The sequence below is a fragment of the Bifidobacterium rousetti genome (genome assembly GCF_008698235.1).
Classification (GTDB): Bacteria; Actinomycetota; Actinomycetes; order Actinomycetales; family Bifidobacteriaceae; genus Bifidobacterium; species Bifidobacterium rousetti.
Genome location: NZ_PEBH01000003.1, coordinates 1 through 54765 on the forward strand (window position 1 = coordinate 1; position 54765 = coordinate 54765).

42 protein-coding genes, 1 tRNA gene, 1 pseudogene and 1 riboswitch are annotated in these 54765 nt (G+C 65.9%); of the genes and pseudogenes, 18 read left to right on the plus strand and 26 right to left on the minus strand.

Features of this window, described 5'->3' with window-relative positions:
* From ftsZ to CSQ85_RS04540, 6 genes are all read right to left on the minus strand, one after another.
* Positions 1 to 1141, minus strand: a 1141-nt coding sequence (gene ftsZ / locus CSQ85_RS04515) for a cell division protein FtsZ (protein ID WP_150383068.1), incomplete at its 3' end; no start/stop codon positions are given.
* A gap of 241 nt (positions 1142 to 1382) precedes the next feature.
* Positions 1383 to 2633, minus strand: coding sequence for a tRNA dihydrouridine synthase DusB (gene dusB, locus CSQ85_RS04520; RefSeq protein ID WP_150383069.1), 1251 nt, complete (start codon positions 2631 to 2633; stop codon positions 1383 to 1385).
* Between the two features lies 1 nt (position 2634).
* A complete protein-coding gene (locus CSQ85_RS04525) occupies positions 2635 to 4110 on the minus strand; it encodes a glycine--tRNA ligase (RefSeq protein WP_107041189.1) in 1476 nt (491 codons plus the stop codon).
* Positions 4111 to 4206: 96 nt separating this feature from the next.
* A complete protein-coding gene (locus CSQ85_RS04530) occupies positions 4207 to 5346 on the minus strand; it encodes a hypothetical protein (protein WP_150383070.1) in 1140 nt (379 codons plus the stop codon).
* Positions 5343 to 5996 carry an ABC transporter ATP-binding protein gene (locus CSQ85_RS04535; protein ID WP_150383071.1) on the minus strand — a complete coding sequence of 218 codons (654 nt, stop codon included), beginning with the start codon at positions 5994 to 5996 and terminating at the stop codon, positions 5343 to 5345. The genes CSQ85_RS04530 and CSQ85_RS04535 overlap by 4 nt, the downstream gene beginning before the upstream one ends.
* Positions 5981 to 7180, minus strand: coding sequence for a peptidoglycan-binding domain-containing protein (locus CSQ85_RS04540; protein WP_150383072.1), 1200 nt, complete (start codon positions 7178 to 7180; stop codon positions 5981 to 5983). The genes CSQ85_RS04535 and CSQ85_RS04540 overlap by 16 nt, the downstream gene beginning before the upstream one ends.
* A gap of 210 nt (positions 7181 to 7390) precedes the next feature.
* Between CSQ85_RS04540 and CSQ85_RS04545 the strand changes: the two genes are divergently transcribed.
* From CSQ85_RS04545 to CSQ85_RS04575, 7 genes are all read left to right on the plus strand, one after another.
* Positions 7391 to 8188 carry a hypothetical protein gene (locus tag CSQ85_RS04545; RefSeq protein WP_150383073.1) on the plus strand — a complete coding sequence of 266 codons (798 nt, stop codon included), beginning with the start codon at positions 7391 to 7393 and terminating at the stop codon, positions 8186 to 8188.
* A 3-nt stretch (positions 8189 to 8191) separates the two neighbouring features.
* Entirely contained in the window at positions 8192 to 8884 is a 693-nt protein-coding gene (locus tag CSQ85_RS04550; protein ID WP_150383074.1) for a response regulator transcription factor, read from the plus strand.
* On the plus strand, positions 8881 to 10218 hold the full coding sequence (locus tag CSQ85_RS04555; protein WP_150383075.1) for a sensor histidine kinase: 1338 nt from the start codon (positions 8881 to 8883) through the stop codon (positions 10216 to 10218). The genes CSQ85_RS04550 and CSQ85_RS04555 overlap by 4 nt, the downstream gene beginning before the upstream one ends.
* A 14-nt stretch (positions 10219 to 10232) precedes the next feature.
* A riboswitch (TPP riboswitch) is annotated at positions 10233 to 10342 on the plus strand.
* Entirely contained in the window at positions 10335 to 11288 is a 954-nt protein-coding gene (locus CSQ85_RS04560; protein ID WP_150383076.1) for a hydroxyethylthiazole kinase, read from the plus strand. Its footprint overlaps the riboswitch before it by 8 nt.
* A 58-nt stretch (positions 11289 to 11346) precedes the next feature.
* Entirely contained in the window at positions 11347 to 14085 is a 2739-nt protein-coding gene (gene thiC / locus CSQ85_RS04565; RefSeq protein WP_395956399.1) for a phosphomethylpyrimidine synthase ThiC, read from the plus strand.
* Positions 14086 to 14098: 13 nt separating this feature from the next.
* Positions 14099 to 14905, plus strand: a complete 807-nt coding sequence (gene thiD, locus CSQ85_RS04570) for a bifunctional hydroxymethylpyrimidine kinase/phosphomethylpyrimidine kinase (RefSeq protein WP_150383078.1) — start codon at positions 14099 to 14101, stop codon at positions 14903 to 14905.
* Positions 14906 to 14913: 8 nt separating this feature from the next.
* On the plus strand, positions 14914 to 15351 hold the full coding sequence (locus CSQ85_RS04575; RefSeq protein WP_150383079.1) for a thiamine-binding protein: 438 nt from the start codon (positions 14914 to 14916) through the stop codon (positions 15349 to 15351).
* 87 nt (positions 15352 to 15438) lie between these two features.
* Here CSQ85_RS04575 and gmk read toward each other — a convergent pair whose 3' ends face one another.
* The 11 genes and pseudogenes from gmk to CSQ85_RS04625 form a co-directional block, all read right to left on the minus strand.
* Positions 15439 to 16068, minus strand: a complete 630-nt coding sequence (gene gmk, locus CSQ85_RS13360) for a guanylate kinase (protein ID WP_395956401.1) — start codon at positions 16066 to 16068, stop codon at positions 15439 to 15441.
* 138 nt (positions 16069 to 16206) lie between these two features.
* A pseudogene (pyrF, locus tag CSQ85_RS13365) lies at positions 16207 to 17136 on the minus strand (orotidine-5'-phosphate decarboxylase); the annotation flags it as partial.
* A gap of 54 nt (positions 17137 to 17190) precedes the next feature.
* Positions 17191 to 20574, minus strand: a complete 3384-nt coding sequence (gene carB / locus CSQ85_RS04585; RefSeq protein WP_150383081.1) for a carbamoyl-phosphate synthase large subunit — start codon at positions 20572 to 20574, stop codon at positions 17191 to 17193.
* Between the two features lies 1 nt (position 20575).
* Complete coding sequence (gene carA, locus CSQ85_RS04590) at positions 20576 to 21796, minus strand: glutamine-hydrolyzing carbamoyl-phosphate synthase small subunit (protein WP_223846842.1); 1221 nt, start codon at positions 21794 to 21796, stop codon at positions 20576 to 20578.
* Between the two features lie 190 nt (positions 21797 to 21986).
* The gene (gene nusB / locus CSQ85_RS04595; RefSeq protein WP_150383083.1) at positions 21987 to 22400 is read right to left on the minus strand and encodes a transcription antitermination factor NusB; all 414 of its coding nucleotides are present in this window, start codon (positions 22398 to 22400) and stop codon (positions 21987 to 21989) included.
* Positions 22401 to 22466: 66 nt separating this feature from the next.
* Complete coding sequence (efp, locus tag CSQ85_RS04600) at positions 22467 to 23024, minus strand: elongation factor P (RefSeq protein WP_107041174.1); 558 nt, start codon at positions 23022 to 23024, stop codon at positions 22467 to 22469.
* 210 nt (positions 23025 to 23234) lie between these two features.
* Positions 23235 to 24434 carry an elongation factor Tu gene (gene tuf / locus CSQ85_RS04605; RefSeq protein ID WP_150383084.1) on the minus strand — a complete coding sequence of 400 codons (1200 nt, stop codon included), beginning with the start codon at positions 24432 to 24434 and terminating at the stop codon, positions 23235 to 23237.
* A gap of 138 nt (positions 24435 to 24572) precedes the next feature.
* Positions 24573 to 26699: an elongation factor G gene (gene fusA, locus CSQ85_RS04610; RefSeq protein WP_107041172.1), complete on the minus strand. Its 2127-nt coding sequence runs from the start codon at positions 26697 to 26699 to the stop codon at positions 24573 to 24575.
* 30 nt (positions 26700 to 26729) lie between these two features.
* Entirely contained in the window at positions 26730 to 27200 is a 471-nt protein-coding gene (gene rpsG / locus CSQ85_RS04615; protein ID WP_043167139.1) for a 30S ribosomal protein S7, read from the minus strand.
* Between the two features lie 5 nt (positions 27201 to 27205).
* Positions 27206 to 27577 carry a 30S ribosomal protein S12 gene (gene rpsL, locus CSQ85_RS04620; RefSeq protein WP_003825774.1) on the minus strand — a complete coding sequence of 124 codons (372 nt, stop codon included), beginning with the start codon at positions 27575 to 27577 and terminating at the stop codon, positions 27206 to 27208.
* 339 nt (positions 27578 to 27916) lie between these two features.
* Positions 27917 to 27992 (minus strand) — tRNA-His (locus CSQ85_RS04625).
* 695 nt (positions 27993 to 28687) lie between these two features.
* On the opposite strand from CSQ85_RS04625, the gene CSQ85_RS04630 reads away from it, so the two are divergent.
* Entirely contained in the window at positions 28688 to 29713 is a 1026-nt protein-coding gene (locus CSQ85_RS04630) for a threonine aldolase family protein (protein WP_150383085.1), read from the plus strand.
* On the opposite strand, the gene CSQ85_RS04635 is transcribed toward CSQ85_RS04630, so the two are convergent.
* Together CSQ85_RS04635 and CSQ85_RS04640 are read right to left on the minus strand one after the other, a co-directional pair.
* Positions 29697 to 30896 (minus strand): glycosyltransferase, encoded by a 1200-nt coding sequence (locus tag CSQ85_RS04635; protein ID WP_150383086.1) that lies wholly within the window; start codon positions 30894 to 30896, stop codon positions 29697 to 29699. The two genes, CSQ85_RS04630 and CSQ85_RS04635, sit on opposite strands and share 17 nt — an antisense overlap.
* A 29-nt stretch (positions 30897 to 30925) precedes the next feature.
* Entirely contained in the window at positions 30926 to 32125 is a 1200-nt protein-coding gene (locus CSQ85_RS04640) for a pyridoxal phosphate-dependent aminotransferase (RefSeq protein ID WP_150383087.1), read from the minus strand.
* Positions 32126 to 32360: 235 nt separating this feature from the next.
* Between CSQ85_RS04640 and purT the strand changes: the two genes are divergently transcribed.
* From purT to CSQ85_RS04660, 4 genes are all read left to right on the plus strand, one after another.
* Positions 32361 to 33665 carry a formate-dependent phosphoribosylglycinamide formyltransferase gene (purT, locus tag CSQ85_RS04645; RefSeq protein WP_150383088.1) on the plus strand — a complete coding sequence of 435 codons (1305 nt, stop codon included), beginning with the start codon at positions 32361 to 32363 and terminating at the stop codon, positions 33663 to 33665.
* A 97-nt stretch (positions 33666 to 33762) separates the two neighbouring features.
* Positions 33763 to 34128, plus strand: coding sequence for a VOC family protein (locus tag CSQ85_RS04650; protein ID WP_150383089.1), 366 nt, complete (start codon positions 33763 to 33765; stop codon positions 34126 to 34128).
* A gap of 267 nt (positions 34129 to 34395) precedes the next feature.
* Positions 34396 to 35148, plus strand: coding sequence for a phosphoribosylaminoimidazolesuccinocarboxamide synthase (gene purC, locus CSQ85_RS04655; protein ID WP_150383090.1), 753 nt, complete (start codon positions 34396 to 34398; stop codon positions 35146 to 35148).
* A 152-nt stretch (positions 35149 to 35300) separates the two neighbouring features.
* Positions 35301 to 39062 (plus strand): phosphoribosylformylglycinamidine synthase, encoded by a 3762-nt coding sequence (locus CSQ85_RS04660; RefSeq protein WP_150383091.1) that lies wholly within the window; start codon positions 35301 to 35303, stop codon positions 39060 to 39062.
* A 199-nt stretch (positions 39063 to 39261) separates the two neighbouring features.
* On the opposite strand, the gene CSQ85_RS04665 is transcribed toward CSQ85_RS04660, so the two are convergent.
* Complete coding sequence (locus tag CSQ85_RS04665; protein WP_150383092.1) at positions 39262 to 39870, minus strand: DUF4230 domain-containing protein; 609 nt, start codon at positions 39868 to 39870, stop codon at positions 39262 to 39264.
* A 167-nt stretch (positions 39871 to 40037) separates the two neighbouring features.
* The gene (locus tag CSQ85_RS04670) at positions 40038 to 40631 is read right to left on the minus strand and encodes a hypothetical protein (RefSeq protein WP_150383093.1); all 594 of its coding nucleotides are present in this window, start codon (positions 40629 to 40631) and stop codon (positions 40038 to 40040) included.
* Between the two features lie 272 nt (positions 40632 to 40903).
* On the opposite strand from CSQ85_RS04670, the gene CSQ85_RS04675 reads away from it, so the two are divergent.
* From CSQ85_RS04675 to CSQ85_RS04685, 3 genes are all read left to right on the plus strand, one after another.
* A complete protein-coding gene (locus CSQ85_RS04675) occupies positions 40904 to 42121 on the plus strand; it encodes a lactonase family protein (protein WP_150383094.1) in 1218 nt (405 codons plus the stop codon).
* Between the two features lie 38 nt (positions 42122 to 42159).
* The gene (locus CSQ85_RS04680; RefSeq protein WP_395956318.1) at positions 42160 to 42687 is read left to right on the plus strand and encodes a DNA-deoxyinosine glycosylase; all 528 of its coding nucleotides are present in this window, start codon (positions 42160 to 42162) and stop codon (positions 42685 to 42687) included.
* A 197-nt stretch (positions 42688 to 42884) separates the two neighbouring features.
* A complete protein-coding gene (locus CSQ85_RS04685; RefSeq protein ID WP_150383096.1) occupies positions 42885 to 43862 on the plus strand; it encodes an aldo/keto reductase family protein in 978 nt (325 codons plus the stop codon).
* A 38-nt stretch (positions 43863 to 43900) separates the two neighbouring features.
* Here CSQ85_RS04685 and CSQ85_RS04690 read toward each other — a convergent pair whose 3' ends face one another.
* Entirely contained in the window at positions 43901 to 44119 is a 219-nt protein-coding gene (locus CSQ85_RS04690) for a hypothetical protein (protein WP_150383097.1), read from the minus strand.
* Positions 44106 to 45785 (minus strand): Y-family DNA polymerase, encoded by a 1680-nt coding sequence (locus CSQ85_RS04695; RefSeq protein WP_150383098.1) that lies wholly within the window; start codon positions 45783 to 45785, stop codon positions 44106 to 44108. The genes CSQ85_RS04690 and CSQ85_RS04695 overlap by 14 nt, the downstream gene beginning before the upstream one ends.
* 252 nt (positions 45786 to 46037) lie before the next feature.
* Here CSQ85_RS04695 and purF point away from each other — a divergent pair, with 252 nt between their 5' ends.
* The 3 genes from purF (at position 46038) to purD (ending at position 50126) form a co-directional block, all read left to right on the plus strand.
* Entirely contained in the window at positions 46038 to 47615 is a 1578-nt protein-coding gene (purF, locus tag CSQ85_RS04700) for an amidophosphoribosyltransferase (RefSeq protein WP_223846843.1), read from the plus strand.
* An 81-nt stretch (positions 47616 to 47696) separates the two neighbouring features.
* Complete coding sequence (gene purM, locus CSQ85_RS04705; protein WP_107041153.1) at positions 47697 to 48743, plus strand: phosphoribosylformylglycinamidine cyclo-ligase; 1047 nt, start codon at positions 47697 to 47699, stop codon at positions 48741 to 48743.
* 111 nt (positions 48744 to 48854) lie between these two features.
* Positions 48855 to 50126, plus strand: coding sequence for a phosphoribosylamine--glycine ligase (gene purD / locus CSQ85_RS04710; protein WP_150383099.1), 1272 nt, complete (start codon positions 48855 to 48857; stop codon positions 50124 to 50126).
* A 644-nt stretch (positions 50127 to 50770) separates the two neighbouring features.
* On the opposite strand, the gene CSQ85_RS04715 is transcribed toward purD, so the two are convergent.
* The 3 genes from CSQ85_RS04715 to CSQ85_RS04725 all read right to left on the minus strand — a co-directional run bounded on the left by CSQ85_RS04715 (position 50771) and on the right by CSQ85_RS04725 (position 54571).
* Positions 50771 to 52807, minus strand: a complete 2037-nt coding sequence (locus CSQ85_RS04715; protein WP_223846863.1) for an LTA synthase family protein — start codon at positions 52805 to 52807, stop codon at positions 50771 to 50773.
* 381 nt (positions 52808 to 53188) lie between these two features.
* Positions 53189 to 54127 carry a metal ABC transporter solute-binding protein gene (locus CSQ85_RS04720; protein ID WP_150383101.1) on the minus strand — a complete coding sequence of 313 codons (939 nt, stop codon included), beginning with the start codon at positions 54125 to 54127 and terminating at the stop codon, positions 53189 to 53191.
* A gap of 225 nt (positions 54128 to 54352) precedes the next feature.
* On the minus strand, positions 54353 to 54571 hold the full coding sequence (locus CSQ85_RS04725; RefSeq protein WP_223846844.1) for a hypothetical protein: 219 nt from the start codon (positions 54569 to 54571) through the stop codon (positions 54353 to 54355).
* Positions 54572 to 54765: the final 194 nt, after the last annotated feature.

Consider the following 54765-nt stretch of genomic DNA (forward strand, 5'->3'; position numbering starts at 1 on the left):
GGGATGCGGGGGCGGCCTGCGGGGCCGGGTTCTGCGTCTGCGGGGCCTGCGTGGAGGCCGGGGCAGCCTGCGGGGCCGCGGACGGGGTCGTCTGCGCCGGCTGCGCCGGGGCGGAGGACGCGGCACGCTGCGGCATGCCGGCCGTCAGACCGTTGGCCGCGGCGTTGGCGGCGGCCTGCTTGGCGGTGTCGAAGCCGGCGGCGATGACGGTGACGCGCACCTCGTCGCCGTAGGCGTCGTCGAGCGCGAGACCCCAGATGATCTGGGCCTCCGGGTGGATGGCCTTGCGCACCAGCTCGACGGCTGCGGAGGCCTCCTGCAGGCCGATGTCGGTCGGGCCGGCGACGTTGATGAGCGCGCCGTGGGCGCCTTCGATGCTCTCCTCGAGCAGCGGGGAGCTGATGGCCAGCTCGGCGGCCTGGGTGGCGCGGTCCTCGCCCCTGGCGGAGCCGATGCCGAACAGGGCGGTGCCGGCGCCGCGCAGGATGGCGGTGACGTCGGAGAAGTCGACGTGGATGTACGAGTTGGAGGTGATCAGGTCGGTGATGCCCTGCACGCCGGACAGCAGCGCGCCGTCGGCGGTCTTGAACGCGTCCATGATCGTGATCGAACGGTCGGACAGCTCGAGCAGTCGGTCGTTCGGGATGACGATGAGGGCGTCGACCTCCTGACGCAGGTTGTCGATGCCGAGCTCGGCCGAGGCGGAGCGCTGCGGGCCCTCGAACGAGAACGGACGGGTGACCACGGCGATGGTCAGCGCGCCCTGCTGGTGGGCGGCGCGCGCGACGATCGGGCTGGCGCCGGTGCCGGTGCCGCCGCCCTCGCCGCAGGTGACGAAGACCATGTCGGCGCCCTTGACGGCCTCCTCGATGTCGGACTGGTGGTCTTGGGCCGCCTTGGCGCCCTTCTCGGGGTCGGCGCCGGCGCCGAGGCCACGGCTGGACTGGTCGGACAGGGAGATCTTCACATCGGCGTCGGAGCGCAGCAGATCCTTGGCATCGGTGTTCACTGCGATGAATTCGACATTCTGCAACCCCTCGGCGATCATGCGGTTGACGGCGTTGCCACCGGCACCGCCTACACCGACGACCTTGATGTTGGTCCTGTCGTTCAACTCCTCGTTCTGGGCGATCTCGCTCACGTTGTGCTCCTGTCACTTCACGGTTACACCCTAGACTAGCGCAGGGCCACGCCGTATTGTGTGATATTTCCGCGCGTGTAGCGCAACATTACCGCAATGCGGTTTACGTTTCCGGGCCGTGGGCGAAGCCGGATTCCCATTCGTGACACACTCAAGGCCGTTCGGCTAAGCCTACGGTCCCGAACGGGAATCCGACTTCCCCCACTCCTGCATCCGGCCAATCCGCCAGATGACGCATCAGCTAGTAGCTGGCGTCCATCGGGTCGTCGCCGAAGAGGGTCTCGCGTTCCTCGTGACTGGTGGTGCGCGATTCGAGCCAGCCGTAGGGCAGGTGGACCTTCTTGGCGAAGCGCACGCGGCCGCGCGGCTTGTCGATCACGCGCGGCGGGAACTCGACCGATGGATCGAGCCTGCCGATCTCCCGGTCCACGTCGGCGAGGCTCTCGCACTCCATGAACGCCTTGCGCGTGGAGCCGCCGACCGGGAAGCCCTTCAGGTACCAGGCGATGTGCTTGCGCAGGTCGTGCACGGCCATGCGCTCGTCGCCGTCGTAGAACTCGACGAGCAGGCGGGCATGGCGCGCGATCACGCGGCACACCTCGCCCAGCGTCGGGTTGAACCGCTCATCGGAGCCCTCGAACGCGTGCTTGATGTCGGCGAACAGCCACGGGCGGCCCTGGCATCCACGGCCGATGGCCACGCCGTCGCAGCCGGTCTCGGCGATCATCGCGAGGGCGTCGTCGGCGCCCCAGATGTCGCCGTTGCCGAACACCGGAATGGACAGGTGCTCCTTGAGCTCGCCGATGCGGCTCCAGTCCGAGTGCCCGCCGTAGTATTCGGCGGTGGTGCGGGCGTGGAGGGTCACGGCGGCGCAGCCCTCCTCCTGGGCGATGCGGCCGGCGTCGAGGAACGTCTCGTGATCGTGGTCGATGCCGACGCGGATCTTCGCGGTGACCGGGATGTTGGCCGGCTCGCACACCTTGACGACGCGGCGGATGAGCTCGGTGAAGATGTCGGTCTTCCACGGCAGGGCGGAGCCGCCGCCGCGGCGCGTGACCTTGGGCACCGGGCATCCGAAGTTCAGATCCACATGATCGGCCATGTGCTCGTCGACGACGATCCTCGCGGCCTGCTCGGTGATGGCAGGGTTCACGCCGTACAGCTGCAGCGAGCGCACGCGCTCGGTGGGCGCGAAACGGCACAGGCGCAGGGCCTTGGGGTTGCGGGCGACGAGCGCGCGGGCGGTGATCATCTCGGCCACGTACAGGCCGTCGGGGCCGTACTCCTCGCACAGCACGCGGAACGGCCAGTTGGTGACGCCGGCCATCGGCGAGAGCACCACCGGGGTGGGCACGTCGATCGGCCCGAGACGGACCGGTTTGACGGCCGGGACGGATGCGGCGAGCGCGGCGGTATGACGCGGCGAGCGCGGATCCTCCCCGGTGAGGGAGTCGCCGCGCTCGTCGATGACGGTTTCGCTGTTGGCTGTCAACTCAGTACAGGCCGCCGGCCTCGTTGATCTTCACGGAGTCGGGCCATGCCTCGCCGCCCATGGCGACGGGCTTCATCGGCACGCGGGTGCGGTGCTCGCCGATGCGGGCGTCGACGTACTCGGCGACCTTGTCCAGCGAGACGCGCTCCTGGTTCATCGTGTCGCGGTCGCGGATGGTGACGGCGTGATCCTCGAGGGTGTCGAAGTCGACGGTGATGCACAGCGGGGTGCCGATCTCGTCCTCGCGACGGTAGCGGCGGCCGATGGCGCCGGCCTCGTCGTAGTCGATCATCCACTCGTGCTGGCGCAGGTCGGAGGCCAGATCCTGGGCGACGGACTGCAGCTCCGGCTTCTTGGAGAGCGGCAGGACGGCGGCCTTGACCGGCGCGAGGCGCGGGTCGAGGCGCAGGACGGTGCGCTTGTCGACGCCGCCCTTGGTGTTCGGCGCCTCGTCCACGTCGTAGGCGTCGACGAGGAAGCACATCAGGGAGCGGGTCAGGCCCGCGGCCGGCTCGATGACGTACGGGATGTACTTCTCGCCGGTGGCCTGGTTGAAGTAGCTCAGGTCCTCGCCGGAGTGCTTGGCGTGCGCGGACAGGTCGAAGTCGGTGCGGTTGGCGACGCCCTCGAGCTCGCCCCAGTCGGAGCCCTGGAAGCCGAACTTGTACTCGATGTCGACGGTGCGCTTGGAGTAGTGGGCCAGCTTCTCCTTCGGGTGCTCGTAGTGGCGCAGGTTCTCCGGCTTGACGCCGAGGTCCAGATACCACTGGGTGCGGGCGTCGATCCAGTACTGGTGCCATTCCTCGTCGGTGCCGGGCTCGACGAAGAACTCCATCTCCATCTGCTCGAACTCGCGGGTGCGGAAGATGAAGTTGCCGGGCGTGATCTCGTTGCGGAAGGACTTGCCCATGTTGGCGATGCCGAACGGCGGCTTGGAACGCGAGGAGGTCATCACGTTCTTGAAGTCGACGAAGATGCCCTGCGCGGTCTCCGGGCGCAGGTAGTGCAGGCTGTTCTCGTCCTCGACCGGGCCGAGGTGCGTGCGCAGCATCATGTTGAAGTCGCGCGGCTCGGTCCACTTGCCGCGGGTGCCGCAGTCGGGGCACACGATGTCGGCCATGCCGTTCTCGGGCAGCTTGTCGCCGTGCTTCTCGGCGTAGCTCTCCTGGAGCTTGTCGGCGCGGTTGCGCTTGTGGCAGTTGAGGCACTCGACCAGCGGGTCGTTGAACACGGCGACGTGGCCGGAGGCGACCCACACCGGGGTCGGCAGGATGATGGACGTGTCGACGCCGACGACGTCGGGACGGGTGACGACCATCGAACGCCACCATTCGCGCTTGATGTTGTCCTTCAGGGCGACACCGAGCGGACCGTAGTCCCATGCGGAACGGGTTCCGCCGTAGATCTCGCCGGCGGGGAACACGAAACCGCGACGCTTCGCGAGGGATACGACTTCATCAAGTTTGGACTGAGCCACAATGCACCTTCTGGTATGAACGGTTTGGGGTCTTTACAACCGCTTCAGGATACCGGCACAGTCTGACAGTGGCTGCCGGACCGCCTCCGTGACGCATCACCTCCCCTTGAACAGGCGGAACAGGCGGGATTCTCGCACGGCGAGCACACCCGCGACACTCGCGGCGAGCACGCCGGCGAACAGGGCGAGCGGCGAGCGGGCGGCGGCGAGGAGCACCGCCTCCGGGTCGGACGGGGATGCGCGCAGGCAGAGCGCGGCGATCAGCGACAGGCCAGTCACGGTCGCGCCGCCGGCCCAGACAAGGGTTTCGACCAGCGCCGCGAGCAGCTGGTCCGATTTGCGTTGGCCGCAGTGGAGGGCGCCCGCGTATTCCAGACGCCGCCTGTGCACGGACGCGACGCCGATGACGAGGCCGACCGCGAGCGCCGCCCAGGGCAGCATGTGGGTCATGCGCGTCTCGTACAGCGCCGCGGCGTTCCACCCGCGATCGAGGCTTTTGTTGAGCATGGTGGTGCCGGGGAGGGTCTGCGTGGTCGATTTGCCGGCGATGGCGGTCGTGGTGAGCAGCGATTCGACCGCGTCGGTGCGCGGCCACTGCTTGGCCCAGCATTCGCTGAACGGCTTGGCGTCGGCCGTCGCGGGGACGACGAGCGCATAGGCGAAGCGGGTGTCGCGTCCGTCGTTCGGCCAGTCGAAGACGCCGGCGACGGGGATGTCGCCGCGGTCGGTCTCGATCGTGACGCCCTTGGCCCAGCCGAAGTCGTGGGCGAGGGTCGCGGAGACCCATACGCCGGTGGGATCGGCGTCGGCGGCAGATCCCCCGGCGGTCTCTTCCCCGTCGGCCGTATCGACGGAACCGTCTCCCCCGGCGGCCGCGAGCAGGCCGATCATGCCGGCGGTGACCTCGTATGAGCCGATGCTGCGCCCCGGGGTCGAGCGCGGGGTGACTTGGTCGCCCTCGCGCATGGCGCCCGCGGCTTGCGGCCCGCCGTCCGCGTCGACGAGACGGTCGCAGGCGGCGCCGTCGATCACGGAGACGGGACTGACGATGGTGGTGACGTCCGCCGCGGCCCGGATGCGGGTGACGGCGTCACGCTCCTGTCCGATGACGGCGAGCGCCTCGAACCCGCCGATGAGCGTGCCGGCCACGGCCACGGCGAGGAACCAAACCGCGGCGCGGGCGGCGCCGGAGCCGATGTTGCGCATCGCCTCGGAGAGGATGGACGCGAGTCTCATGACAGCTCCTTTCCATACCGCGCCTGCGTCGCCGCCTCTTCCGGCGCGTAGTCGGCGAGGTCGATGACCCGCTCGCAGGCGTCGCGGGTGGCGAGGTCGTGGGTGGCGACGACGACGATCATGCCGTGTCCGGCGAGGTTGCCGAGCACGCCCGAGACGCTGTGGGCGGTGCGCGTGTCCAGCTGGGCCGTGGGTTCGTCGACGAGCAGCATGTCCGGGGCCGAGCTTACGGCCCGGGCGAGCATGAGCCGTTGCGCCTCGCCGCCGGAGAGCGCGGCGAACGGGCGGTCGGCGACGGGCCCGAGATCGAACATGTCCATCGCCTCCAGCGCCTGCGGTTCCGCCTCGCGCCGGCGCAGGCCCCGCGCGAGCAGCGGGAAGACGACGTGGTCGAGCGCGCTGCGTTCGGCGACGCCGTACGGGTTCTGGAACACCCAGCCGATGCGGTTCACGCCGTCGCGCGTGACCGTGCCGGCGGCGGGTTTCTCCCATCCGGCGAGGATCGACAGCAGCGTGGATTTGCCGCAGCCGCTCGGCCCGCAGATCGCCGTCGTGGTGCCCGCCTCAAGGGTGAAGGACAGGTGTTCGAACAGCGTGTCCGTGCCGGGGAACCGGTGGGCGAGGTCGTGGCCGGTCACGCTCGCGGACATGTCAACCCCCTGATCGCTCCTCCGACCGATACCGTGGAGGGGCCGGCGGACGGTTCGGAGCCGTCGGCGGGCCTGACGAGGCTCACGCCCAGGTCCGCGCCGACCACCGTCACCGGGATCGTCCTGCCGTCGGAGGCGATGCATCCGGTATCGCCGTCGACGCCGAACACGGCGGCGGCCGGCACGCGCATCACGTCGACCGGCTGCGCCAGGGCCACGGTGGCGTCGATCCCCTGCGCGGACTCCTGCGACGTGGATTGCGATGACGACTGACCCGACGACTGGCCCTGCGCGGACTGCAACGACGACGAGGATTGGACGAACATGCGGAACTCCGGCGAGGCGGTGACGCGCGCGCAGAACTCCGGATCGTCGATGCGTGTGGCGCCGGCCTTGAGCACGCCCTGCTGGCCGAAGACGGTGATCGTCCGGTCGGCGTTCTCGGCGGCGCCGTCCCTCAAGCTGATCGCGGTCAGGGCACCGGGGATCCGGCCGATCGGCGTCCCGGCCGTGACCATGGTGCCGGGCACGCCGTTCCAGTCGGAGACGGCCGCCTCGCGCTGCGGCAGCCAGATCACGTCCGCGATGGCGAGGTTGCCGTCCAGCCCCGAGGTCACGCCGAGCCCTCGCCACAGGGCCTTGACGGCCTTGACCGTCCGCGTCGTGTACCGGTCGGTGTCGGCGGGCGCGCCGAAACCGAGCCGCGCAAGCTCGTCGTTGAGCGCGCGCACGTCCCCGCCTTTGTCGCCGTATTGCAGGTCGCGGTAGAGCGGGGTCGCGGTGGCGAGCGCGACGATGGGCCGTCCGTCGACCGCGAGCGCGGCCCTGCCGGAGACGAGACCCTCGCCGGAATGGTCGGCGGTCACGGTGCCGGACGTGTTGATGAGCATCTGACGGGAGGCGGAGAGCGTGGGGATGACGCTGATCTGCCTGTTCGCGTCGTAACGCTGGATGCCGACCGGCGCGCTGGTGACCTCCTTCGCGCGCGACAGTATCGCCGGATGACGGTCGGGCAGCAGGAACGCGGCCGCGCCGACGCTGACGGCCGCGGTGAGGATGACGGCGATCAACAGCCAGGCGACGGGGAACCCACGTCGCGCGGTGCCGCGTGGAGTGCCGCGCGGCACGCCCCGCCCCGTCGACGGCCCCGATGATGCCGATGATGTCTTCGATGACTTCGCCATGATGGCCTCCCCTCCTCGCGTCCTCACGCTCGCCCCTCGCGTCCGATCGGGCTTCGATCCCGACGTCGGCTTCGGCGTCGTGTCCGATTCCATCGTTCCACGCCGTCCGCGCGCACGGTCAGGCGAAGGTCAGGGCGGGGCCGCCTACGATGGAAGGTGCACAGGCTGTACAGCCGTGCGGCACAGGGGTTTCAGGACAAGGGGGTTGAGATGGGACGACGATCATCACAGGGGTTCACGCGCATCCAGCGGTTGCTGGCCGCGACGCTGGCCGCGGCGGCGCTGCTCGCGGGGCTCGCGGGCTGCGCGGGGCCGACGAACGGCACGCAGAGCGCATCACCCGCATCCGGGGATCAGGGTTCGTCGGCGCAGGGGCAGGATTCCTCGCAACGGCAGGGGCCGGTCTCGACGCTGCGCGACGCCGACGGCAACGGGCGGCTGGCGAGCTCACTGCCCGCCTACATCGACGAGGTGCTCGCCGACCCGTACGTGTCGGACTACGAGCGCCCGTTCCTTGAACAGGCCAAGAAGGAGGGACGGGTGTCGACGGCCGTCTACGAGAAGGTCTGGTCGGACTACAAGACGTGCATGGTCGACCACGGATTCAAGGAGCCGAAGCTCGAACGGTTCCCGAACGGCATGATGGACATCATGCAGCACGCCGTCGGCACCGACAAGCAGGAGGAGCGGTGGCGCGACGCCTACGCCGACTGCTATCTGCGGTTCTCCCATGTGCAGGGCCTGTACGGTCAGCAGCAGGGCAACCCGAACCTGTACGCCAACGTCGACGAGGCGGTCGTCGACTGCATGCGGCGCGAGGGCGTGGTACCTCCGAGCTACACGGTCAAGGACTTCAACGACGGGCAGACCCAGCTCCAGACGGAAGGCTGGACGGACGCGAAGGACAAGCTCGGCTACGATTTCGGTGACGCGCGCGTGCGCGGCTGCAAGGCGGCGCAGGGCTGGTCGTCGAGCACCGCCGACGACCCCGTGGAGTACTTCTGGTAGATCATGGCGGGGATACTGATCGTCGAGGACAACACGGGCATGGCCGCCTCGCTCGACGACGCGCTGAGGCATGAGGGCTACCGCACCTGGACGGCCGAAACCGGTGTCGAGGCGCTGGAACTGCTCGCCGCGCACCGGGACGCCATCGACGTGGTCCTGCTCGACCGCGACCTGCCGGTCATGTCCGGCGACACGGTGATGACGACGATCCGCGCGCTCGGACTGGATGTGAGCGTGCTCATGGTCACCGCCTCGGCCAGCCCAGAGCAGCGCGTGGAGGGGCTGGACCTCGGCGCCGACGACTACCTGCCCAAACCGTTCGTCTACCGGGAGCTGTCGGCCCGCATCCGCGCCCTGCTGCGCCACGACGCGAGACGACGCGAGACGACGGGGTCCTACGACGATTCCGGCGCCGTCGCGCAGCCGGTCGTCATCGACGACGACCGTCGACTCGCCTACTGGAGAAACACCCCGCTCGACCTGACCGCGCGGGAGTTCGCCGTGCTGCGCCGCATCGTCGAGGCGGACGGCGGCTGGGTCACGCTCGACGAACTCATCGCCGCCGCATGGCCGGACGGCGCGGCCAGCGCCGGGGCGGCCAAGACGCTCGTCTACACGCTCAGACGCAAGCTCGAGGCCGCCGGCGGCAAGGGCGTCATCGTCTCGGCGCGAGGGAAGGGATACCGTCTGCCATGAACCACCCGTCCAGTCTGACTGACGCATCCCGCCCGTTCAGCCCGTCCAGCCCGTCCAATCCGCCCAGGAAGCGCCGGTTCCATCTGCGCCCGCGCACCTTCCGCGGCAAGCTCGCGCTCGCCATCGGCCTGCTGGTGGCGGTGTTCCTCGGGATCGCCCTGGCGTTGCAGACCATGCTGTTCGGCCGCATCTACGACCGGTCGTCCTACCGGCTGTATCAGGTGGCCAGCGGCGGAACGCTGCCCACGCCCGACGGCGGCGAACTGTATGTGTCCTCCACCGGCTGCTACTACACCGACTACGCCGTGGGATGCGGGCCGATGACGCCGGGGTCGATCATGGAGATCAGCGACTCGGACATGCGCGGGCCCATGATGCAGGGCGCCATGTGGTTCTCGCTGGCGCTGTTCGCCGGGTTCGCCGTGCTGGCGATGGTCGCGGCGTGGTTCATCTCCCGCAGGCTGGCCGGGCGCATCTCCTCGCTGGGCGCGCAGATGCGACGGCTCGACCCGTCCGCCACCGGCGAGCGCGTGTCGATCGCGGGTTCGGACGAGGTGGCGTCGCTGGCCGGCGACGTGAATGCGATGCTCGCGCGTATCGAGCAGGCGGCGGCCACGCAACGGCAGTTCATCGCGAACGCCTCGCACGAGCTGCGCACGCCGATCGCGGTGATCGGGACCAGTCTGGACGCCCCGCTCGCGCAGGGGCGGTTCGCGGCGGACGTGGAGCCGGCGGTGCGCCGGGCGCTGGAGGCGGACCGGAACGCGGCCGATCTGGTGGAGGGGCTGCTGGCGCTGTCACGCGTGCAGAACATGGCGTTGCATCCGGGCGAGGAACGGCCGCCCGAGACGTCGCTCGGCGAGGCCGTGGAGCACGCGCTGGACGCCTCGTGGGACGCGATCGACGAACGCGGCATCGACGTGCGCACCGGCATCGACCCCGCGGCGACGGTGCACGCGGACCCGACGATGCTGGCGCTGCTGGCGGGCAACCTCATCCGCAACGCCGTGGTGCACAACGTGGACCGCGGTGACATCGAGGTCGACGTGCGGCAGATCGACGGCGGGGGCGTCGAGCTGTCCGTCACCAACAGCACGGAGTCGACGGAGACTGCGGAGTCGACGGACGAGCGCGATCTGGACGATCTGCTGATCCCGTTCCATCGCGGGAGGGCGTCCCGGCTCGAGAACCGGCCTGGCAACGGGCTGGGCCTGTCGATCGTCAGGGAGATCGCGGATCTTTACCATGCCGAGCTGCGACTCGCCAGACCCGAACGGGGTCGATTTGGCGTGTCTGTGCGATTTTGTAACAACCATGTCCGTATCGGCGCGTAGTTTCGGACGCAACACATGAAATGCAGGGGAACCCGCACCACTTCAGGCGGGTTGAGATGGGCGAGGGCCCGACCCTTTGAACCTGTTGGTTAAGACCAGCGTAGGGAGCAGTGAATATGAGCGATGATTCGCCATCCATCCGCAACGAACGCGGTATCGATTCCACTTATGACGGCCATGGCGACGCCGACGGCGATCTTAACGACCTGCGCGACCGCATCCGAAACGCCGTCGAACAGGTGAGGGCCACCCGTCCGCTGGCGCAGTCGTTCACCAACTTCGTGACGATCAATCTCGTGGCCAACGCCCAGCTCGCCGCCGGAGGCGCCGCGGCAATGAGCTTCCTGCCCGACGACGTGATCGACACGGCGCCGATCTCGGGGGCCGACTACATCAACGTGGGCACGCTGCTGCCGTTCTACAAGGAGGCGCTGCCCAAGATCGCACGCGCCTTCCACAAGACCGGGCACAAATGGGTGCTCGACCCGGTGGCCGCCGGCATCGGCCGGACGCGCACCGAGATCCTGCGCGCCTTCCGTGCCACTCCCCCGACCATCGTGCGCGGCAACGCCTCCGAGATCATCGCACTTGCCGACATGTGGGGGTTGTCGGACGACGCCGAACCCGGCAACCAGCCCGCCACCCGTCCGGCCGGCGTCGAGGCCGTCGACGAGGTCGACACGGCCGTCGAACCGGCCAAGCGCCTCGCCCGATTCCTCACGCGTTCCTCCGCCGCCGTCGGCGCGCCGGACGGCAGGGCCGCCGTGGCCGTCTCCGGCGAGGTCGACCTCGTCACCGATGGCGAGACCGTCTACCGCCTGCCCGGCGGCAGCGCGATGATGACGAAGGTCACCGGCGCCGGATGCTCGCTCGGTGGCGTGACCGCCACATACCTCGCCGTGACCGACCCGCTGACCGCCGCGCTGGCGGCGAGCGCCCTGTACGACCGCGCCGGCGAGATCGCCGAGGCGCAGTCCAACGGCCCCGGCTCGTTCCAGGTCGCCTTCCTCGACGCCCTGTGGAACGTGACCGCCGATCAGGTGGCCGGCTCCGAAATCCACATGTTCTGACACTTCCACCAATCAATCAAAGGAACACACCATGAGTAACGAATACCCATACGCGTCGATGCGCGACAGCTTCGACCTGTCCGCGTACTTCGTGGTCGGACCGGACGACTGCAAGGGCCGCCCGCTGACCGACGTGGTCGATCAGGCCCTCACCGGCGGCGCCACGTTCATCCAGCTGCGCGCCAAGAACGCCGACGCCTCCGAGCTGACCGCGATGGCGCAGGACATCGCGCAGATCATCGAGGACGACGGCAAGTCCGACTCCGTGGCCTTCGTGATCGACGACCGCGCCGACGTGGTCTGGCAGGCCCGCCGCAAGGGCATCAAGGTCGACGGTGTGCACATCGGCCAGACCGACATGGAGCCGCGCGAGGCCCGCGCCCTCCTGGGCGACGAGGCGATCGTGGGCCTGTCGGCCGAGACCGAGAGCCTGGTCAAGCTCATCAACGAACTGCCCGACGGCTGCATCGACTACATCGGCGCCGGCCCGCTGCACGTCTCCACCACCAAGCCCGAGGCCTCCGTGGGCGGCAACGACGGCTCCGGCCGTACGCTGGACGCCAGGCAGATCGACACGATCTGCGCCGCCAGCGAGTTCCCGGTGGTCGTCGGCGGCGGCGTGACCGCGGCCGACATGGCCATGCTCGCCGGCACCAAGGCGGCCGGCTGGTTCGCGGTCTCCGCCATCGCCGGCGCCGAGAACCCCGAGGAGGCCACCCGCGCGATGGTCGAAGGATGGAAGGCCGTGCGCGGCGACGCGAAGCACGGCTACGCGCCGCGCATCGTCACCCACACGCCGGCCGTCGACACGCAGGCCGCGCAGGAAGGCAACGCGCAGCCGGGCGCCGAGGCCACGGAGAAGAAGTTCACCAACGCCAAGGAGGCCAAGGAGGCGCAGAAGCTCGCCAAGCAGCAGCGCGTCGACATCGCCGCCCGCGGCTCCAAGCAGCGCGACAAGGCGCACATCCGCAAGACGAAGTCCGTGCCGTTCTCCTACGAGTACGGTTCGTACGACCTCGAGGTGCCGTACACCGAGATCAAGCTGTCCGACACCCCCGGCGTCGGCCCGAACCCGCCGTTCCACGACTACAACACCGAAGGCCCCAAGTGCGATCCGAAGGAGGGCCTGAAGCCCCTGCGCCTCGACTGGATCCGCGACCGCGGCGACGTCGAGGAGTACGAGGGCCGCCGCCGCAACCTCGAGGACGACGGCAAGCGCGCCATCAAGCGCGGCCGCGCCACGAAGGAATGGCGTGGACGCACGCACCAGCCGATGCGCGCCAAGGACCACCCGGTCACGCAGATGTGGTACGCCCGCCACGGCATCGTCACCCCGGAGATGCAGTACGTGGCGACCCGCGAGAACTGCGACGTGGAGCTCGTGCGCTCCGAGCTGGCCGCGGGCCGCGCGGTCATGCCGTGCAACGTCAACCACCCGGAGGCCGAGCCGATGATCATCGGCTCCCGCTTCCTGACCAAGCTCAACGCGAACATGGGCAACTCGGCCGTCACCTCGTCCATCGACGAGGAAGTGGAGAAGCTCACGTGGGCCACCAAGTGGGGCGCCGACACCGTGATGGACCTGTCCACAGGCAACGACATCCACACCACCCGCGAGTGGATCCTCCGCAACTCCCCCGTGCCGATCGGCACCGTGCCGATGTATCAGGCGCTCGAGAAGGTCGAGGACGACGCCTCCAAGCTCAGCTGGGAGCTGTTCCGCGACACCGTGATCGAACAGTGCGAGCAGGGCGTCGACTACATGACGATCCATGCCGGCGTGCTGCTGCGCTACGTGCCGCTGACCGCCAACCGCGTCACCGGCATCGTCTCGCGCGGCGGCTCGATCATGGCCGACTGGTGCCTGCGCCATCATCAGGAGAGCTTCCTGTACACGCACTTCGACGAGCTGTGCGACATCTTCGCCAAGTACGACGTCGCGTTCTCGCTCGGCGACGGACTTCGCCCCGGCTGCCTCGCCGACGCGAACGACGCCGCCCAGCTGAGCGAGCTGATGACCCTGGGCGAGCTCACCGAGCGCGCGTGGGCCAAGGACGTGCAGGTCATGATCGAGGGCCCGGGCCACGTCCCGTTCGACACGGTACGCATGAACATCGAGCTGGAGAAGGCCGTGTGCAAGGGCGCCCCGTTCTACACCCTCGGACCGCTGACGACCGACACCGCGCCGGGCTATGACCACATCACCTCCGCGATCGGCGCCACCGAGATCGGACGCTACGGCACCGCCATGCTGTGCTACGTGACCCCGAAGGAGCACCTCGGCCTGCCGAACAAGGACGACGTCAAGCAGGGCGTGATCGCGTACAAGATCGCCGCCCACGCCGCCGACATCGCCAAGCACCACCCGCACGCGCAGGACCGTGACGACGCGATTTCGAAGGCCCGCTTCGAGTTCCGCTGGCTCGACCAGTTCAACCTCTCCTACGATCCGGACACCGCGATCGCGTTCCACGACGACACACTGCCCGCCGAGCCGGCCAAGATGGCGCACTTCTGCTCGATGTGCGGCCCGAAGTTCTGCTCGATGGCCATCTCGCAGAACATCCGCAAGGCGTTCGGCGGCGAGGCCGCGCAGGAGCAGATCGTCAGGGACTCCATCGCCGGCATCGCCCCCGATGACGGTGTCGTGTCCGCGAACGTGCTGAGCCCCGAGGACATCGTCGCCGGCATGAACGCGATGAGTGAGCAGTACACCGCGCAGGGCGGCAAGCTCTACTCCACCGCCCCGACGTCGCAGGCCGCCACGAAGACCGCCACACAGACCGCCGCGAAGTGAGCTGATGACAACCATGGCACAACATACGACGACCCTTCCGCCCGTACTCGCGATCTCCGGCTCGGACTCCTCCGGCGGCGCCGGCATGCAGGCCGACCTGAAGACGATGCTCGCCAATGGCGTGTTCGGCATGAGCGCGATCACCGCGCTGACCGCCCAGAACACCACCGGCGTGCGTTCCATCCAGGACACCGAGCCGAACATCCTCGCCGATCAGATCGACGCCGTGTTCGAGGACATCCCGCCGGTGGCCGTCAAGATCGGCATGGTCTCGGCCACCGACATCATCGACGTGATCGCCGACCGCCTCACCTTCCATCACGCGCGAAACGTGGTGCTCGACCCGGTCATGGTCGCCACCTCCGGAGCCAAGCTCATCAGCGACGACGCGATCGCCGCGCTGACCTCGAAGCTGTTCCCGCTGGCGACCGTGATCACGCCGAACATCCCCGAGGCGCAGGTGCTGTCCGGCATGGAGATCACCGACGCCGAATCGATGGAACGCGCGGCCGTCGCCCTCACCGAACGCTACGGCTGCGCGGCGCTCGTCAAGGGCGGCCACCACACGAACGACGCGAACGACGTGCTCGCCGAAGTGAGTGGCAAGGTCACCTGGTTCGAGGGCAGGCGCGTCGACAACCCGAACACGCACGGCACCGGCTGCACGCTGAGCTCCGCGATCGCGTCGAACCTCGCGAAGGGCGAGACGCTGCCCGAGGCGATCCGTCTCGCCAAGGAGTATCTGACCGGCGCCCTGAACGCGATGCTCGATCTGGGGCACGGTTCGGGCCCGATGGACCACGCGTGGGCGTGGAGGTGAGAGACGGCATGACGCAGGACGCCAACACCCCCGATCTGAGTATCGAGGCTGAGAGCCTCAACACCGTGTCGGACCGCAACGCGATCAGGCAGGAGGTGCCGATCAACCCCGAAACCGGCAGGCCGTACCTCAACACGGTGGCGGCCATCCAGGTGTCGGTGACCGGCGCCGGCTCCGAGGTCTCCCCGTACGTCGCGCAGGCGATCTCGGTGATCCGCGACTCCGGCCTGCCGCAGGAGACCAACGCCCTGTTCACCGATGTCGAGGGCGATCTCGACGACGTGCTGCATGTGGCCGGCGAGGCCGCCAAGAAGCTCGCGGAGCAGGGCTACCGCACGAGCCTCGTGCTGCACATGGACATCCGCCCCGGCTTCACCGGCCAGCTGACGGAGAAGCCGAAGCTCGCCGACGAGGTCATCGCCCGGCAGCGGGGTCAGGCGCGCTGAGCCTCATCCCGTGACCCGCACATTCGATTGAAGGGCTTCCTCACCAGAGGAAGCCCTTCAATCATCTGCGTAGGATGGGCAACACCGTCAGGCGTCGACGCCGTACTCCTTGGCGATGACGTTCCACAGGTCGTCGGCGGCGCGCTGCACATCGTCGTTGACGATCGTCACGTCGAATTCGCTTTCGGCGGCGAGTTCGATGTGCGCGGTCGCGAGACGACGCTTGCGCTGTTCCTCGGTCTCGGTGCCGCGGCCCTTGAGGCGGCGGACCAGCTCGTCGAAGCTCGGCGGGGCGATGAACACGGTCATCACCTCGAGTCCGAGCTCGGCGGCCTTCTCCTTGACGCGGCGGGCGCCCTGCAGGTCGATCTCGAGGATCGTCGGGGTGCCGACGGACAGGTGGTCCTCCAGCGGCTTCAACGGCGTGCCGTAGTGGGCCAGACCGTGCACGAGCGCGGTCTCGAGGAACTCGCCCGCCTTCTCCTTGGCGGCGAACTCCTCCTCGCTCATGAACCAGTAGTTGACGCCGTTGACCTCGCCGGGGCGCGGATCACGCGTGGTGGCCGAGACGGACACCCACACCTCGGGGTGCTTCTTGCGCAGGGCCACCTCGACGGTGCCCTTGCCCACGCCGGCGGGGCCGGTCAGCACCAGCAGACGTCCGCCGTGCAGCGCCGTGGTCTCGTCGGCCGGCTCGTTGCCGGTTGCGGCGTCCACGGTCTGTCCCGATTCAACGGTCTTGGCGGTGTCGCCGGCGGCATCGGCCGTGGCCGCATCCGCGGAGGCATCGCCCGTGTTGCCCTGTGCACCACCCATGTCGATGACGGTGGCGTTGCGCTTGTCCTGCATCTTTCCCTGTTCCTCGTCTCCGATCTTGGTCGCCTCGAGCAGCGCCTGACGCACGTCGAGGGCGATGGCCTCGGTGGCCTCGCCGAGCGCGGAGATGTCCGGGCCGTGGGAGGCGATGAAGCGGGACACCGTGACCAGCACGTTGCCCTTCGTCCCCTTGAACACGGTGCGCAGGTCCTTGGCCTCCGCACCCTGCCAGCCGTATCCCGGCGAGAGGATCGGGCCGGTGAACTTGGCCGGATCGACGCCGGTCTCGTTGATCCACTGGCCGATGGTCGCGCCGATGATGAGGCCGACGGAACCCATGCCCTCGATGTCCGCGTTGTGCTTCTGCGCGGTGGCCGCGATGCCGTAGGCCACGGTCTTGCCCGCGTAGTCGCCGGTCTGACGGATCGCGCTCTGCAGGCTCTTGCCCTCCTCATTGGAGGTGAGGGAGGCGATGAACACGCCTCGGCCGTTGTCGAGCGCCTCGTCGATCAGGCCCTGCAGCGAACGCGCGCCGTAGTACGGCAGCAGCGTGATCGCATCGGCACGCAGCGGCGCGTCAGGCTTGAAGTAGGCGTCGGCGATGGCCGAGATCGTGGTCGAAAGGCCGCCGTGCAGGCAGTCGACGATGGTGATGACCCCCATCTGACGCGCCGCGTACAGCACGCGTTCCAGCGCCGCGAATCCCTTCGAGCCGTAACGCTCGAACATCGGCAGCTGGAACTTGACCGCGGCGGCGCGTCCGTTGGCGGCCTGGAGCATACGCATCGCGTACATCTCCGCGCCGTCGGCGTCGACGCTATAGCCCCAATCGGTCAGAAGCTTTCGGTGTGGGTCGATGCCCACGCACAACGGACCGTACTTGTCCATCGAGTTGCGCAGGCGCAGACCGAAGTCCGAGCGCCTCGCGAGCTGTTCCTTGTCCTGTTCCTCTTGGGTGCTGTCGTTCATCGCGGTTCCTTTCGTTGTGGTGTGAACCTTGTGGTGCGAACCTTCAGTAAATCCTTAGAAATCCTTTTTTTCCAACTCGAACAACTGCTTGGAATGCTCCTGGATGCTCATGATCTGGTAATCGTTGCGCTTGACCGCCTCGATGGCCAGCAGCACCGCGGAGAACTCGGTGATGGTGGTGAACTGCGGCAGATCGGCGGCGATGGCGGCGGCTCGGATGGAGTAGCCGTCGGAGCGCGATCCGCGCGAGTTCGGGGTGTTGAGGATCATGTCGATCTCGCCGTCCTCGATGAGCTGGACGACGTTCTTGCCGATCGATCCCTCCGCGTGCAGGACCTTCACCGGAGCTTCCGGATCGGAGTCGACACGGCTGGAGATCTTGTCGACGATCTTCGACTCGATGCCGTAGCGGCGCAGCACGGAGGCGGTGCCCTCGGTGGCCCAGATCGTGAACCCGAGCTCGACGAGACGCACGGCCATCAGCGGCAGCTGACGCTTGTCGGCGTCGTTGACGGAGATGAACACGTTGCCGTGGGTGGGCAGACCGCCGTCGTAGGCGGCGAGCTGGCTCTTAGCGAACGCGTGCGGGAAGTCGCGGTCGAAGCCCATGACCTCGCCGGTGGAGCGCATCTCCGGTCCGAGCAGGATGTCGACGGTCTTGCCGACCGGAGTGCGGAAGCGCTTGAACGGCAGGACGGACTCCTTGACCGCCACCTGCTGGCCGCGGTGCATGACGCCGCCGTCGCCCTTGGGCAGCAGCAGGCCGTTGGCGCGCTGGTCGGCGATGGTCTCCCCCGCCATGATGCGGGCGGCAGCCTTGGCGAGCGCCACGCCGGTGGCCTTCGAGGCGAACGGCACGGTGCGCGAGGCGCGCGGGTTGGCCTCGATGACGTACAGCGTGTTCGCCATGAAGGCGTACTGCACGTTGATCAGGCCCTTGACGTCACAGCCCTTGGCGATGGCGTAGGTGCCCTCGCGCAGACGGCGGATCTGGTCGTCGGAGAGCGTGGACGGCGGCAGGGTGCAAGCGGCGTCGCCGGAGTGCACGCCGGCCTCCTCGATGTGCTCCATGATGCCGCCGATGTACAGCTCCTCGCCGTCGAACAGCGCGTCGACGTCGATCTCGATGGCGTCCTGCAGGAACTTGTCGATGAGCAGCGGGGAGGGCAGGCGTCCGGAGACGACCGTGTCGGCCTTGGCCTCGGCCAGGGCGCGGTCCACGTACTTCTCGAGCTGGGCGTCGTCGTAGACGATCTCCATGCCGCGGCCGCCGAGCACGTAGGACGGGCGCACAAGCACCGGGTATCCGATGTGGTGCGCGGCCTCCTGCGCCTCCTCGAGGCTCAGGGCGGTGCCGTAGCGCGGCGCGTTCATCTTCGCCTTCTTGAGCACCTCGCCGAACAGCTCGCGGTTCTCGGCCAGGTCGATGGCCTCCGGGGTGGTGCCGAGGATCGGCACGCCGGCGGCCTTGAGGCGCGCGGCGAGCGAGAGCGGCGTCTGGCCGCCGAGCTGCACGATGACGCCCTTGACCGGGCCCATGCGCTTCTCGGCCTCGTAGATCTCGAGCACGTCCTCGAAGGTGAGCGGCTCGAAGTAGAGGCGGTCGGAGATGTCGTAGTCGGTGGACACGGTCTCCGGGTTGCAGTTGACCATGATCGTGTCGTAGTCCTTGCCGAGCTCCTGCACCGCATGCACGCAGGTGTAGTCGAACTCGATGCCCTGGCCGATGCGGTTCGGGCCGGAGCCGAGGATGATCACGGCCTCGCGTTCGCGCGGCTTGACCTCGCTCTCGTCCGCGTAGCAGGAGTAGTAGTACGGCGTGGCCGCGTCGAACTCGGCGGCGCAGGTGTCGACCGTCTTGTACACGGGCTTCAGGCCGTAGGTCCAGCGCAGCTCGCGGATCGTGTTCTCGCCCTCGTCGCCGAGGCCGCGCAGATGCGCGATCTGCAGGTCGGACAGGCCGGCGAGCTTGGCGCGGCGCAGCAGCCTGCGGGTCAGGGTCTCGGCCTCACGCACCGTCTGGGCGGTCTCGTTGATGAGCGTGAGCTGCTTCAAGAACCACGGGTCGATCTTCGTGGCCTCGAACAGCTGCTCGATGGTGGCGCCGCCCCAGATGGCGCGCATGAGCTGGAGGTAGCGGTTCTCGGTGGGCGTGTGGATGGCCTTGAGCAGGTCGGCGACCTCCTCGGCCGACGGCTTGTCGCCGTCCCAGTTGAAGCCCATGTGACGCTTGTCGATGGAGCGCATCGCCTTGCCGAGCGACTCCTGGAAGTTGCCGGCCAAGGCCATGGCCTCGCCGACGGACTTCATCGAGGTGGTGAGCGTCGGATCGGCGCCCGGGAACTTCTCGAACGCGAAGCGCGGCACCTTGGTGACCACGTAGTCGATGGTCGGCTCGAAGGAGGCCGGCGTGGACTGGGTGATGTCGTTGCGGATCTCGTCGAGCGTGTAACCCAGGGCCAGCTTGGTGGCGATCTTGGCGATCGGGAAGCCGGTGGCCTTGGAGGCGAGGGCCGAGGAGCGGGAGACGCGCGGGTTCATCTCGATGACGATGATGCGTCCGGTCTCGGGGTGCACGGCGAACTGGATGTTGCAGCCGCCGGTGTCGACGCCGACGCCGCGGATGATCGCGATGCCGATGTCGCGCAGTTTCTGGTACTCGCGGTCGGTCAGGGTGAAGCAGGGTGCCACGGTGATGGAGTCGCCGGTGTGCACGCCGACCGGGTCGACGTTCTCGATCGGGCAGACGACCACGACGTTGTCCTTGCGGTCGCGCATCAGCTCGAGCTCGAACTCCTTCCAGCCCTCGATGCCCTCCTCGATCAGGACCTCGTCGGTCGGCGAATAGTGGATGCCGGCGCCGGCGATGCGGTGCAGCTCCTCCTCGTCGTGGGCGATGCCGGAGCCGAGGCCGCCCATCGTGAAGCTCGGGCGCACGACCAGCGGGTAGCCGAATCGCTCGGCGATGCGGTCGACCTCCTCGATGCTGTGGGCGATGTCGCTGCGGGCCGACTCGGCGCCAGCCTCCTCGACGACCTTCTTGAACAGCTCACGGTCCTCGCCGCGGTCGATGGCCTCGAGGGAGGCGCCGATCAGCTCGACGTTGTACTTCTTGAGCACGCCGGCCTCGCCGAGCGCCATCGCGGCGTTGAGCGCGGTCTGGCCGCCGAGGGTCGGCAGCAGCGCGTCAGGGCGCTCCTTGGCGATGATCTGCTCGAGGATCGGCGTCGCGATCGGCTCGATGTAGGTGGCGTCGGCCATCTCCGGATCGGTCATGATGGTGGCCGGGTTGGAGTTGACGAGGATGACGCGGATGCCCTCCTCCTTGAGGACGCGGCATGCCTGAGTGCCCGAGTAATCGAACTCCGCAGCCTGACCGATCACGATCGGGCCGGATCCGATGACCATCACGGATTTGATGTCGGTGCGCTTCGGCATATCACTTACCTTCCTTGGAGTTGGCGCGCTCGTCGCGCGGGTTGTTCTTCATGAGCTCGCAGAAACGGTCGAACAGGTAGGCGGCGTCGTGCGGGCCGGCCGCGGCCTCCGGGTGGTACTGCACGGAGAACGCGGGGATGTCCACGCACTGCAGACCCTCGACCACGTCGTCGTTCAGGTCGATGTGGCTGACGAACACCTTGCCGTAACGGCCGTCCCCGAACGGGGCGTCGACGGTTTCGCCGATCGGGGCGTCGACGGCGAAGCCGTGGTTGTGCGCGGTGATCTCGATCTTGCCGGTGGTCATGTCCTTGACCGGCTGGTTGATGCCGCGGTGGCCGAACTTGAGCTTGTACGTGCCGAAGCCGAGCGCGCGGCCGAGCAGCTGGTTGCCGAAGCAGATGCCGAAGAACGGGTAGCCGGCGTCGAGGACCTGACGCAGCAGCTCGACCTCCGGGCCGGCCTGCTCCGGGTCACCCGGGCCGTTGGAGAAGAAGACGCCGTCGGGGTTGAGCTCCTCGAGCTCGGCGAATGTGATGGTGGAGGGCACGACGTGCACGCGGCATCCACGCTCGGCCATGCGGTGAGGGGTCATCGCCTTGATGCCGAGGTCCACGGCGGCCACGGTGTACAGCGGCTCCTTGCCCTCGAATTCGCCGCACGGCTCGATGGTGTAGGCCTCCTTGGTGCTGACCTCGTCGTACAGGCTCAGGCCCTGCATCTGCGGGGTGGCCTTGACCGCCTCGAGCAGCGCGTCGACCTCCTTGAGACGGCCCGCCTCGTCCAGCAGGGCGTCGCCGGAGAAGATGCCGGCGCGCATGACGCCGGCGGAGCGCAGGTGGCGCACCAGCTTGCGGGTGTCGATGTCCGCGAGGCCGACGATGCCGTTGGCCTCGAGATCGCCGTCGAGGCTGCCGTCGGCGCGCCAGTTGCTCACATTCGGCGAGGGGTCGCGCACGACATAGCCGGCGACCCAGATGCGGGAGGATTCCGGATCCTCGTGGTTCACACCGGTGTCTCCGATGTGCGGGAACGTCTGCACGACGATCTGACGGTCGTAGCTCGGGTCGGTGAGCGTCTCCTGATAGCCGGTCATGCCGGTGGCGAACACGATCTCACCCGTGGTCACCCCGCGGGCGCCGTAGGGCTCGCCTACATACACCTGCCCATCCTCCAACACAAGAACGGCGTCGTCCTTGCCATAGTTCGCGTTCTCGCTCACCAAAACCCCCTTATCAGCTCGGGTATCCGTGTCTTAGATTATCGGCCAGCGCAGACTCACACGCGCGCCGCGCGCATGCGAATCCCTATGCCTCCGCTGGCGGGAGGCTCGTTCGTCGATCCGTGGGTCTTCGGATCGCTCCCGCTCATAAAAACGCCTCCCGTATTACGGGGAGGCGTTCAATGGAAAATCAGTCGATCGGCCTTTCCTTGGCCGTGCAGATGGCGGACAGCAGTCCGTGGATGAATGCGGGCGAATCGTCGTCGCACAGCGTCTTGGCGAGCGACAACGCCTCGTCGATGGCGACCTTGTCCGGCACGTCATCGTTGAAGAGGATCTCCCAGGCGGCGATACGCAGGATGTTGCGGTCGACGACGCCCATGCGGTTGACCTTCCACCCGGTGGAATGCTGATCCAGTGCGGCGTCGATCTCGCTCAGATGCTCGGCGACGCCACGCACGATCTCGATGGCGTACTCGGGCAGCGGCGTCTGCGCGCCCGGGGTCTCGATGCGCTCCTCGAGGAGGGACAGGATGTCCTGCCCCTTCTCGTCCGCTTCGTACAACGTGTTCAGAGCCCTTTTACGGGCGGTGGAACGTGCCATGCAGCTCTAGGTCCTTTGCTTTACCGGTGTCGACTGTCTTCGGTTACGGGAGGGAACCGATGGGAATTAGTTCTCGCGGCCCAGGTAGGAGCCGTCGGTGGTGTTGACCTTGACCTTCTCGCCCTCGTTGATGAACAGCGGGACCTGGATCTCGGCGCCGGTCTCGACGGTGGCCGGCTTGGTGCCCGCGTTGGAGCGGTTGCCCTGCAGGCCCGGCTCGGTGTGGGTGATGGTCAGGACCACGGAGGCCGGCAGCTCGACGTTCAGCGGGGTGCCGTCGTGGAAGGAGACGACGCAGTCGGTGCCCTCGAGGAGGAACTTGGTGTCGACGAGGTTCTTCGGCACGTAGATCTGGTCGTAGGTCTCCATGTCCATGAAGACGAGGCTGTCGCCGTCCTCGTAGGAGTACTGGAGGTTGCGGTTGTCGACGGTCTCGAACTCGATCTTCATGCCCGCGTTGAAGGTCTTGTCGACGATCTTGCCGGAGAGCACGTTCTTGATGGTGGTGCGCACGAAGGCGGGGCCCTTGCCCGGCTTGACGTGCTGGAACTTCAGTACGGTCCACAGCTGGCCGTCAAGGTTCAGAACGGAGCCGTTCTTGATGTCATTGGTAGTCTGTGCCACGTTTACTCACCTATTTCAAATTCAAACTGAGTGGGCAATACCCAAAAATTGCCTTGTCAATTATGCCACAACGCCCATACAGGGGCGTGGCGCGGTTCATGCGGGCTGTCGGCGTATGGCCGAATATACAGGAAATCCCCTTCGAGATTGCTCTCGAAGGGGATTTCCTAGAACGCTAGTTCAGACGCGTCCGATGCTCGCTGATGGAAATCAGGCGAGGATCTTGGTGACACGGCCCGAGCCGACGGTGTGGCCACCCTCACGCACAGCGAAGGTCAGACCCTCCTCCATGGCGATCGGCTGGATCAGCTCGACCGTGAAGGTCGCGTGATCGCCCGGCTGAACCATCTCGACGCCTTCCGGCAGCTCGATGACGCCGGTGACGTCGGTGGTGCGGAAGTAGAACTGCGGACGGTAGTTGGAGAAGAACGGCGAGTGACGGCCACCCTCGTCCTTGGTCAGGACGTAGACCTCACCCTCGAACTTGGTGTGCGGGGTGACGGAACCCGGAGCGGCCACGACCTGGCCACGCTCGACGTCCGTACGGCCGAGACCACGGAGCAGCAGACCGGTGTTGTCGCCGGCCTCGCAGGAGTCCATCGTCTTGTGGAAGGTCTCGATGGAGGTCACGGTGGTGTTCTGGGTGTCGCGGATACCGACGATCTCGACCGGGGAGTTGACGGCCAGCTGGCCACGCTCGACACGGCCGGTGACGACCGTACCACGGCCGGAGATGGTGAAGACGTCCTCGATCGGCATCAGGAACGGCTTGTCAAGGTCGTGGACCGGGGTCGGGATGTACTCGTCGACGGCGTCCATGAGCTTCTTGATCTGCTCGACCCAGTGCTCGTGGTCCGGGGCGTCATCGTGCAGGGCGCCGTAGGCGGACACACGGATGACCGGGCAGTCACGATCGAAGCCGTTCTCGTCGAGGAGGTCACGGACCTCTTCCTCGACGAGCTCGATGAGCTCCTCATCGTCGACCATGTCGCACTTGTTCAGGGCGACCAGGATCTTCGGGACACCGACCTGACGGGCGAGCAGGACGTGCTCGCGGGTCTGGGCCATCGGGCCGTCGGTGGCGGCGACCACGAGGATGGCGCCATCCATCTGGGCGGCACCGGTGATCATGTTCTTCACGAAGTCGGCGTGGCCCGGGCAGTCGACGTGAGCGTAGTGGCGCTTCTCGGTCTGGTACTCGATGTGGGAGATGTTGATCGTGATACCACGAGCAGCCTCTTCCGGAGCGGAGTCGATCTGGTTGAAGTCGTACTCGGTGTTGATGTCCGGGTACTCCTCGTACAGAACCTTGGAGATGGCCGCGGTCAGAGTGGTCTTACCGTGATCGACGTGGCCGATCGTACCGATGTTAACGTGCGGCTTAGTACGCTCGTACTTTTCCTTTGCCATTACTTTGTCCTCCTGGACGTTTCGTAGGTTTACTGGGTTTCTGGGTTTCGTGCCACATTGAGAAGCCAGAACCCAGTCAGCGGTACACGATATTACCGCTGACTGGAGACTGACCGCAAATCAACGTAGCTACGCGTGTCACTCGCCGCGCTGGGCCTTGATGATCTCGTCGGAGACGTTCTTCGGGACCTCGGCGTAGGAATCCATCTGCATGGAGAACATGGCGCGACCCTGGGTCTTGGAACGCAGGTCGCCGATGTAGCCGAACATCTCGGACAGCGGGACCTTGGCGTCGATGACCTTGACGCCGGTGGCGTCGGTCATGGACTGGATGTTGCCACGACGCTGGTTCAGATCGCCGATGACCTCACCCATGTAGTCCTCAGGGGTGCGGACCTCGACGGCCATGATCGGCTCGAGGATGACCGGCTTGGCCTTCGGGGCGGCCTCCTTGAAGCACATGGAGCCCGCGAGCTTGAAGGCCATCTCGGAGGAATCGACCGGGTGCATCTGGCCGTCGGTGACGGTGGCCTTGACGCCCACGACCGGGAAGCCGGCCAGAATACCGGACTCCATGGCCTCCTTGACGCCGGCCTCGATGGACGGGATGAACTCCTGGGAGATGTGGCCGCCGGTGACGGCGTTCTCGAACTCGAAGGTCTTGCCCTCGGTGGTGTCGAGCGGCTCGAAGTTCATCAGGACCTTCGCGAACTGGCCGGAACCACCGGTCTGCTTCTTGTGCGTGTAGCCCTGGTCCATGACGGCCTTGCGGATGGTCTCGCGGTAGGCGACCTGCGGCTTGCCCTGGGTGCACTCGACCTTGAACTCGCGACGCATACGGTCGACGATGATGTCGAGCTGGAGCTCGCCCATGCCGGCGATCAGGGTCTGGCCGGACTCCTCGTCCGTGGTGACCTGGAAGGTCGGGTCCTCCTCGGCCAGCTTGGCGAGGGCGATGCCCATCTTCTCCTGGTCGGCCTTGGTCTTCGGCTCGACGGCCACCTGGATGACCGGCTCCGGGAAGGTCATGGAGTCGAGGGTGATCGGAGCGTCGATGGCGCACAGGGTGTCACCGGTGGTGACGTTCTTGAGGCCCACGAAGGTGTAGATGTTGCCGGCCTCGGCGGCGTCCACCGGGTTCTCCTTGTCGGCGTGCATCTGGAAGATCTTGCCGACGCGTTCCTTCTTCTCGCGGGTGGAGTCGAGCACGGAGTCGCCCGGCTTGACGGAGCCGGAGTAGACGCGCACGAACACGAGCTTGCCGTAGAACGGGTGGGTGGAGATCTTGAAGACCAGCGCGGAGAACGGGTCCTCGGTCGTCGGGTGACGGTCGATCTCGACGGACTCATCGCCGGGCTTGTAGCCCTTGATGGCCGGCACGTCCTCCGGGGACGGCAGGTAGTCGATGACGCCGTCCAGCATCGGCTGAACGCCCTTGTCCTTGAACGCGGAACCGCAGAAGACCGGGAACGCGCGCTTGGAGATGGTCAGCTCGCGGATGCCGGCGCGGATCTCCTCCTTGGAGAGCTCGCCCTCCTCGAAGAACTTGTTCATCAGCTCGTCGTTCGCCTCGGCGGCGGCCTCGACCAACTTCTCGTGGTACTCCTGGGCCTTCTCCTCGTACTCGGCCGGGATCGGGTCCATGTTGTAGTGGGCACCGAGCTCGTCGCCGGTGTTCCAGTCGTAGGCCTTCATCTCGACGAGGTCGATGACGCCGGTGAACTCGCTCTCGGCGCCCATCGGCAGCTGCATGACGATCGGGTTGGCGCCCAGCTTCTCCTTGATGGTGTCCACCGAGTAGTAGAAGTTCGCGCCCAGCTTGTCCATCTTGTTGATGAAGCAGATACGCGGAACGCCGTACTTGTCGGCCTGACGCCACACGGTCTCGGACTGCGGCTCCACGCCCTCCTTGCCGTCGAAGACGGCGACGGCGCCATCGAGCACGCGCAGGGAGCGCTCCACCTCGGCCGTGAAGTCCACGTGGCCGGGGGTGTCGATGATGTTGATCTGGAACTTGTCCTCGGTGTCGTGCGTCTGGCGGTTCCAGAAGCAGGTGGTGGCGGCGGACTGGATGGTGATGCCACGCTCCTGCTCCTGAGCCATGAAGTCCATCGTCGCGGCGCCATCATGCACCTCGCCGATCTTGTAGCTCTTGCCGGTGTAGTACAGAATACGCTCGGTGGTGGTGGTCTTACCGGCATCGATGTGGGCCATGATACCGATGTTGCGGATCATGTGGAGATCCGAAAGGACGTCTAGCGCCATGAGTTTTCCTTAACTCTCGTTCTACTTGAATTACCAGCGGTAGTGAGCGAAGGCCTTGTTAGCCTCTGCCATCTTATGAGTATCCTCGCGACGCTTGACAGAAGCGCCGAGGCCGTTGGAGGCGTCGAGGATCTCGTTGGCGAGGCGCTCGGCCATCGTCTTCTCGCGACGGGCGCGGGAGAAGTCGGTCAGCCAGCGCAGGGACAGGGTGTTGGCGCGGTTCGGCTTGACCTCGACCGGGACCTGGTAGGTGGCGCCACCGACACGGCGGGAACGCACCTCGAGGGACGGACGGATGTTGTCCAGAGCGCGCTTGAGGACGGCGACCGGCTCCTGCTCGGTCTTCTCCTTGACGATGTCGAGCGCGGAGTAGACGATGTCCTCGGCGATCGACTTCTTGCCGTCGAGCAGGATCTTGTTGATCAGCTGCGCCACCACGGTCGAACCGTAGATCGGATCAGGCAGAACGACGTGCTTCTTAGCGGGTCCTTTACGTGACATATCTCTTACTTCGCCTTCTTTGCTCCGTACAGGGAACGACCCTGCTTGCGGTCCTTGACACCCTGGGTATCGAGCGCGCCACGCACGATGTGGTAACGCACACCCGGCAGATCCTTCACACGGCCGCCGCGCACGAGCACGATGGAGTGCTCCTGCAGGTTGTGGCCCTCGCCCGGGATGTAGGCGGTGACTTCGATGCCGGAGGACAGGCGGACACGGGCGACCTTACGCAGTGCCGAGTTCGGCTTCTTCGGGGTGGTGGTGTAGACACGGGTGCACACGCCGCGACGCAGCGGGCTGCCCTTAAGCGCCAAAGTCTTCGACTTCTTCGGCTTCGGCGAACGTCCCTTACGGACGAGCTGTTCGATAGTAGGCAACTTGAATTCTCCGATTCAGTGTTATCTCTTGCTTTCGTGAGGCCCGCTACGCCGTGGACCACACTCCCCCGATGCGCGTTCGAGCGCATCCGAATCGGAAAGTCAGCCACTGCCCACCGGCCCGATGGCCCGCTCGTCTCTCGCCGCCGCATTGCTGCGCGCGATCCATGCGATTCGCGGGATATCCCAGCCCGCATGCCTGTCACATAAGGCATGCCGCTGGCACACACAAATGTCTAGAATACTTCCGCACGCGACAACGACACGCCGAAGTGCCCCGAATCGCTTTTCGGACCATGACAAACAAGAAACCCCGGGGCTTTCGCCTCGGGGTTTCAGTGGGGTGGATAACGTGGCTCGAACACGCGACCTTCTGAACCACAATCAGATGCTCTACCAACTGAGCTATATCCACCATGTGGCGCTCTCCTCAACCGGCTTGCGTCGGTGTTGGACAACGGGTGGATACTATACAGGAGTTTTCATCGCTGTCCAACATCGGCGTGTCGCGTCCGTGAACGCGCGGTGAAATCACCGCTCCATGTTCGCTTGCCGCCCAGAAAGAACATACGAATGTTCGTTTTTGTTCAATTAGCACAATCCCCTTTAATACCTACTCCCAATTAGGTTTCACCACCATGAAACCCATCAGTGACCGCGTGTCGATGTTCGGATCAACGGTATACTGCAAGTGAAGGCCGGAGTTTAAGATCGGCCGAGAATTCGGCAGGTCGCAACGAGGCGCAGAACGTCGTAAGACCGCAGGCGCAACGCCTTCAAGATAATTGAATACGGCGATAACGATTCGCGAGCACGGTGAGGTCATACGGCGCAGGCGCCGGGCCGTGCACCATCCAACGATGTGTACTGTGTGAGCTGAAACGTCACGCGCCGCGCGTGACGAAGCGGATGAGGCGAAACGTTCCATCACCTCCTTCCCCTATATCAGGCGGCCCCCGGAATTTTTCCCTTCGGTTCCGGGGGCCGCTTTTTGTCGTCCCCTGCCGTCCTTTGTCGTCCCTTGCCGTCCTTTGCCGTCTCTTGCCGTCCGATCCGGCTCGTGGGCGCCGCAGTCGCCTTCCGACACATCCCGGGCATAGACTCGTGACCATGCTTTCCTTCGAAAACGACTATTCGCGCGCCGCGCACCCCGCGATCCTCGACGCGCTCGCCCGCATCAACGACAACCTCTACCCCGGCTACGGCTCCGACCCGATCTGCGAGTCGGCCAAGGCGAAGATCCGCGCCGCCTGCGGCAAGCCGGACGCCGACGTGTGGTTCCTGGTCGGCGGCACCCAGACCAACCAGGTCGTCATCGACGCGATCACCCCGCCCTACGCCGGCGTCGTCACCGTCACCTCGGGGCATCCGAACGTACACGAGGCCGGGGCGATCGAATACTCCGGGCACAAGGTGCTCACCCTCCCCCACCACGACGGCAGGATGGACGCCGACGAACTGGACGAGTACTGCGCCACGTTCTACGCGGACGGCAACCACGAGCACATGGTCTTCCCCGGATGCGTGTACGTCTCCATCTCCACCGAATACGGCACGATGTACACCAAGGCGGAGCTCGAGCATCTGGCCGAGGTCGCGCACCGATACGACATGCCGTTCTTCGTCGACGGCGCACGGCTCGGCTACGGACTGACCTCGACCGGATGCGACGTGACGCTGCCCGAACTCGCGGACATCTGCGACGTCCTGTACATCGGCGGAACCAAGGTGGGCGCGATGTTCGGCGAGGCGGTCGTGTTCACGAAGCGCAATACGCCGAAGCACTTCCTGACGATCATCAAACAGCACGGCGCCCTGCTCGCCAAGGGCTTCCTGCTCGGCGTCCAGTTCGACACGCTGTTCACCGACGATCTGTACTTCCGCATCGCACGCAACGCCAACGAGCAGGCCGACCGCATCCGCAAGGCCCTGCGCGAGAAGGGTTACACGCTCACCTTCGAGGCGCCGACCAACCAGATCTTCGTCACGCTCGACCAGCCGACCATCGACCGGCTGTCGCGGCATGTACGCCTCGGCTTCATGGAGAAGGCCGACGACACGCACACCGTGATGCGCATCTGCACCAGCTGGGCCACCACCGACGAGGAGACCGAGCAGCTCATCGCGCTGCTGTAGCCTTCGCGTCGATCGCCTCGCGCTCCATGTCGACGAATTTGTGGACGGACGCCTCGACCGAATAGTGCTCGCGCGTGTGGGTCGCGTACCGTGCGCCCCACCGCGCGAGTTCGGCCGGATGGTCGATCCACCAGTCGATGCGCCGGGCGAGCATCGCCGCGTCACGCACCGGGAAGAGCGACTCGTCGAGCAGCGCGAACTGGCTCGCCGCGGACAGTTCCGATGCGGCGATCACCGGCACAAGGCCGCTCGCCATCGCCTCGATGACGCTCACCGACTCGATGTCCGCGATCGAGCAGTGCACGAACAGATCGCATGATCGCAGCAGCGCCGGCATGTCCGCGTTGTTGTGGAAGCCGATGTCGGCCCTGCGCTTGAGACGGCGGTTCGCGCGGAACGTGAGATAGTGCTTGAGCGGGCCCGTGCCGGCGATGATCAGCTGGATGTCGCTGGCGTGCCGGCTCATCGAGATCGCCTTGATGAGCGTGATCTGGTCCTTCTCGTGCGCGAGACGGCCGGACGCGACGACACGGAACGGCACACGCGCGGGGGCCTGCGGGTCGACGGGCTCACGGGCGGTGAAACGCGGCGAATACCCGTTCGAGATCACGTGCATCACACCGCGGTAGCCGTGCTCACGCAGCAGGCTCGCGGTCATCTCGGTGGGCGTGTGAATGTGGTCCACCCGCTTGTACAGCCACTGGCGGAACAGCCAGTACAGGAACTTCTCCATGCCGGGGATGTAGCGCAGGGGCCCCGCCGAATACAGCACGTTCTCCGGCTGCAGGTGGAATCCCGCGGTCACGGGGATGCCCATCTGCCGGGCGACCTTCGCGGCGCGGCGGCCGAACTTGAACGGCATGTAGATGTGCACGACGTCGACGCCCCGGAACGCGGTGCGGAACAGCGTGTCGCTGGGCTCGGCGAACTGCATCTGCTGCTTGGCCGCGACCCACGAGACCAGTGGCACCTTGTTCACACGTGCGGGGTAATCGGGCGCGCCGATGCCGACGAGCCTGACGTGATGCCCCTGCCGTTTCAGCTCGGCGGCCCACTGCAACGCCGAATTGGACGTGCCGTTGCCCTGGTTGCCGACCGTGTCCACCACCAGCGCGATGGTCAGCGGACGGTCGATGCGCTCCTCATGGTCTTCTTCGATTGCTTCGATTGCGCGTTCTCGCATTGCTCCATATTACGACCGCCGGGACAAGGCTACGACTGTCGGACGGCGCGGGTGATGTGCGAGACGGCCTCGTAGAGGTCGGCCTCCGGCTTCAGGAGGCTGAATCGGACGAAGCCGTCGGAGTGCGGACCGAAGCAGGAGCCCGGCATGACGGCGACGCCGGCGTGTTCGAGCAGCCATGCGGTGAACTCGTCGGAGGTGCCGTGGCCTTCGGGGACGCGCGCCCAGAGGAACAGGCCGCCGTGCACGTCGGCGACGTCGAATCCGGCCTCCTTGAGACCCTGCGCGAGCACCTTGGCGCGATGGCCGTAGGTGGCGGCCAGCGCGTCGACCGATCGCAGGTCGCTGTTCAGGGCCACGGCACCGGCCTGCTGGATGACGCTGGGCGCGAGCACGGTGGTCTGGTTGTGCACGGCCTTGGCGGCGGCGACGATCTTCCGGTTGCCGGCGATCCATCCGCCGCGCCACCCCGCCACCATGAACATCTTCGACAGGGAGCCGAGTTCGACCGCCACGTCGGCGGCGCTCGGCGTGGCGAGGACGCTGGGGCTCGGCTCGGCGCCGAATTCGATGCCGGCGTAGGCGAAGTCGTTCATGATCGCAAAACGGTGCTCGTGGGCGAGCGCCACGGCCCGCTCGTAGAACCCGGCCGTGGCGACGGCTCCGGTGGGGTTGTTCGGGTAGTTGAGGATCAGGAGCTTGGCGCGGTCCCACAACGCCGGATCGACGGCGTCGAGGTCGGGCAGGTACCCGTGCGCCGGATCAGCGGGGATCGTCTCGAACACGCCGCCGGCGACGGCCGTGGACCCCTCGTACTGCGGATAGTACGGGTCGACGGCCACGACGACGTGGCCCTCGTCGATCAGCGCCTCGATCACCGTGGAGATGCCGACCGAAGCGCCGGCGACGGCGAGGATCTGCGATCGCGTGTCGAGCGTGACGCCGTACCGGTTCGCATACCATCCGCGGATCGCGTCGAGATAGGCGGGGATGCCGCCGAACGCGGGATAGCGGAAGTAGGAAGGGTCGTGCGCGGCGTGGGCGAGCGCGTCCTGCATGAACGCGGGCGGCGCGCCGTCGGGATTGCCCTTGGACAGGTCGATGATGCGGTGTCCGGCCCGGACTGCGGCTGCGGCGCGCGCGTCGGCCTCGGCGAACGGGTTCGGCGGCAGGCGCCTCGCCCTGTGTGCGATCAGTGTGTCGATGATCCGCGGATCGCCGGTCCCCATGACGTTCCCCTCGATTGTCCCCTTGGCGGTCAGGCCATTTGCCGCCCGGCCGCCGCTTCGTCATTTGAAAACGTTGGCCCGATCGTGTTTCCCCCGATCGGTGATTTCCACGATACGGACGTCGCCACCGGCATACAAGGGCGTGTCTATACGCAATGCTTATAGCCGCCTATAGCCGCTCACGGCCGTCGTGGGTTCCGTCACCAAGTTCTATGGGCGATGCGAGAATGTGCCCATGACCGATAACGCACAGATTCCCAACGATTCCGTTTCCCCCACGCGCGCATCCGATCCGGCGGACCGCGTGCTGGGCACGCCGCTCGGCGACCGTCCGACGCGCGTGCTGTTCCTCGGCTCGGGCGAGCTCGGCAAGGAGGTCACGATCGAGCTGATGCGCCTCGGCGCGTGGGTGTGCGCGGCCGATTCGTACGAGGGCGCGCCGGCGCAGCAGGTCGCGCACGAACGCCGCGTGCTGGACATGGCGAACGCCGACGAATTGCGCGCCCTGTTCGATGAGGTTCGCCCGGACATCGTCGTGCCGGAGGTCGAGGCGATCGCCACCTCAGAGCTCGCGGATGCGGCCGCCCGTGGCGTTCAGGTGGTGCCGAGCGCCGAGATCGCGGCGATCTGCATGGACCGCGAGCGTCTGCGCGTGCTCGCCCACGAGGAGCTGGGGCTGCCGACCACCCCGTACCGGTTCGCCGGATCGTTGGCCGAGCTGCGCGAGGGTGCCGGGAAGGTCGGCTATCCGTGCGTGGTCAAGCCGGTGATGAGCTCGTCCGGCCACGGCCAGTCGGTCGTGCGTTCGGCCGATGCGATTGACGCGGCGTGGACCGAGGCGCAGGAGGGCCGCCGCGCCGCCGGCGAGGGTGACGTGTCACGCGTGATCGTCGAGGCGCTGGCCCCGCTGGATTACGAGCTGACCGTGCTGACGGTCTCGTCGTCGGCCGGGATCGTGACGTGCGCACCTATCGGCCAGCGTCAGGAGTCGGGCGATTACCGCGAGTCGTGGCAGCCGGCCGCGGCCGCGGAGTCCGTGCTCGCCGAGGCGGGGCGCATCGCGCGCGCGGCCGTCGAGGGACTGGTCGCCAAGGCGAAGGCGAGCGGCGAAACCGGCTGGGGTGTGTTCGGCGTGGAGCTGTTCGTGCTGACCGACGGCCGCGTGCTGTTCAACGAGGTCTCCCCCCGCCCGCATGACACGGGCATGGTGACGATGGCCTCGCAGCGTCTGAGCGAGTTCGCGCTGCACGCCCGTGCGATCCTGGGTCTGCCGGTCACCGAGGGGCATGTGGCGCTGGCCTTGCCGGCCGGTGCCGTCGCGGCGAGCCACGCGATCGTCGTCGCCGGCGACGGCGAGGCGGAGTTCTCCGGTCTGGCCGGGGCGCTGGCCGAACCGGGCACCGACCTGCGCATCTTCGCCAAGCCCGAGGTGCATGGCCACCGACGCATGGCGGTGGCGCTGGCGATCGGCGACTCCGAAGCGGATGCGCGTGAGCGGGCCGCGCATGTGGCCGACGCGCTGACGATCGACGTGCGCTGAATCCCGTTTCATGAACCATGAAAACCGTCCTGCGACCGATAATGGTCACAGGACGGTTTCTGTTTCGGGGGCCGTCACGACCACAAGGAGGTTCGTCATGATCGATCACATCGGACTGTTCGTCGCCGACGCGAACGAGCGCGCGGGGTTCTACGCCAAGCTGCTGTCCCCGCTGGGCTATGAGAAGAAGCACGAGTTCCCGGGCGCGGTGTGCTTCGCCAACGCCGAGGACGGCGACAGCGTGTGGCTGGAGTCGCCGAAGGACGGCAACCCCGTGGTGCCGACCCATGTCGCGTTCCGAGCCAAGGACGAGGACGCGATCAAGGCGTTCCATGAGGCGGGTCTCGCCGCCGGCGGCGTCGACAACGGCCAGCCCGGACCGCGTCCGAACTACGGCCCGACCTACTACGCCGCGTTCATCCACGACCCGGACGGCAATAACATCGAGGCGATGCTGCGTTGACGCTTGCGCGCCGTTGCAGCGAATCATTCTCACTAACAAAAGTGTGAGGATTGACGCGTCGTCAATCGCACATAACAAACGAACAAACGCTGGAATCCCAACGATTCCGGCGTTTGTTCGCTTGTGTGATCATGTGAGTTAGGCTCACACATTCGTTATTGAGAATGATTCGCTGCAAGCCCCTGCCGCTGTGTGTTGCATGTAGCCGCCGGTTGGTACCCTTTTACCGTTAAGTTCACCCAGAATTCCACTCCTGAAAGGCGAGTAATGGAGAAACTGGAAAAGCTCTACGAGGGCAAGGCCAAGCAACTGTACGCAACCGACGATCCGGAGGTCCTCTGGGTCGAGTACAAGAACACCGCCACCGCGGGCGACGGCGAGAAGAAGGAGGACTTCACCGGCAAGGGCCGTCTGAACAACCTCATCACCACCATCATCTTCGACCTGCTCAAGAAGCGCGGCATCGACAGCCACCTCATCAAGCGCGTGAACGCCACCGGCCAGCTGGTGCGCAAGGTGAACATGTTCCCGCTGGAGATCGTGCTTCGCAACACCGCCGCCGGCCATTTCTGCTCGCGTCTCGGCGTCGAGGAGGGCCTGCCGCTCAAGGAGCCAGTGCTCGAGTACTTCCTGAAGAACGACGACCTGCATGACCCGTTCGTCAACGACGACGACCTCGTCGCCCTGAACGTGTGCACCCGTGAGGATCTTGCCGAGATCGCCCCGCTGGCGCGCAGGATCAACGAGGCCCTCATCGAGATCTTCGCGAAGATCGACGTCAAGCTGGTCGACTTCAAGATCGAGATGGGACGTGCCTCGGACGGCACGCTGCTGCTTGCCGACGAGATCACCCCGGACTCCTGCCGTCTGTGGGACCAGCGCGACCACTCCGGCAAGGTCGAGCACCTCGACAAGGACCTCTTCCGCCGCGGACTGGGCAGCATCATCCCGGCCTACGAGGAGATCGAGGAACGCCTCGCCGAGCTCGCCAAGTCCGAGGGTATCGAAGTCGCCGAATGACGCGTTGATCTGGCTTCCGCCGACGGAACCGTCGCATCCCGCAGGAGCGCACGGTCCGGTGACGGAAGCCAGTTTTGGTTTTGCACGGCACCTTATCGTCCCTCTTTTTCGCAGAACAGTTTTCCGAATATCTTCCAGTGGAAAGGAACCCCATGGTTTTCCGCGTGTACGTGGAGAAGAAGCCCGGCTTCGACGTCGAGGCCCAGCAGCTCGCCACCGAGCTCAGGACCATCCTGGGCGTCACGGGTCTCAAGAGGATCCGCATCGTCAACCGCTATGACGTCGAGGGCATCGACAAGACCCTGTTCGACAAGGTCACGCCGACCGTGTTCAGCGAACCGCAGGTGGACGACGTGTACGCCGACCTGCCGGAGTTCGGCGAGGCCTCGGTGTTCGCCACCGAGTTCCTGCCCGGCCAGTTCGACCAGCGCGCCGACTCCGCCGCCGAGTGCATCCAGCTGATCTCGCAGGGCGAGCGCCCGACCGTGCGCTCCGCGAAGCTGTACGCCCTCGAGGGCGATCTGACGGACGCGGACGTCGAGACGATCAAGCGCTATGTCATCAACCCGGTCGAGGCGCGCAAGGCCGATCTCGGCGTCAAGGAGACACTGAAGACCAAGGTGCCCACCCCGGGCAAGGTCGAGGTCATCGCCGGTTTCAACGAGATGGACGCCGAGGCCGGCCAGCGCTTCATCGACGAACGGGGGCTGGCGATGGATCTCGCCGACCTCGAGTTCTGCCAGCGCTACTTCACCGAGGAGGGCCGCGAGCCCACGATCACCGAGATCAAGGTGATCGACACCTACTGGTCCGACCACTGCCGCCACACCACGTTCGGCACCCGTCTGACCGACGTCGAGATCGACGACGACACGGTCAGGGACGCGTTCGGACGCTATCTGGAGCTGCGCCGCGAGCTCGGCCGCGAGGACAAGCCCGTGTGCCTGATGGACATGGGCACGATCGGCGCGAAGTGGCTCAAGAAGAACGGCATCCTCACCGGCCTCGACGAAAGCGAGGAGATCAACGCCTGCACCGTCAAGGTGAAGGTCGACGTCAACGGCGAGATGCAGGACTGGCTGTTCCTGTTCAAGAACGAGACGCACAACCACCCCACGGAGATCGAGCCGTTCGGCGGCGCGGCCACCTGCATCGGCGGCTGCATCCGCGACCCCCTGTCGGGCCGTTCCTACGTGTATCAGGCGATGCGCGTGACCGGCGCCGCCGACCCGACCGTGCCGGTCTCCGAGACGCTCGAAGGCAAGCTCCCCCAGCGCAAGCTCGTGACGACCGCCGCCGCCGGCTACTCGTCCTACGGCAACCAGATCGGACTCGCCACCGGGCAGGTCGACGAGATCTACCATCCCGGCTACGTGGCCAAGCGCATGGAGGTGGGCGCGGTCGTGGCCGCCACCCCGGCCGACCACGTCCGCCGCGAGACCCCGGCGCCGGGCGACAGGATCATCCTGCTGGGCGGCCGCACCGGCCGTGACGGCATCGGCGGCGCCACCGGCGCCTCGAAGGCGCACAACGTCGAATCGCTCGAACTCGACGGCGCCGAGGTACAGAAGGGCAACGCGCCGGTCGAGCGCAAGCTGCAGCGCCTGTTCCGCCGCGGCGACGCCTGCCGCCTCATCAAGCGCTGCAACGACTTCGGCGCCGGCGGCGTGTCCGTGGCGGTCGGCGAGCTGGCCGACGGCCTGTACGTGAACCTCAACACCGTGCCGAAGAAGTACGAGGGACTCGACGGCACCGAACTGGCGATCTCCGAATCGCAGGAGCGCATGGCCGTCGACGTCGCGGCCGAGGACGTCGATGAGTTCCTCGGCTACGCCCGCGAGGAGAACCTCGAGGCGACGGTGATCGCCACCGTGACCGAGGACCCGCGCATGGTGATGACCTGGAACGGCGACGAGATCGTGAACCTCAAGCGCGAGTTCCTCGCCTCCAACGGCGCGCCGAAGCATCAGGCGGTGCACGTCGAGGCGCAGCAGGCGTACGAGGTGCCGGCCGCATGGCGTTCCGGCTCCTTGTCCGAGCGCATGCACGCCCTCGTGACCGACCTCAACGTGGCGTCCAACAAGGGCCTGTCCGAGCGCTTCGACTCGACGATCGGCGCGGGCACCGTGCTCATGCCGTTCGGCGGCGCGAAGCAGCTCACCCCGAACGAGGCGATGGTCGCCAAGTTCCCGGTGTTCGGCGAGACTACCACCGCCTCCGCGATGGCATGGGGCTTCAACCCGTACATCATGGAGAAGAACCAGTTCACCGGCGCGTACCTGTCGGTCATCGAATCGCTCGCCAAGCTGGTCGCCGCCGGCTTCGAGCATGAGAAGGCGTACCTGAGCTTCCAGGAGTACTTCGAGAAGCTGCGCGACGAGCCCGAACGCTGGGGCAAGCCGACGGCCGCCGTGCTCGGCGCCCTGATGGCGCAGATCGACCTCGGCGCCGGCGCGATCGGCGGCAAGGACTCCATGTCCGGCTCGTTCGAGGCGCTCGACGTGCCGCCGACGCTGATCTCCTTCGCCGTGGCCGTGGGCAACATGAAGCGTGCCACCTCCCCCGAGTTCAAGGGCGCCGGACACCGCGTCGTGCGCATCGCGCCGCGCTACCTCGCCGACGGCCTCACGCCGGACAAGGACTCCCTGCTCGACACGTTCGGGCTGATCGAGGAGCTCACCGACTTCGGCACCGCGCTGGCCGTGTCCACGCCGGGCTACGGCGGCACCGCCGAGGCGCTGTTCAAGATGACCGTGGGCAACGGCATCGGCCTGACCCTGAACGACGACATCGCGCTGGACGACCTGTTCGCCCCGGCGTACGGCTCGTTCATCGTCGAGCTCAAGGACAACGAGAAGATCCCGGCCGTCTCCAACCTCGTCCAGGTCGGCGAGATCGGTGTGACCTCCTCCGAGTACGAGTTCGTCGCCGACGGCGAGGCCATCGACCTGCATGAGCTGCAGAACGCGTGGGAGGGCGGCATCGAATCCGTGTTCCCGTACCGTTCCCACGGCGCCGAGCAGGGTGAGACCGTCGAGTCGGTCGACTTCCATGTGGCGGATCATGAGGCCGACGGCGTGAAGAAGACCGTGTACACGGGCGCCGGCGTGGCCAAGCCGCGCGTGATCATCCCCGTGTTCCCCGGCAACAACTGCGAGTACGACTCGGCGGCCGCGTTCGAACGCGCCGGTGCCGAGGTCTCGACGCTGATCGTCAACAACCTGACGCCCGCCGCCGTGGCCGAGTCCACCGCCAAGCTGGTCGAGGAGATCAACAAGAGCCAGATCGTGATGATCCCCGGCGGATTCTCCGGCGGCGACGAGCCGGACGGCTCCGCCAAGTTCATCACCGCGTTCTTCCGCGCCCCGGCCGTCACCGAGGCGGTGCGCGACCTGCTGAAGAACCGCGACGGCCTGATGCTGGGCATCTGCAACGGCTTCCAGGCGCTCATCAAGCTGGGTCTGGTGCCGTTCGGCGACATCGTCGACATGAACGCCGACTGCCCGACGCTGACGTTCAACACGATCGGCCGCCACCAGAGCCGTCTGGTGCGCACGCGCGTGGCCTCCGACCTGTCCCCGTGGCTGGCGAAGACCTCGGTCGGCGATGTGCACACGGTCGCCATCTCGCACGGCGAGGGCCGTTTCGTGGCCTCCGACGAGGTGCTGGCGCGGCTCAAGGCCAACGGCCAGATCGCCACGCAGTACGTGGACGAGTCCGGCGTGCCCGGCATGGACCTCGCGGTGAACCCGAACGGCTCGATGCTCGCGATCGAGGGCATCACCAGCCCGGACGGCCGTGTGTTCGGCAAGATGGGCCACTCGGAGCGCTCCGGCAGCGGCCTGTACGTGAACGTCCCCGGCGACAAGTACCAGCCGATCTTCGAGGCCGGCGTCGAATACTTCGCCGCCTGACGGCAGTTGGGTTGGGCTGGGCTGGGCTTATCGGCTTGGCCCAGCCCGACTAACGACGAATATAAGAGGCCGGTTCCCACCAGATGACACATCATCCTGGCGGGAACCGGCCTCTTATTCGCTCATCCGCGTCCGTTCACCCATGGCACATGCCGCGACTAGCGGGGAACGGACGCCGAGTCACATATTCCCGTCCGTTCTACTTCGGCTCGGTGGTCTTGACCGTCACGGTGTAGCCATCGGTCTGCGCGATCGGCGCGTACATGCGCTCGATGACGTCCTTGGCCTGTTCATTGGCCGTGGTCAGCAGCTCGCTCTTGTTCAGCTTCTTCTCCGCGCTCTTCTTGGCGTCCTGCAACGCGGTGGCGGCATCACCGACCTCCGAGGAGTTCAGCAGGGAGGACTTCTGATCGAAGAACTGCAGGGTGTCCGGATTGACGGATACCGACTGGATCTCCGGCGCCGGCAACGTGATGGAGATTGTCTTGTTGTCATCATCATTGTCCACGGTGATGTCAGCCTTGGAAAGATCGATACCGGCGCGGGCCTCGTACGAGTAGAACATCGTGAACGACTTCTTGGTCACTAGAGCGATGCCGCCATCCTCGTACTTCTCGAAACCGAAATCGGTCTCCTTCGCCGTGGTGAGGTCCTGAATCTTCTCCAGCTGCTTGGCCACCACGGTGTTGGTGAGCGTCGGCTCGGAATCGAACATCTTGGCGATGGCGTCACGTCCGAAGAACACGCCTGCAAGGGCACAGACGGCTACCAGCACGAACGCGATAAGGACCTTGACCTTTTTGCCCATGATTACTTCTCCTTAGGGTCGGGTTTCGTTTTCCTGACTCACGTCACATATCATGGACAACGTAGCCGCTTGCAGCGACTATCATGACATCCGATGGCATCTGATTGGAAAAGGCCATTCCCGAAGGAACGGTCCCATCACGGCCGTTTCCGATGCTCACTCATACGCTACTGAACGAGCTTGGCCTTGATGTGGGTGGTGTGGGTGAAGGAGACCATGTCGAAGTTGATGGTCTTCGTGTCCACGTTGTAGATGAAATCCTTGGTGGAGTCCTCGGAACCGAAATCGGACTTGGCGACCTTCCTGCCCTGCTCGGAGTCGGGGTCCGCCTTGCTGGTCCACTCGCCCTTGCTCGCGAGCGCGTCGGCGTCGACGGTGCCGTACCAGTACGGGTATTCGCCGAAGTTGTCGGACATGACCGCGGAGATCATGCCATCCTTGACGGTGATGGTGATCTTGCAGTCCTGGGTGCAGTCCTTGCCGAAGTCAGAGAACTCGTAGGTGCCGTTGACCGTCGCGGGGTCGGCGGGGGTCGGAGTCACGTCGGGCGCCGAACCGTCATCGGACGAATCGCCACTTGCGGAAGAGCCGGAATCGGAACCGTTGTTCTCGTCCGTCTGCGAGCTCTGCGACGAATCGTCCGCCGTGTTCGACCCGTTCGCCCCGTTCGCTCCGTTCGACGATCCGCACGCGCCCATTCCGATCGCGAGCGCGCCGCACAGCAACGTCGCGGCCAGCGTCCTTCCCATCTTCACGTCCATGATCCCGGCCTTCCTTTCATGACGTCTGTGACGCCCGTGATTCCCGTGACACCTGCGTCTCACGACTATGTCATACGGGTGCCCATCATAGTGTCTTTTGCCAAAATCCCGCTGTATGGCGCAGGGGAACGGTACGCGGAGTAGATTGGGCCGGGACAGGGTCCACGATCCCGGCATGGGGATCTCGGTGATGAGGAGGCATGTTCGGCATGGCATCGGAGACTGCGGATGGAAGAGCGGAGGTCGATGTCCGACCTGCCGATACGGGGAATATGAAGGCGACGATCCTGTTGGTCGGCGGTTTCGGCGCATTGCGCGGGTCGTCATGTCCGGGTATCGAACAGTTGACATTGCATGGTGCGATCGGCGGCGCACGTTCGGAGAGAACAGTCTCGCTGCGCAAGGACGAACTGCTGGCCGACGTCCCGTCCCCCACATGGCTTACACGCCACGGCGGTACGCTGTACGCGGTGCTGGAGGACACGAACGAGGTCGCCGCGTTTCACATCGATGCCGGCGAAATTGCCGACAGGCGGGATGTGCGTCTGATTCCGCTGTCTCGTGTCCACACGCCGGGCGACAGCCCGACCCATGCGGCGGTTGCCATGGACGATCTGGGTGGCGAACATCTTCTTGTGGCGAACTACGCCGATGGTCATGTGTGCGTGCATCCGATCGCGGCCGACGGATCGGTGCTTGCGGCCGCACAGGTGTTGGAGGGTGAGGGCCGTGGCCCGCTTCCCGCGCAGGAGGGCCCGCATGCGCACTGGATCCTGCCGCTTCCTGACAGGCGTGTGCTGTCCACCGATCTGGGCGCGGACCGCATTCATGTGCATCGCTGGGAATCGGGCAGGCTGGTTCACGTCGGCGAGGTGCGGCTCACGCCCGGCACCGGACCTCGCGATCTGCATCTGCTGCCCGTCCCACCCGTCGCGGATGCTGCGGCGAACGGCTCCGATTGGCGCGTGGCCGTGGTCGGTGAGTGGGCGGATACCGTGACGTTGCTCGGTCCGGTATCGGACCGGTCGAACGGTGCGGATGGCTCTGACGGCATCCGTGTGCTCCAGACCGTGGGACTCGGCGGCGATCATCTCGATCAGGCGGCGTCGCTCGCGTTCGTGCCGTGGGCCGCGCTTCGCGACGGTTCCGACGACGCTACGGACGATGACGATACGACCGATGACGATACGACCGACAGCACCCGTGGCCTCGCGTATGTGGGCCTGCGCGGCTCGGAGCGCATCGTGGCGCTGGCGTGGGACGGTGAGCGCCTGTCCCGTCTTGCGTCGGAGGACGAGCCGGGTTGGCACGGACGCGGCGTCGACTGCGGCGGCAGCCGTCCGCGTCATATCCTGCCGGTCGGAAACCTCCTGCTCGTGGCGAACGAGGTGTCGAACGACGTGACGGTCTTCCATCTGGCTTCGGACGGCGAGCCGACACAGGTCGCCGATCTTCCCTCCGGCTCCCCGACCGTGTTCGTACGTCTGTGAAACGCGGTACAGCCATGGACAGCCGCGTGGAACATCATGTGAAACATGTGGAACATGGGTTCGGGCCGGTGTGGGACGGCACGTCACGCGTGCTGGTGCTGGGATCGATGCCGAGTCCGAAATCGCGCGAGGAGTCGTTCTACTACATGCATCCGCGCAACCGGTTCTGGCCTGTGATGGAGGCAGTATTCGCCGATCCGGCCGATCCGACGGACGTCGCGGGCGATACGCCACAGTCGCGGCGCGGGTTCGCCCTGCGGCATCACGTCGCGTTGTGGGATGTGATCGCCTCGTGCGACATCATGGGCGCGGCCGACGTGAGCATCCGCAACGCCGTGCCGAACGATCCGGCGCCGATCCTCGCCGCCGCGCCGATCACACGCATCGTCACGACCGGCGCCAAGGCCGCGCAACTGTATCGCCGTCTCATCGCGCCGACGTTGGCGGCGGATGGCATCGACGTGCCGATGACGCCGCTGCCATCGACCAGCCCGGCCAACGCCTCGATGAGCCTCGACCGCCTCATCGCCGTCTACCGTGAGGCGTTCATCCCATACTTGCCGTAACCCATCATGGTCCCCGTCATGGCCCTGTCGTGAATCTTCATGACCGCGACACGCGCGGTGACGCGGTGCGGGTTTGCGTTCAAGTGTAGTTGAGGTGTTTCCATGGACGTGTTAGCGTTCACGGCCGGTTGTGGTGGAAACACACGGATCGGCGCGCGGAACGCGGAACCGTAGGAGCTGCAAACGAAGGAGCATCAATGAAGTACCGCAGCGTGGGCAAGTCCGGACTGAAGATCAGCGAGATCGCACTGGGAAGCTGGGTGACGCAGCTGACGAACGACGCGCAGCTGGACACGGCGCGAGACATCGTGCGACTCGCCTATGAGTCGGGCGTCAACTTCTTCGACTGCGCGGACGCCTATTCGGGCGGCGACGCCGAGCGCTTCCTCGGCGAGACGCTCAAGGCGTACCCGCGCAAGGAGCTGGTCATCTCCTCCAAGGTCTACTTCCCCACCGGCGACGGCGTCAACGACCGTGGCCTGAGCCGCAAGCACATCTTCGAGAGCATCGACCAGACGCTGAGGAACATGCAGGTCGACTACCTCGACCTCTACTACTGCCACCGCTTCGACGAGACCACCGACCTGACCGAGACGCTGCGTGCGATGAGCGACCTCGTGGCGCAGGGCAAGGTCCTCTACTACGGCGTGTCCGAGGAATGGGGTTCCGCCCGCCTCGAGGAGGCGCAGCGCATCATCGAGCGCTACAACCTGTACCCGATCACCGTGGTCCAGCCGCAGTACAACCTGCAGGACCGCTACATCGAGCACGAGATCATGGGCACCTGCCGCAAGCTCGGCATCGGCATCACCACGTTCTCGCCGCTCGCCCAGGGCCTGCTGACCGGCAAGTACCGCAAGGGCCAGCCGCTGCCGGCCGGCTCGCGCGCCACCTGGCAGTCCGATCACCAGATCAACGACCTGCTCACCGACGAGAACCTCGACAAGGTCGAGCGTCTGCGCAAGGTCGCCGAGGAGCTCGGCACGAACCTGCCGGTGCTGTCGATGGCATGGATCCTGCAGCACCCGGAGATCAGCTGCGTGATCGCCGGCGCCAGCAAGCCGAGCCAGCTGGAGAACAACCTCAAGGCGGCGGGCTTCGAGATCCCGGCCGACGCGATGGCCGAGATCGACGCGATCACCGGGTTCCACCGCTTCGAGCGCCACGTCGGCTGAGTGGTTGGCGGTTGGCTGCGATGTCCCGATCGCACCGATCACGCGCCGACATCGTCATCGCCTTGGGCTTCGGCCTTGGCGATGTCGGCTTCGGCGCGTTTCGCCGTATCGGCGATGAGCCGGTCGTAGCCCGTGAGCGCCGCGAAGGGCATGAACTGCGCGGCCCGGTTGCGTCTCGACATCGGCGGATGCCTCCGGGAGACATGATGCGGCAGGGCGATGATGTCGTCGTACCTGCGGGTTTCAGTCAAAGCCATTGGCGCGATGCCCTCCGATCTGCTTGTTGCGTTCGATCCCGGTGGCGCCGGGTTCCATGTCCATCGCCTTGACGACGGCGTTGCGGCCGTACCTGCGTTTGATGGCGAGCATCGCCCGCTGCATGTCCTCGATGCGGTCGTCACGCGCGGGACGGATCATCGACGCGGAGACGGTGCCGTCGGCATCACCGGTACCGGCGACACCGACGGCACCGCCCGCGGAAGTATCATTCGGATCATCCGAGCCACCCGTCCCATCCGCGTCCGAGAACAGGTCGGGCTGCTCATACCGCTTCCCCGCAGCGAGATCGACGGGCGAGGCGAGGTCGACGGCGATCACCGTCAGACGACGGACCAGCAGGCGGGTATCCGCGATGCGCCCGAACAGCGTGGCCATCGCCCGGCGGATGCGCTCGGCCGAGGCGGTGTACTCCCCCAAACCGATCTCCCCGGAGACAGGCTTCGGCACCCTGCGCCCGTAATGGTCGACCGTGCTTGGACCTCGGTATTCCACGGACGCGCGTTCGGCGAGGCGCCGCAGTCGGATGTCGGCGCAGTCGTCGAGACGTTTCGGATCGAGACTGCCGGAGTCGTAGCCGACGGCGAGCGCGATGCGGTTCGTGGCCACGCCCTTGCCTGTCAGGTCGAGGGCGAGCGCGTCGGCCATCTCCTTGACGATCAGCAGCGCGGTGGCGTGGTCGACCGGCCCGGTGAGCACCTGGCCGATGCTGGTGCTGTGCGCGTCCGGCTCGTACGCCTTGATGTCGGCGATCGTGCACGGCTCCCACCCCCATGCATGGTCGATGAGCAGTTCGGCGTTGACACCGAACATGCGGTAGAGCAGTTCCTCGTTGTAGTAGTCGGAGGCGCGACCGATCGAACACCGGGCGATGTCTCCCATCGTCATGAGACCGGCCTTCTCGAGCTTCCGCGCATACCCCCGCCCGACGCGCCAGAAGTCGGTGAGTGGTCGATGCCCCCACAGCAGACGCCGGTAGCCTGCCTCGTCGAGTTCCGCCACACGCACGCCGTCGGTGTCGGCGGGCATGTGCTTGGCGACGATGTCCATCGCGATCTTGGCGAGGTACAGGTTCGTGCCGATGCCCGCGGTGGCGGTGATGCCGGTGCGCTCCCTGATTTCGTCGACGATGGCGCGCGCCATCTCGTGCGGCGTGCGTCCGGAGGACTTCAGGTACGGCGTGGCGTCGATGAAGACCTCGTCGACCGAGTAGACGTGGATGTGCTCGGGGGCGGCGTATTCGAGGTAGATCGCGTAGATGCTCGCGCTGATTTCAAGGTATTTCGCCATATGGGGCACGGCGACGACCATCGACGCCTTGAGTTCGGGCCGGCGCGCGAGCTCGACGGCATTCCACGATGCTCCGGCGAAGCGGCGGCCCGGGGCCTTGAGCACCCGTTCAGCGTTGATCGCGTCCAATCGCTGTTTGACGGCGAACAGGCGATCCCGGCCGGGGATGCCGTACACCTTGAGCGAGGGCGAGACCGCGAGACAGATGGTCTTGTCGGTGCGGGTCTCGTCCGCCACGACCAGATGGGTGGTCAGGGGGTCGAGACCGCGCTCATGACATTCGACGGAGGCGTAGAAGGATTTCAGGTCGATGGCGAGATAGACGTGGGCCGCCCCGGAGACGCCATCCATCGCCATCACCCGCCTTCGTACGAGGAAGCGGGCCGGCGACGTTCGGAAGTCGGAACGGCCGGCCCGACAAGGAAACCAACATCGAAACGATGCGCAATCAGCATATCAGAAAATCGAACATTTGTTCGACTGTGGCGTGTCGGGCGGCAACAAGGCAGCAACGGACCGTCGGCGCAGTCGCCGGAAACGCGCGCGATGTAGCCGGTAATTGATAGGGTTAACGTTTAGTGAACCCCCAGTTTGAGAAGGAGCTTTGGCTTGTCGGCTGAACTCGAAGACATTCATGAGGAATGTGGCATCTTCGGCGTATGGGGACACCCCGACGCCGCTCGACTCACCTACTTCGGACTCCACGCACTGCAACACCGCGGCCAGGAGGGCGCCGGCATCGTCTCGAACGATCACGGCCACCTCATCGGACACCGCGGACTGGGACTGCTGACGCAGGTCTTCAGCGACGAGCGTGAGATCCAGCGACTCAAGGGAGACCGTGCGATCGGCCATGTGCGGTACGCGACGGCCGGTTCCGGCACCACGGACAACATCCAGCCGTTCATCTTCCGCTTCCACGACGGCGACGTGGCCTTGTGCCACAACGGCAACCTGACCAACTGCCCGTCCCTGCGCCGCAAGCTCGAGGACGAAGGCGCCATCTTCCACTCCAATTCCGACACCGAAGTGCTCATGCACCTCATCCGCCGCTCCCTGCAGCGCACCTTCATGGACAAGCTCAAGGAGGCCCTCAACACGGTCCACGGCGGCTTCGCCTACCTGCTGATGACCGAGGACGCGATGATCGGCGCGCTCGACCCGAACGGCTTCCGCCCGCTCTCCCTCGGCAGGATGAAGAACGGCGCCTACGTGCTGGCCTCCGAGACCTGCGCGCTCGACGTGGTCGGCGCCGAGCTCGTGCGCAACATCCGTCCGGGCGAGATCGTCGTGGTCTCCGACCACGGCTACCGCATCGTGCAGTACACGAACAACACGCAGCTGGCGATCTGCTCGATGGAGTTCATCTACTTCGCCCGCCCCGACTCCAACATCTACGGCGTCAACGTGCACTCCGCACGCAAGCGCATGGGCGCGAGGCTCGCCGCCGAGGCAGGCGTCGACGCGGACATGGTCATCGGCGTGCCGAACTCCTCGCTGTCGGCCGCGTCCGGCTACGCCGAGGCGTCCGGGCTGCCCAACGAGATGGGTCTCATCAAGAACCAGTACGTGGCCCGCACGTTCATCCAGCCGACGCAGGAGCTGCGCGAGCAGGGCGTGCGCATGAAGCTGTCCGCCGTGCGCGGCGTGGTCAAGGGCAAGCGCGTCGTCGTCATCGACGATTCGATCGTGCGCGGCACCACCTCCAAGCGCATCGTCCAGCTGCTCAAGGAGGCCGGCGCGGCCGAGGTGCACATGCGCATCAGCTCCCCGCCGCTCAAGTACCCGTGCTTCTACGGCATCGACATCTCCACCACCCGCGAGCTCATCGCCGGGCACAAGTCCGTCGAGGAGATCCGCGAGTACATCGGCGCCGACTCGCTCGCGTTCCTGTCGCTCGATGGCCTGATCGAATCGATCGGCCTCAACGCGGACGCCCCGTACGGCGGCCTGTGCGTCGCCTACTTCAACGGCGACTACCCCACCGCTCTCGACGACTACGAGGCCGACTTCCTCAAGTCCCTCACGCCGGAGGACCGCGTGCGCCTGCCCGAGTTCGCGCTGTACAAGAGCAAGTACATCGGCAACGAGTACAACACCGTGCAGCCGCCCGTCGAGGGCCCCGATCACGCCGTCCATGGCGAGGGCGTCGACCACGGCGACGAGCCCGAGGACACCCTCGTGTGAGCGATCAGACGAGCGATCACACACCACACCAGATTTTCCAGAGAACCCTAAGCATTCAGCCCCAAGAAAGGCCAACCCACCATGCCAAAAGCATATGAGAACGCCGGCGTAAGCGTCGAAGCCGGATACGAAGTCGTCAACCGCATCAAGTCGCATGTCGCGCGCACCGCCCGACCGGGCGCCGGCGGCATCGGCGGCTTCGGCGGCCTGTTCGACCTCGCCTCCCTCGGTTACAAGGAGCCGGTGCTGGTCTCCGGAACCGACGGCGTGGGCACCAAGCTCATGGTCGCCAAGATGATGAACAAGCACGACACCATCGGCCAGGACTGCGTGGCCATGTGCGTCAACGACATCCTCGCCCAGGGCGCCGAGCCGCTGTTCTTCCTCGACTACATCGCCTGCGGCAAGAACGATCCGGCCCTGCTCGAGCAGGTCGTCAAGGGCGTGGCCGACGGCTGCGTCGACGCCGGCGCCGCGCTGGTCGGCGGCGAGACCGCCGAGATGCCCGACATGTACGACGCCGACGAGTACGACTTGGCCGGCTTCACCGTCGGCGTGGTCGAGAAGTCGAAGATCATCGACGGCACGACGATCGCCGAGGGCGACGTGCTCATCGGCCTGCCGTCCTCCGGCATCCACTCCAACGGCTACTCGCTGGTGCGCAAGATCCTGTTCAAGGACCACGACCTGACCGTCGATTCCAAGCCCGAGGAGCTGGGCGGCGAGACGCTGGGCGAGGAGATTTTGAAGCCCACCCGCATCTATGCCAAGCCCCTGAAGCCCCTGTTCGCCGGCGACGACCTGCTGCACGGCGTCGCGCACATCACCGGCGGCGCGTTCGTCGAGAAGGTGCCGCGCATCATCCCCGAGGGTCTGGCCGCCGCGTTCGACATCACCAGCTGGGATGTGCCGCCGATCTTCCGCCTGCTCCAGAAGCTGGGCGAAGTGGACGAGCTCGAGATGTACAACATCTTCAACATGGGCATCGGCATGGTCCTCATCGTCGAGCCGAGCAAGGTCGCCGAGGTCGAGCGCCTGCTCGACGCGGAGAACGAGAAGCACTACACCGTCGGACGCATCGTCAAGGACGTCGACGGCACCCGAGTGCAGTTGCACAAGGGCCTGTGACGTGCACTGAACGCACGTAGCACGCAGAACACGTTTTCGTTACGACAATGGTCAAGAGATGAGGTTCCTCCCCCAACGGAAGGAGCCTCATCGCATTGGAAAGGACATCACATGGGACAGAAGGTTCTGGTCATCGGTTCCGGCGCGCGTGAGCACGCGATCGCCCACGCGCTCCAGCGCGGCGGCAGCGTCGAGGAGGTGACCGTCGCCCCCGGCAACCCGGGCATGGAGCTCGACGGCATCCGCACCACGCACATCGATCAGTCGAACCACGCCGCACTGATCGAGTTCATGAAGGACAGCAGCTACGACTGGGCGTTCGTCGGCCCGGAGGTGCCGCTCATCGAGGGTCTGGTCGACGACTTCGCCGCCGCCGGTCTCAAGGCGTTCGGCCCGAACAAGGCCGCCGCCCAGATCGAGGGCTCCAAGGACTTCGCCAAGCAGCTCATGGAGCGCCATGGCATCCCCACCGCGAAGTACGCGACCTTCGACGCGCTCGAGCCGGCCGTCGCCTACGTGCGCGAGCACGGCGCGCCGATCGTCGTCAAGGCCGATGGTCTGGCCGCCGGCAAGGGCGTCACCGTCGCGATGGACGAGGACACCGCCGTCGCCGCGCTCGACGACATCTTCATCGACCACCGTTTCGGCTCCGCCGGCGCGAAGGTCGTCATCGAGGACTTCCTCGAGGGACAGGAGTTCTCCCTGATGAGCTTCGTCAACGGCACCGAGTTCTGGCCGATGCCGATCTCGCAGGACCACAAGCGCGCCTACGACGGCGACAAGGGCCCGAACACCGGCGGCATGGGCGCCTACAGCCCGGTGCCGCAGATCCCGCAGGATGTCGTCGATCAGGCGATCGAGACGATCGTGCGCCCGACCGTCAAGGCCATGGCCGACGAGGGCACGCCGTTCACCGGCATCCTGTACGCGGGCCTCATCGCCACCGCCGACGGCCCGAAGGTCATCGAGTTCAACGCCCGCTTCGGCGACCCGGAGACCGAGGTCGTCCTGCCGAAGCTCACCTCCGATCTGGGCGCGGGCATCGCCGCGATCCTCGACGGCGGCACCCCGGAGTTCGCGTGGGACGACACGCACGCCACGCTCGGCGTCGTGCTCGCCGCCGACGGCTATCCGACGCACGTCGTCAAGGGAGCGCACATCCCGTCCATCCCGGTCGACGACGCCTCCCACGTCTACTACGCGGGCGTCTCGCGCGGCGAGGACGACGGGCTCGTCGCATCCTCCGGACGCGTGCTGCTCGTCGAGACCACCGCCGACGACATCAAGGCCGCACAGGACAAGGTCTACGCGATCATCGACGCACTCGACACAACCGGCATGTTCTACCGCCACGACATCGGCGCCAAGGCGCTGAACGCGTGATACCGGAGCGCTGACCGCCGGAGACCATGACGGTATCGGCGGTAACAGGCAGATGACGACAAACGGGGTTTGCGGACTGGTGACACAGTCCGCAAACCCCGTTTGTCGTTGAATCTACGGTTCAAGACACTGGGTGATGCCATCGTGATGCCATCGCGATGGCATCACGATGGCATCACGGATGTTCCTTGCGGAGGCGGCGTGTCACAACGTGGTTCCCAGCCGTCATTTCGATGCGTTGTGACAACTTTCTCTGTCACAACTCGTTCGATTCAGCGGGAATCGCACGTTGTGACAAGAACGACAGGCCAGCAGCAGACAAGGGCTAAGGACCAACCGGCGAAAAGCTTGGAATTTCGCCATTCCGTCGATCCTCCTTACCACGCGATCGCATGCACCGCCGCCGATCCGTGTCACAACTCGAGAAAATCGCCGGGAATCGCACGTTGTGACAGCTTTTCTTGTCACAACGCACCGAAACCGGTATGGGACTGCATGTTGTGACAATTCTCCGCGATTTGGATTCCCTCCCTGGGCGATTTCGGGCGATTCCTGACACTAGACGGGGAATAAACACCAAGGGGGATTCCCGCAGGAATCCCCCTCATCCTGTCATGCACACCTGCGCGCGCATGTGACAACCGTCACGGCAGGTCTATGAAACCGGTGTCCTTCAGGTAGTTGTTGCCGTCGGTGATGTCGTATTGGATGAGCTTGTAGTCGGCGAGGAGCTGCTTGGTCTCCTTGTCGAAGTCGCTTTCGGCCATCGGGTTGCCGGCGTGGTCGAGGTAGATCGACTGGCCTTCGGGGATGCGGTCCCAGCCCTGGATCTTGTTGACGACCGGCGGTTCCATCGCGGCGATCTTCTCATGCATCTCGGTCAGGAACGCCAGATAGGGCGAGACCTTCGCGTCCATGTGCTCGGCCGCCTGCGCCACGAAGAAGTTCGGCGAGGAGTAGGCCGCGTTGTTGATCTTCACGCCCTGCGAATCGGACGCCTTGTTCGACCAGATGAAGTAGTCGGTCAGATGCAGGGCGAGCGAGTTGTCGTCGTTCTCGCTGGCCGACGAGTAGATGCCGGGCAGATGGTCGCCGTAGAAGACCACGGTGACCGGCTTGTCAAGCTTGTCCAGTTTGTCGAGGAAGTCGGCGGTGGCCTCGTCGGTGATCGCCTGACCCTTCTGGTACGTCTCGATCGACTCCTGCTCGTCCTTGCCGAGCGGCTCGCCGGTGGTGGATTCGGCGGTGAAGTCGTTGTCCTTGTACCACTCGTGGTAGGGCATGTGGTTCTGCATGGTGATGACCTGCAGGAACTGGTTGGAATCGGTCTTCTCGACCTCCTCCAGCGTGCTCTGATAGGTTGCAGCGTCCGAGACGTACGGGCTGTCGTCGATGCGGTCCTGATGCGAGATGACGTCCGGACCGGTGAGCGTGTAGAAGTGCGAGAAGCCGAACTTCTTGTAGTTCGTGGCGCGCGAGTACATCGACGACTCGTACGGATGCAAGCCGATCGAGTTCTTCGCGGCGCCCCACATCTGGTTGATGGTCGGCGTCCAGTGCTCGCCCGGCACCAGCTGCTGGTAGGGGCTGGTCAGGGACGAGTCGAAGTTCGCCATCGACAGGCCGGTCAGGCCCATGTACTCGAGGTTCGCGGTGCCGCCGCCGTAGCCGGACGACAGCATGAGGCCGGAGGTGGTGCCCTCCTTGATCGCGCGGATCTTGGGCATCGAATCCTTGTTCACCTTGAGTCCGGGCACGCGGGAGGTGTCGGAGAACGACTCGGACAGCACGTAGATCACGGTCGAATCGGTCAGGCTGGACTTGCGGGAGGTGTTGATCTGTTTCGCGGCCTTCTCATAGCGTGCGACGACCTGCTTCATCGTCTCCTCGGAGTAGTCGGACGGCTTGTCCATCACCTTGGGGTTGACCTGACGCATGAACGCGACGAGCGGGCCGTTGCGCTGCGCGTCGTAGACGGAATCCCACATCGAGGGCTTGTCGCCCATCGCGGTGGCGAGGCCCTTCGCCCACGAGCCGACGGTGCTCACCTGCATCGCGTACAGGCCGAAGAACAGACCGGGCACGAGGATGAGCAGCAGGCGCGCGATCGCGTTGATCGACTGCGACTGACGGCCGGAACCGCGGAACATGCGGCCGTGACGCGCGTCGATGTGGTTGAGGAACACGAACAACGCCACGAACACCGCGAACACCGCGATCGCCAGCAGGATCGTCCAATGCGCGCCGGCCGGCATGAAGCCCATGAGGTTGCCGGCGTCCGCCTTGAGGAAGTTCAGATCGGAGGGCAGGATCGCCTCGTATCGGATCGAGATCTTGAAATGCTCGATGACCGCGACGACGATGGCCGCCGCGACAAGCACCGGGGTCGCGATCCAGAACCGGTTGAACAGCATGAGCAGCGCCAGATACAGCACGCCGACGAGCAGGACGTTGAGCAGGAAGACGAAGTTCGGACCGCGCACGTTGAACATCTTGCCGACGAAATCCCAACCGACGTCCGGGCTGGAGAGCGTCACGCGGGAGGAGGCGCCGAGGCTCACGCCGACTTCGAGGATCGCCACGGCGGCGATGTCGAAGAGGATGAACAGCACGCCGTACAACCAGCCGGGGAACTCCTTGCCGCGGCGATCCTCGGACCCGTCACGAGTCATGTCGCCCATCGTCTCAGCGTCTGATTGCTGCCTCATACTGTCTGCCTCACCCCTACGCTCGGTTGCTGTCTTCGTTTACGTTCGGCCCTGTGCCGTGCCGTCCTTGCCGTCCGTACCGTTATGCGCCAACGGCATGCGACGACGCCGTACGACGGCGTCATACAGCATAGTTCACCTGATATCCAGTTGCACATTGTCTTCCGTTAACCTTGGAAAAGCCAGAGAGCTAACGGTTTCCACACGTTTTCTCAACCATTCACTCTAACGGAAAGGGTGCCTCGGTTCACCCCCGAGACACCCTGATTCATGCGGGCCTTCCCCTGATATTCGACCGTGGATTCCCCTGCGGCCTTCCCCAATCGCACCCGCTGCGGCTACTTCACCACTTCACTACTTCACGGCGGATGCGAAGTCGTCGACGAGCGCGCTCATCCAATCGAGCAGATCATCGTATTCCTGCGGCATCTGCTCAGTCAATTCGATGACCGGCACGGCGCCCTCCTTGGCTGCGGAAGTGATCTGGTCGGTGGTGGAGTTGGCCTCTTGCGAGTTGAAGACCAGCGCCTTGATGGACTTGCCGTCCTTCAGCGCGTCCTGGAACGCCTTGATGTCGGCGGCGGACGGTTCGCTCTCGTTGGCCGACGCCTGCGCGTATCCGGTCGGCGTGGCGTCCTTCATGCCGAGGTCGTCGGCAAGATACCAAGCGACCGATTCGGTGGCGGCGTACGGCAGGTCCTTGGTCTTGGCCGAGGTCTCCTTGATCTTGCTTTCGAGCTCGTCCTCCTTGTCATGCCACTGCTTGTTGAGCTCCGCGTAGGCGTCCTTGTTGTCGGGATCGGCCTTCTGGTAGGCGGCGGTGATCGCGTCGGCGGTGGAATCGCGCACATCGGCGGAGAACCACACGTGCGGGTTGTCGCCCTCCTTGATGCCGGCGGTCTCGGCGGCGTCCACCAGCGTGGCGTCGGTGGATTCGGCGGCCTTGGACGCCCACGGGTCGTAGTCGGCGCCGTTGACGACGGCCACCTTCGCGGAGCCGAACTTGGCGACGTCCTGCGCGGTGGGCTCGTAGTCGTGGGCCTCCACATCGGTCTTGGTCATGATGTTGGTGACCTCGACATGGTCGCCGCCGAGGTCGCGGGCGAGCGAACCCCACTGGTTGATCGAGGCGACGACCTCGATCCTGCCGCTTGCGGCGGCATCGGACTTGGCGGAGTCGGCCGCGTTTCCGGCGGAGGCGGATGATCCGGATCCGCATGCCGCCACCGAGAACAGTGCGGCGGAAGCGACGACGAGCGCGAGCGCGCGCTTGGCTTTGGACATGACAGTCATGATGCGTTCCTCTCTATTGCACCTGCAATGACATCTTTCGCGATCGGTCCAGACTGGGGTCTGGAGGCCTAGGGTCCAAGGACCTGAGGCCTGGAGCCTATGGCCCGGCCGTTCGGCCTTCCTTCAACCGATCACCGACACGACAGCATAACACGTATTGAGAATTATTATCATTTGCTTTAAGAATCGGCGTGTCCCATAGGAGTCCCACACGAGAACACGTCGTCAGACCGACTCGACGACGTCCTCCGACCTCACCGCCAGATCATCGAACGACACATCATGCGCATCCTCGTACACCACGGCCCCGCGAGCCGCCACGGCGCGGACGATCTCGCGGCAGCGGCATTCGCCGACCGCATCGACATGGCGCGTGAGGCAGCCGGCGCCGACCACGGGAAGCTGCAGCACATGCGAGGCCTCGTGAATCAGACGTACGACCACGGCACCCGTGGAACGATCGTCGAAGACGCCCTCCCCCCCCCCCCCCCCCCCACCTTCCCCACGGCGCCCCCTCCCAACCACCGCCTCTCCACCTCCCCCCTCTCTGCACGTAGATCACCCCCTACAGGCTGACCCGTCTGTTGCACCGCAGACTACCCTCGCCCCTACATGTAGACACCACGGCTGTGCTGACC

What these genes read in the sequence shown, in the direction of transcription:
- CSQ85_RS04530 (WP_150383070.1), bottom strand. Translation starts at nt 5,346, where the DNA reads ATGAGACTCGCGTCCATCCTCTCCGAGGCGATGCGCAACATCGGCTCC.
- CSQ85_RS04535 (WP_150383071.1), bottom strand. Translation starts at nt 5,996, where the DNA reads ATGTCCGCGAGCGTGACCGGCCACGACCTCGCCCACCGGTTCCCCGGC.
- CSQ85_RS04540 (WP_150383072.1), bottom strand. Translation starts at nt 7,180, where the DNA reads ATGGCGAAGTCATCGAAGACATCATCGGCATCATCGGGGCCGTCGACG.
- CSQ85_RS04545 (WP_150383073.1), top strand. Translation starts at nt 7,391, where the DNA reads ATGGGACGACGATCATCACAGGGGTTCACGCGCATCCAGCGGTTGCTG.
- CSQ85_RS04550 (WP_150383074.1), top strand. Translation starts at nt 8,192, where the DNA reads ATGGCGGGGATACTGATCGTCGAGGACAACACGGGCATGGCCGCCTCG.
- CSQ85_RS04555 (WP_150383075.1), top strand. Translation starts at nt 8,881, where the DNA reads ATGAACCACCCGTCCAGTCTGACTGACGCATCCCGCCCGTTCAGCCCG.
- CSQ85_RS04560 (WP_150383076.1), top strand. Translation starts at nt 10,335, where the DNA reads ATGAGCGATGATTCGCCATCCATCCGCAACGAACGCGGTATCGATTCC.
- thiC (WP_395956399.1), top strand. Translation starts at nt 11,347, where the DNA reads ATGCGCGACAGCTTCGACCTGTCCGCGTACTTCGTGGTCGGACCGGAC.
- thiD (WP_150383078.1), top strand. Translation starts at nt 14,099, where the DNA reads ATGGCACAACATACGACGACCCTTCCGCCCGTACTCGCGATCTCCGGC.
- CSQ85_RS04575 (WP_150383079.1), top strand. Translation starts at nt 14,914, where the DNA reads ATGACGCAGGACGCCAACACCCCCGATCTGAGTATCGAGGCTGAGAGC.
- carB (WP_150383081.1), bottom strand. Translation starts at nt 20,574, where the DNA reads ATGCCGAAGCGCACCGACATCAAATCCGTGATGGTCATCGGATCCGGC.
- nusB (WP_150383083.1), bottom strand. Translation starts at nt 22,400, where the DNA reads ATGGCACGTTCCACCGCCCGTAAAAGGGCTCTGAACACGTTGTACGAA.
- tuf (WP_150383084.1), bottom strand. Translation starts at nt 24,434, where the DNA reads ATGGCAAAGGAAAAGTACGAGCGTACTAAGCCGCACGTTAACATCGGT.
- fusA (WP_107041172.1), bottom strand. Translation starts at nt 26,699, where the DNA reads ATGGCGCTAGACGTCCTTTCGGATCTCCACATGATCCGCAACATCGGT.
- rpsG (WP_043167139.1), bottom strand. Translation starts at nt 27,200, where the DNA reads ATGTCACGTAAAGGACCCGCTAAGAAGCACGTCGTTCTGCCTGATCCG.
- CSQ85_RS04630 (WP_150383085.1), top strand. Translation starts at nt 28,688, where the DNA reads ATGCTTTCCTTCGAAAACGACTATTCGCGCGCCGCGCACCCCGCGATC.
- CSQ85_RS04635 (WP_150383086.1), bottom strand. Translation starts at nt 30,896, where the DNA reads ATGCGAGAACGCGCAATCGAAGCAATCGAAGAAGACCATGAGGAGCGC.
- CSQ85_RS04640 (WP_150383087.1), bottom strand. Translation starts at nt 32,125, where the DNA reads ATGGGGACCGGCGATCCGCGGATCATCGACACACTGATCGCACACAGG.
- purT (WP_150383088.1), top strand. Translation starts at nt 32,361, where the DNA reads ATGACCGATAACGCACAGATTCCCAACGATTCCGTTTCCCCCACGCGC.
- CSQ85_RS04650 (WP_150383089.1), top strand. Translation starts at nt 33,763, where the DNA reads ATGATCGATCACATCGGACTGTTCGTCGCCGACGCGAACGAGCGCGCG.
- purC (WP_150383090.1), top strand. Translation starts at nt 34,396, where the DNA reads ATGGAGAAACTGGAAAAGCTCTACGAGGGCAAGGCCAAGCAACTGTAC.
- CSQ85_RS04660 (WP_150383091.1), top strand. Translation starts at nt 35,301, where the DNA reads ATGGTTTTCCGCGTGTACGTGGAGAAGAAGCCCGGCTTCGACGTCGAG.
- CSQ85_RS04665 (WP_150383092.1), bottom strand. Translation starts at nt 39,870, where the DNA reads ATGGGCAAAAAGGTCAAGGTCCTTATCGCGTTCGTGCTGGTAGCCGTC.
- CSQ85_RS04670 (WP_150383093.1), bottom strand. Translation starts at nt 40,631, where the DNA reads ATGGACGTGAAGATGGGAAGGACGCTGGCCGCGACGTTGCTGTGCGGC.
- CSQ85_RS04675 (WP_150383094.1), top strand. Translation starts at nt 40,904, where the DNA reads ATGAAGGCGACGATCCTGTTGGTCGGCGGTTTCGGCGCATTGCGCGGG.
- CSQ85_RS04685 (WP_150383096.1), top strand. Translation starts at nt 42,885, where the DNA reads ATGAAGTACCGCAGCGTGGGCAAGTCCGGACTGAAGATCAGCGAGATC.
- CSQ85_RS04690 (WP_150383097.1), bottom strand. Translation starts at nt 44,119, where the DNA reads ATGGCTTTGACTGAAACCCGCAGGTACGACGACATCATCGCCCTGCCG.
- CSQ85_RS04695 (WP_150383098.1), bottom strand. Translation starts at nt 45,785, where the DNA reads ATGGCGATGGATGGCGTCTCCGGGGCGGCCCACGTCTATCTCGCCATC.
- purM (WP_107041153.1), top strand. Translation starts at nt 47,697, where the DNA reads ATGCCAAAAGCATATGAGAACGCCGGCGTAAGCGTCGAAGCCGGATAC.
- purD (WP_150383099.1), top strand. Translation starts at nt 48,855, where the DNA reads ATGGGACAGAAGGTTCTGGTCATCGGTTCCGGCGCGCGTGAGCACGCG.
- CSQ85_RS04715 (WP_223846863.1), bottom strand. Translation starts at nt 52,807, where the DNA reads ATGGGCGACATGACTCGTGACGGGTCCGAGGATCGCCGCGGCAAGGAG.
- CSQ85_RS04720 (WP_150383101.1), bottom strand. Translation starts at nt 54,127, where the DNA reads ATGACTGTCATGTCCAAAGCCAAGCGCGCGCTCGCGCTCGTCGTCGCT.